Origin of the sequence: Methylobacterium carpenticola, assembly GCF_042748905.1 — a bacterium.
Taxonomy (GTDB): domain Bacteria; phylum Pseudomonadota; class Alphaproteobacteria; order Rhizobiales; family Beijerinckiaceae; genus Methylobacterium; species Methylobacterium carpenticola.
Window position 1 is genome coordinate 2,298,500 of record NZ_JBHZEO010000001.1, and the last position, 57,271, is coordinate 2,355,770.

The window sequence follows — 57,271 nt, forward strand, 5'->3', positions numbered from 1 at the left end:
ACCGGCCCAATCCGCCGGCCCCTCCGCCAGCATCCGCGCCTCGATGCCGGGGACGGTCTCGCCGGGCGCGAGGCCGAGGGCCTCGCGCAGGCGTTCCAGCCGCGCGAGCGGCCCGTCCGGATGGCCGATGAGCGCGCGCGCGCGCACCGCCTCGCCGATCGCCCGGCGCAGGGCCTCGCCCGCGGCCTCGGGGGCGACGAGGGCGAGCGCCTCGGCGAGATGCGGATGGCCGCCATCGACCGCGGCCGCCAGCACGTTGTCGATGGTGGCGTCCACCGCCTCGCGGCTCTGCGCCTCGTCGAGCACGACGAAGCGGGCCGGCACGTTCGCCTCGAAGGGCACGAGGTGGAGCAGCCGCTCGCAGAGGGCGTGCAGGGTCTCGATCTTGAGCCCGCCCGGCGTCTCGACCGCGCGGGCGAAGAGGCGACGCGCCCGGCGCAGGGTGGCGGCATCCGGCCGCTCGCCTTCGAGCAGGGTCAGCTCGGCGCGCAGCTCGTCCTCCGGCAGGGTCACCCAGCGCCCGAGCCGCTCGAAGACCCGGATCGCCATGTTGGCGGCGGCGGCCTTGGTGAAGGTGAGGCAGAGGATCTTCGCGGGCGCCGCCCCGTGCAGCAGCAGCCGCACGACCCGGTCGGTGAGGACCTTGGTCTTGCCCGCGCCGGCATTGGCGGACACCCAGGCCGAGGCGCGCGGATCCGCGGCGCGGCGCTGCGCGCTCTGCGTGATCGCATCGACCACGAACCCCTCGATCCCCATCCGGCCCCGCTCCCCTCGTCCGCCCGGCGCGAGGCGGCGACGATGGGGCATTGTGCCTGCCGGAAGCTTGCGCCGGATCAAGGCCGGCGGCGCGGGGCGCGGCTTATTCACAGGGAAAGTGGCGCCGGGGCAACGCGTCAGCGGCGCTCCGGCCGGGCCGCGGCGCGTTCGGGCTGGCGCTCAGTTTAGAATCATTCTATGTAGATCCCCCGATCACAGGAGGCATTCATGGCGAGCCCCGCGGCCTCGGGCCCCGAAGACGCTCTGGTCCGCTACGACGCGACCACGATCGCGCTGCACTGGCTGACCGCGGTCCTGGTGGCCGCGCTCTGGATCCTCGGCCAGACCAGCGACTGGTGGCCGCGCGGCCCGCTGCGGAGCAATCTCTGGTCGCTCCACGTGCTTCTCGGCTTCGCCCTCGCGGTGACGCTGGCGACCCGGGTGATCTGGCGCATCGGCCCTGGCCGGGCCCTGCCCTCCGTCCATGACGGGGTGCTGCGGCTGGTGGCCCGTGCCACTCATACGGGCCTCTATCTGCTGCTGCTCCTGGTGGTGGGGCTCGGGCTCGCCGACGCGCTGGTGCGCGGCTTCGTGCTGTTCGGCGTGGTGCCCCTGCCGCAGCTCGGCGACCGGGCGCTGCGCGGACCGATCAACCACTGGCACGAGCTGGCGGCCAACGCCGTGATCGCCGTGGCGGGGCTGCACGCGGCAGCGGGGCTCTTCCACCATTCCGTGCGCCGGGACGGCGTGCTGCGGCGGATGTGGCGGGCGTCGTGAGGGATCGCCCGAACCGCAACACAGCCCGGGCGCAACCGCCTCAAGTTCGCACCGCCTCGATCCGATCGAGTTCCGCTGACAGGATACGATAGGCCGCCTCGACGGTCGGGGGAGCGGCCGGCGCAGACCAGCGCTCGCCATGCGCCAGGAAGTCCCTGTAGGAGACGACGTCCCATACGTCCCTCCTCGGATCGATTGCGCTCGCTGATGATGCGGCGAGCAGGCGCCTGTATCCGCCGAGGTTCGAGAAGTCGTCGGTCGTTCTCGTCAGATCCTGTCGATGCGCGGCAAAGGGATATCCTGTGCCATAATGCTCATTGAGGATGTGACGAGCTTGACTGGTCGCCATGCGGAGCGAGCGGAAGAGGTCGGCTTCGAAGGAGGAGACGAGATCGACGAAGCCTTGACGGCGAATCTGTCGCCCTACGCGCTCGAAATGTTCGAGAAGCGTCTTCCGGCGGTCAGCCGACATCGTTCCGATGATCTCGCCCAAACCGAGCTGGGTGAGGAGTTCGACCGATACCGTCTTCCGGAGCGCGGCCTGCTTCGCATAGCCGTGAGCCCCGATCTGGACCCGAAAGGCACCGTAGGAATCGTCGAGCCGGCGTGTGCTCACATCGCGCTTCCCGCTCGCAGGCCATATTCCTCCAGCAATCCTTCGAGCGCGGCCTCGAGGCTCTCCTTCGTGAGGGGCGTGAGCCGCGTCCGGGAGGTGCGATCCACGAGGTGCCACGCGGGAGCCGCCTCATCGCCCGTCAGGACCAGCACGCGGGGGTCGCCGCTCCCGAGATGCGACATGTCGATCCGGCCGCGCGCGCCGATGACCATCGTGCCTTGCGGGTCCAGTCGCACGATCTCGCGACCGACAACGATATCGAGCTGATCGATCTCGTAGGAGCCCAGGCTCTCCTCGCTGGCGGCCTTCGCATGGCGCTCCAGCTGGATGCCGCCGTCGTCCGTATAGGGCAGAAGCCATTCGGCGATGTCGTCGTAGAGGCGAGACACCTCGGCCCGCCACGCGGAGACGAGATCCGCAGATCGCATCGGCTCGGTTCGCTCCCTCCGCAGCCGTTCCACCGTGTCCCTGAAGGCCATCCGACGCCTCGCACCCGTTGCCGCCGGACGGATCCTACCGCGGCCCGGGAGGCCGACAAGCTCACTCATCGCGCGGCGCGCGACGGGCAGCGGAGCGCGCCCTACACCCCCTCCCCCTCCACCAGCGACCATTCCTTCACCCGCGCCAGATGATCGTAGGCCGAGTAGGCCTTGGCGTATTTCGGATAGGGCCGCGACAGGAAGGCGGCCTCGCCCTGGAGGAAGCGGGCGATCAGGGCCTGGAAGCGGCGGGCATGCTCGTCGACGAGGTCGGCCACCGAGCGCGCCTCGCCCCGCGGCGGCTTGAGGGGCACGGGGTCGAGGGGCACCTTGCCGCCGCCCGCCCGCACGTAGAGGAGGTCCGGCATCTCCGCGCCCGCGGCGATGTCCCGGAAGCCGCCGGCCCGCAGCATGGCGGCCTCCAGGGTGAGCTGCGGGGCGAAGCCGGCGAAGACCTCCCGGGCGCTCGGCGGCTGGCCGGTCTTGAAGTCGATGATGACGGGGCCGCCGCCGCGCCGCACCTCGATCCGGTCGGCGCGGGCGCGCAGCACGAAATCCTCGGCCGGGCCGATCGGAATCGACCAGCGCCCGAAGGTCTCGGCATGGACCCGCCGGAGGCCGGGGCGGCGCTCGGCCTCCCAGGCGAGGAAGGCGCCCGCCATCCGCTCGAAGCGCGGCCACCACTCGGCGTAGAGTTCCGGATAGGCGTCGCTGATCCGCGCGAAGGCGTTGACCGCGAGGTCCATGAGCGGCGCCAGCGGCTCGGCCGGCAGCGCCTCGGGGAAACGCTGCGCGAAGCCGCCGAGCACGTCGTGCACGATGGTGCCGCGGTCGCTGGCGCTCGGCTGCAACGCCACCGGCTCCAGCGGATCGAGGCCGAGCACGTGGCGGGCGAAGACCGCGTAGGGATCGCGCACCAGGGTCTCGACCTCGGTGACGCTGAGCGTGCGCGGGAACAGGGCGGGATCAGGCTTCGGCGCCGGGCGGGCGAGGCGCGGCGGCACCGGCTCGGTGCCGCGGTCGAGAAGGGCCGCCAGGACGCGGAGGCGCTCGCCGGCCTTCACGCGCTCGGCGAAGGCCGCCTCGCCCATGAAGGCGCGCAGGCGCTGCAGGAAACGCGAGGGCACCATCGGCGAGCCCTCGCGCTTGTGGGCGCGGGTGATCACCGCGTCCGGGCAGCCGAGGGCCTGCACGAAGTCGTGGGCGGTCTGGCCGAGCCGGCGCTCGGGGGGCGAGAGGCCCACCGCCCCCCGCATCGGCCGGTTGAGGAAGGCGTCGGTCTCGGCCTTGGGCGGCCAGACGCCCTCGTCGAGCCCGGCGAGCACCACCCGGTCCACCGAGAGCAGGCGCGCTTCGAGGAGGCCGAGGATGCGCAGGCGCGGATGCGGGCTCTCCCGCCGTTCCGCCACCACGCGCTCGCGGGCGAGGGCCGTGAAGAAGGCCGGGTAATCCGAGAAGCGCCCCGCCAGCAGGCCGGTCTCGGCCAGCGCGAGATCGTCGAACAGGCCGTCGAGCACCGCCACCGAGGCGTCCTCCTCGTCGGCATCGGGCCCGGCGAGCAGGAGGTCGCAGGCGGCGCGGTGGTCCTGCGCCAGCGCGACGAGGTCGCGCACGGCGTCGTCCTCGTCGATGAAGAAGTCGCGGAACGTCACCGCGAGCCGCTCCACGAGGTCGGCGGCGGCGTCCCAATCCGCCCCGGTCAGCCGGCGGCGCGGGCGCGGATCGTGGCGGCGCTCCTGGCTCCGGGCGACGCGCAGGGCCTCGGCGATCCCCGCGAAACCCTTGGCGGGGGCGGGGCCGCGCAGGACGCCGATCTCCAGGGCGGCGGCGGCCCGCACCACCTCGGCCCGGCTCAGGCCGAGGCGCACCAGCGGATGGGCGAGGAGCGCCAGCACCCGCTCGGGCTTGGCGTCGAGATGAGCCACGTCGGCGGCGAGCCGGGCGAGCCGGCCGGCGGGGGCCAGCGCCAGCGGCTGCCCGGCGGTGTCGTCCGCCACGATGTCCCAGCGCTTGAGTTCCGCCGCGACGCGGCGGGCGAGCGTCCGGTCCGGGGTGATCAGCGCGGCCGTGCGGCCCGGCTGCTCCAAGGTCTCGCGCAGGGCGGCCGCCACCGCGAGCGCCTCCTCGCGCTCGTCCGCCGCCTCGACGAGGCTCAGGCCCGCCCCGCCCGCCCGGGCGAGGGCCTCGCGCAGGGCGGGGTCGAGATCCGCCCAGGCATCCGTGGTCTCGGCCGGCCGCAGGGCGTGCGAGAGCAGGAGCGCCCGCGCCTCGGCCGCGGCGGAGGGCGCGCCGAGGGGCCGCACCGCGGCCCGCTCGCAGGCGAGCGCGCCGGGGCCGAGGAGCCGGTGCATCACCGCCTGCGGATGGCCGTGGGCCACCGTGTCGCCGCTCTCGATGGCCTCCCAGCCGCCCGCGTCGAGGGCGAGGTCGAGGCCCGGCAGCACCACGGCCCCGCGCGGCAGGCCGGCGATGGCGGCGATCAGGGTCGCGGTGGCGGGGATCGAGCCCGTCGAGCCCGCTACGATGACGGGATCTGCCGGCGGATCGCGGCGCAGGCGGGCGGCCTCGGCCAGCACCAGGGCGCGGCCCCGCGCCACCGGGTCGCTCACCCCCCGCTCGGCCAGGATCACCGGCCAGTGCTCGGCGGCGATCCGCACGAAGTCGAGGGTGAGGGAGAAGTAGCGCGAATACTCGGCCTCGACCGCCTGCGCGATCTGCTCCCAGGGCAGGCCCTCGACCGTGAGGGCGTCCATCAGCCCTTCGAGATCGGCCGCGAGCCCGACCGCGTCGGCCGGCGAGGAGGGCACCCGGAAGGGCACCTCCGCCTCCATCGGCAGGAGCTGCCGGTCGATGCCGGCGGCCCAGGCCTGGACGAGGCGGGCGAGGATCAGCCGCCGTTCGAGCGCCGGGATCGGCGGATGCAGCACCGCCTCCTGGCGCTCCCCGAAGGGCGCGGCGGCGAGGTCGAGTTCCGCCTCGTCGGCCTCGCCGAGGGGGACCATGCGCGGCAGCAGGGCGGCCGGGCCGCAGCGTTCGGCCAGGAGCGCCGCGAGCGCCCGGGTGGCCCGGCGGGTCGGCAGGTAGAGCGTGACGGTCGAGAGCCCGAGCGGGTCCTGCCCGACCGGGCCGACGAGGGTGCCGTCGAGGAGCGCGTCGGCGAGCGTCGCCAGGAAGGGCACGCCGGGCGGGATGGTGAAGACGCCGCTCATCGGACGCCGCGCGCGGTCACGGCTGCGTGGCGCTGGTGCGCACGCGCTCCTCGGCGGCCTGGAGCGCCTCGGGCGTGCCGACATGCAGCCACTGCCCGTCGAGGCGCAGCCCGTGCAGCCGGCCCTGGGCGGCGGCGCGGTCGAACAGCAGGTTCAGGGAGAAGGAGCCGTCCGGCGTGTCGGCGAAGAAGCTCGGCTGGACGACCGCCACCCCGGCATAGACGAAGGGCGAGACCTCCCGCTCGGCCCGGCGCACGAGGCGGCCGTCCTTGTCCATGTGGAAGTCGCCGAGCCCGTCATAGCCGAGGCTCGTCGCCGTCGAGGCGACGAGGAGCAGCATGTCCATCGCGGCCGGGTCCCAGGCCGCGACGAGCCGCCCGAGATTGGGGCGCGGCCCCTCCAGCCAGAAGGAATCCGAGTTGAGGATCAGGAACGGCGCCCCGCCGAGGAGCGGCAGGGCCTTCCGGGCGCCGCCGCCGGTCTCCAGCAGGCGGTCGCGCTCGTCCGAGATGACGATCCGCGGCGGTCCCTTGCGGCGCTCCAGATGCGCCTCCATCAGGTCGGCGAGGTAGTGGACGTTGACCACCACCTCGGCGATGCCGGCCTCGGCCAGCCGGTCGAGGGCGTGGTCCACGAGGGCGCGCCCCCCGACCTCCACCAGGGGCTTGGGCATCGTGGCGGTGATCGGGCGCATGCGCTTGCCGAGCCCTGCGGCCAGCACGAAGGCGCGGGTGATGGCGGAGCTCGGAGAGGTGTGGCTCATCGGCAGGGTTCGGGCAGCGGGCGCAGGGTCAGACGGCGGGAACGAGGCGCGGCAGGCAGGTCTCGTACCAGGCCCGGACGCCCGCGAGCGCCGGGTGGGCGAGGTTGCGGTGGAGGTAGCCCTCGATCCGCGGCAGGTGGGCGAGGTAGCCGGGCTTGCCGTCGCGGCGGTCGAGGCGGGCGAAGATGCCGAGGATCTTGGTGGCCCGCTGGGCCGCCAGCACCGCATAGGCCCGGGCGAAGCCCTGCATGTCGAAATCCGGCTCGCGCAGCTTGCGCTCGCGGGCGTAGAGGCCGAGGAGCCGCAACTCGAACTCCGCCGAGGCGTCGACCCGGGCATCCTGGAGGAGCGAGGCGACGTCGTAGGCGGGGTGTCCCATCACCGCGTCCTGGAAGTCGATGAGGCCGATCCGCTCAATCCCGTCGCGCTCCGGCAGCCAGATCAGGTTCGGCGAGTGGTAGTCGCGCAGGACCCAGGTCGGCCGCTCCGGCGCGATGCCGTCGAGGGCCTCGCTCCAGGCCGCCACGAAGGCGCCGCGCTGCGCCTCCGAGAGCGGCGTGCCGGCGATGTGCGGGGCGTACCAGTCCACCAGGAGTTCGGTCTCGAACAGCAGCGCCTCGCGGTCGTAGGGCGGCAGCTCGTAGTCGCGGCCCTCCGCCACCGGCAGCACGCCGGGCAGGGTGGTGCCGTGCAGCCGGGCCAGGACCTTGACGGCCTCGGCGTAGCGCTCCGGCCGCGGCCCGTTCGCGTCGACCACCGGCTCGGAGCCGAGATCCTCCAGGATCAGGAGGCCCGCATCCAGATCCTCGCCGAGGATCCTGGGCGCGCTCAGGCCGAGCGCCCGCAGGCCCCGGTCCATGGCCACGAAGGCATGCACGCTCTCGGCGAGCTTCACGATCGCGCTGTAGGGCTTGCCGTCGCGCACCGGCGGCCCGTCCGGCCGCGGCGGCGCGATCATCAGCACGGCCTTCGTGCCGTCGGCCTGGGTGAGGCGCTCGTAGGCGCGGCTCGACGCGTCGCCCTGCATGGGCGTGCGCTCCGCCTCGCCCCAGCCGCTGCGGTCGAGGAGGGCGCGCAGCGCGCGGGCCCGCTGCAGCCGCTCGTGCAGGCCGCCGCCGCCGATCAGCCGGGCGAGGCGGGCGGTGTCGCCGAATTCGGGCTTGAGCGCGAGGTCGATGGCGAGCGTCGGGCCGCTGCGCGGCGGCAGCCGGTCGGGCCATTCCACCAGCGCGATCGCCCGCTCGGTCAGCTCGTCGAAGCCGAGTTCCACCAACTCGTCGGGACCGCGCAGGCGGTAGAGGTCGGCATGGACCAGGGGCACGCCGCCCCGCCCCTCGTAGGGCTGGATCAGCGTGAAGGTCGGGCTCGGCACGTCGAGATCGGGATCGCCCGTCATCTCGCGGATCAGGGCGCGGGCGAGCGTGGTCTTGCCGCCGCCGAGCCCGCCCGAGAGGGCCACGAGGTCGCCGGGCCGCAGCAGCTCGGCGAGGAAGCGCCCGAGATCCTCGGTCGCGGTCTCGTCGGGCAGCACGATCTCCCAGGGTGTGCGCGCGTCCATCGCCTCCCGGTCCACTCCGGCATCCCCCCGCCCTCGCGGGCCCAGGGAACCGTCATAAACGAGGAACCTTAATCGAACCACGCCTTCGGAAGGGGGAGTCATCCCGCCCGGCCCGGGATCGGGAGCCCCCTACTCCGCCGCCGCGAGGTTGGGCTCGCTGCCGCCGATCGGGAAGGTGCAGGTGACCTTGGTCCCCTGCCCCGGGGCCGAGGCGATCTCGATGCGCCCGCCATGCAGCTCCACGAAGGAGCGCACGATCGACAGGCCGAGACCCACGCCCCGGTGGCGGGTGCCCAGCGTTTGGCTCTCGAAGCGGTCGAAGACCCGGGCCACCACCTCGGGAGGCATGCCGCGGCCCTGGTCGATGACCGAGAAGCTGATCTCGCGGTCGGTCTTGCGGGCCTGGACCACCACGGTCTGGCCGGGGGCCGAGAAGCCGATGGCGTTCGACAGGAGGTTGAACAGGATCTGGCGGATGCGCTTGCCGTCCGCGACGAAGCCGCCGATGTCGGCCGGCACGTCCCGGTCGAGGGTGATCGCGGCCTCGGCGAGGCGGTCCTCGACGCCCCGCACCGCCGCGGCGATCGTCACCTGCACGTCCACCACCTCGCGCGTCAGCTCCATCGAGCCGGCATCGATCGAGGCGAGGTCGAGGATGTCGTTGATGATGACGAGGAGCGCCGCCGAGGAGCGCATGATGTGGTCGGCGTATTCGCGCTGGCGGGTGTTGAGCGCGCCCACGGTCTCGTCGCCGAGGAGTTCCGTGAAGCCGATGATGTTGGTGAGCGGCGAGCGCAGCTCGTAGGAGACGTGGTGCACGAACTCGTCGCGCAGGCGCGCGGTGCGCTCCAGCGCCTCGTTCTTCTCGGTGAGGGCGCGCTCGACGTTCACGCTCGCGGTGACGTCGATGTGGGTGAGCAGCGTCGCGCCGTCCGGCAGCGGCTGGGCCGCGCAGTCGAGCACCGTGCCGTCCTTGAGTTCGAGCCGGCAGGCGAGGGCGTGGCGCACGTCCATCAGGCCGGTCACGGCGCCGCGGATCTCGGTCCAGGGCTCCTCGGCGAGGCTGAGCGGCCGGCAGAGGGTGATGACCTCGTCGATGTGGGGCTGGCTGCCGAGGAGGTCCGGCCCGATGCGCCAGATCGCCATGAAGGCCCGGTTGGCGAGCTTCAGGCGCCCGTCCGAGCCGAACACCGCCACCGGCTCCTTGAGAGTGTCGAGGGTCTCGCTCTGCACCCGCATCAGGGCGTTGTAGCGGGATTCGAGGTGCACGCGCTCGGAGACGTCGTCGAACAGGTAGGTGAGGCCGCCCTGCGGGTTGGGATCGGCGACGACGCGCAGCGTGCGCCCGTCGGGCAGGTGCCACCAGTTCTCCTGGGCCTCGGCGGCCCGGTAGGCCGAGAGCACGTCGGTCTTCCAGGAGCGGAAATCCGCCTGCTCGGGCAGCTTGCGGGCGTTGCGCAGGGCGTCCAGCACCTCGCCGTCGAGGGGATTCCCGTCGAGGAAGGCCGGGTCGAGATCCCAGAGCTGGCGGTAGGCGGCGTTGTGGAAGATCAGGCGCTGGCGCGCGTCGAAGATCGCCACCGCGGTCGGCAGCTGGTCGAGGGTGCGGACGTTGGCCTCCATCTGCCGTTGCAGATCGGCCCGCACGCTCTCGAGTTCCGACACGTCGACCGCGATGCCGACGCTGCCGCTCTCCACCGCCGCCTCGGTCACGTCGAGGGTGCGCCGGGACCCCGCCATCACGGCCGAGACCCTGAGCGCCCCGCCCTGCCCCTTCGCGCGGCGCCGCTCCGCCTCCTCGCGGGCGGCGCGGTCGAGCAGCTCCGTTCCCTCGGTCAGCGCCCGCTCGCGGTCGCCCGCCTCGACCGCCGCCACGTAGGCGGCGTTGGCCCAGAGCAGCCGGCCGTCCCGGCTCCGGCGCCAGATCGGCTGCGGGATCGCGTCGAGGAGGGTGGCGAGGACCGAGAGGCTGCTGCGGGCCTCCAGCAGGGTCGCGCGCAGTTCCAGCAGTTCCTGGCGCTCGCCGGTGATCTCGCGCAGGCGCAGGAGCGCCCGGCCGCCCACCGCCTGGCCCTGCGCCTCGACGGTGCGCCCGCCGAGCGTCCGCACGGTGAGGCGGAAGCGCTCGCCGCGGCTGCGCAGGGTGTCCACCGCCGCGTCGAGGGCGGCGGCGTCGGAGGCTGGGAGCCAGGTGCCGAAGGCCAGCACCCGCCGCGGCGAGGCGGTGCGCGTGCCGTCCATGGCGAGGCTCGCATCCCCCTCGATCAGCGGCTCGTCGCGCCCGCACCACGTGACGATGATCTGCCGCTCGGAGCCGAGCAGCAGGGCCGCCCGGTCGTGGGCCCCGCGCAGGTCGGCGAGTTCGGTGACGAGGTCGTGCTCGCGCCGCGCCCAGCGCCCGCGCTCACGGATGTGCAGCAGCGACAGGATGGTGGAGAAGACGATCAACCCGATCAGCAGCGCGAGCGCCATCGCGTTGTGCGCGAACGCGCCCGTGGCGGGCACGAGGGCCTGCGCCGCGAAAGCCGCCCCCGGCACCATCGAGACCGCGGCCGAAACCGCCCATGCGCCCGCGACCGCGCCGGCCGACGGCCGGCGGCGCAGCGTCCGTCCTACCCCCATAATCCGTCCCGTTCCCGCGGGGATGCACCGCGCCGCGGCGCCCCGTGTCCCCGACCCCGCCGCGGGGTCTCCCAACCAGAATCACCACGACTGTAGCGCGGTCCCGAATCCGGCCGGAAGCGAAATCGCGGGGGCATTCCGGCCGCCCGGCGCGTCCCTCGCGACCGGGCACAGAAATGCCACACCTGCGGCGGAACAGGGGTGGAACAAAGGCATGGACACGCGACGAGCCCGGCCGTGGGGCCGGGCTCGCTGCTGGCGCGTCCGCAATCCGGTCCGCCCGGCGCGTGCCGGGCGGCGCGGGATCAGTAGCGGTAGTGGTCGGGCTTGAACGGCCCCTGCTCGCTCACGCCGATATAGGCGGCCTGGTCGGGGCGCAGCTTGGTGAGCTTCACGCCGATCTTCTCCAGGTGCAGGGCCGCGACCTTCTCGTCGAGGGCCTTGGGCAAGGTGTAGACCTGCCGGTCGTACTTGCCCTGGTTGGTCCAGAGCTCGATCTGGGCGAGCGTCTGGTTGGTGAAGGAGGCCGACATCACGAAGGAGGGGTGCCCCATCGCGTTGCCGAGGTTCACGAGGCGGCCCTCCGACAGGAGGATGATGCGGTGGCCGTCGGCGAACTCGATCTCGTCCACCTGCGGCTTGATGTTCTGCCACTTCAGGTTCTTGAGACCCGCGACCTGGATCTCGTTGTCGAAGTGGCCGATGTTGCAGACGATGGCCCGGTCCTTCATCGCCCGCATGTGGTCGAGGGTGATGACGTCCTTGTTGCCGGTGGCGGTCACGAAGATGTCGGCGCGCGGCGCCGCGTCCTCCATGGTGGTGACCTCGTAGCCCTCCATGGCGGCCTGGAGCGCGCAGATCGGGTCGACCTCGGAAACCAGCACCCGGCAGCCCGCGTTGCGCAGGGACGCGGCCGAGCCCTTGCCGACGTCGCCGAAGCCCGCGACCATGGCGACCTTGCCGGCCATCATCACGTCGGTGCCGCGGCGGATGCCGTCGACCAGGGATTCGCGGCAGCCGTAGAGGTTGTCGAACTTCGACTTCGTGACCGAGTCGTTCACGTTGATCGCCGGGAAGAGCAGCTTGCCCTCCTTGGCGAGGATGTAGAGGCGGTGCACGCCCGTGGTCGTCTCCTCGGAGACGCCCTTGATCGACTCGGCGAGGCCGGCGAACCAGCCCTTCGGCTTCTCCTTCAGCGTGCGCTTGACGAGCGCGAAGAAGATCTCCTCCTCCTCGGAGCCCGGCGCGTCGAGGAAGGCGGTGTCGCCGCGCTCGGCGCGCAGGCCGGCATGCACGAACATCGTCGCGTCGCCGCCGTCGTCGAGGATCATGTTCGGCATGCCGCCGTCATGCCACTCGAACAGCTTGGCGGTGTAGTCCCAGTACTCGGTGAGGGTCTCGCCCTTCACGGCGAAGACCGGGATGCCGGCGGCCGCGATGGCGGCGGCGGCGTGGTCCTGGGTCGAGTAGATGTTGCAGGACACCCAGCGCAGGTCGGCGCCGAGCGCCTTCAGCGTCTCGATCAGCACCGCGGTCTGGATCGTCATGTGCAGCGAGCCGGCGATCTTGGCGCCCTTGAGGGGCTGGCGCGCGGCGTATTCCTCGCGCACGGCCATCAGGCCGGGCATCTCGGTCTCGGCGATCGCGATTTCCTTGCGGCCGAAATCGGCCAGCCCGATGTCCTTGACGATGTAGTCCTGCGTGCTCGGCATCCTGATGCTCCCTGGCGGCTGCTCGGGCGGGCCTATAGCAGGGGGCGGCGGGACAGGCAATCAAAGATATAAAGATGTCTTTATGCGATCGGGCCGGGCGATCCAGGCTGGACCTTGATCCTGCCGTCCCCCCCTCTGCATCGGCGTGGGAACGACAGCGTCGCCCCGCCGCAGGCCGCCCTTTGGCATGTTGCATACAACTTGCAGAGGGCCGGACGCCAATCACGGCGGCCGGTCAAGGCCGCGTCACTCGGGGTCTTCGATGAGTCAGTTCTCCCTGTCCCGCCGCCAGTTCGTGGCCGGTGCCGCGGCGCTCGCCGCGATGGGACCGACCGGATCCGTGCTCGCCGCGGGCCCGGGCGCGGCAGGCGCGCCCTCCGGCAGCCTGACCTACGGCATCTCGATGTTCGACCTGCCGCTCACCACCGGCCAGCCGGACCGGGGCGCGGGCGGCTACCAGTTCACCGGGCTCACCCTCTACGACCCGCTGGTCGCCTGGGAACTCGACGTCGCCGACCGGCCCGGCAAGCTGATCCCGGGCCTCGCCACGGCCTGGGAGAGCGATCCCGCCGACCGCAGGAACTGGATCTTCCGGCTGCGCGACGGCGTGAGGTTCCACGACGGCTCCGCCTTCGACGCGGATGCGGTGATCTGGAACTTCGACAAGGTGCTGAACGACAAGGCCGCGCATTACGACCAGCGGCAGGCCTCGCAGGTGCGCCCGCGCCTGCCCTCGGTCGCGTCCTACAGGAAGCTCGACGCCATGACCGTGCAGGTCACCACCAAGGCGGTCGACGCGCTCTTCCCCTACCAGATGCTGTGGTTCCTGATCTCCTCGCCCGCGCAGTACGAGGCGGTGGGCCGCGACTGGACCAAGTTCGCCTTCCAGCCCTCGGGCACCGGCCCCTACCGCATCGGCCAGCTCGTGCCCCGGGTGCGGCTCGAACTGGTGCCGAACGCGGGCTACTGGAACCCGAAGCGGATGCCGAAGCTCGCCAAGCTGACGCTCACCTGCATCCCCGACAGCCTCGCCCGCACCAACGCGCTGCTCAGCGGCGAGGTCGACCTCATCGAGACGCCCGCCTCCGACGCGGTGCCGCGCCTCAAGGCGGCGGGCATGCGGGTCACCGGCAACGACACGCCGCATGTCTGGAATTATCACCTGTCGATGCTGGAGGGCAGCCCGTGGCGGGACCTGCGCCTGCGCAGGGCGGCGAACCTCGCCATCGACCGCGACGGCGTGGTCGAGCTCATGGGCGGCCTCGCCACCCCGGCGGTGGGGCAGGTGCAGCCGTCGAGCCCCTGGTTCGGCAAGCCGAGCTTCAAGATCGGCACCGACATCGACGCGGCCCGCAAGCTGGTGCAGGAGGCGGGCTACTCGGCCCGGAATCCCGTGCGCACCAAGTTCATCATCCCGACCGGCGGCTCGGGCCAGATGCTGTCGCTGCCGATCAACGAGTTCGTGCAGCAGAGTTGGGCCGAGGTCGGCATCGCGGTGGAGTTCCAGCCGGTGGAGCTGGAGGTGGCCTACACAGCATGGCGCCAGGGCGCGGCCGACCCGTCGCTCAAGGGCGTCACGGGCAGCAACATCGCCTACGTCACCTCGGACCCGCTCTACGCGATCCTGCGCTTCTACAGTTCGAAGCAGATCGCCCCGACCGGCGTGAACTGGAGCCACTACCGGAACCCGGAGGTGGATGCGCTCTGCGACAAGATCCAGGCGAGCTTCGACCCCGCCGAGCAGGACCGCCTGCTCGCCCGCGTTCACGAGATCGTGGTGGACGACGCGGTGCAGGTCTGGGTGGTGCACGACACCAACCCGCACGCCCTCTCGGCCAAGGTGAAGGGCTACACCCAGGCCCAGCACTGGTTTCAGGACCTCACCGCCCTGAGCTGAGGGCCTGCGCCGGCCGGCGGTCCCGCACCGCCGGCCGGGCTCCCACGGGCTGCATCACGCCCCCGCGCCACTCCGCCCGGATCGCCGGCGATGCGGGTTGCGCCACGGCATCGGGACGCCTGCCGGACGCCCGTCAGGCGGCTTGGCGCTGCCGCAGGCTGCGGTAGAGGGCGGTTTCGAACGCGAGATCGCCGTCGAGGGAGGCCGCATCGCCGAAGGGCAGGATCTGCGTGGCCCAGAAGCCGCCGAGTCCGTTCTCCCGATCGATCCAGTAGAACAGGTTCGCCAGCCCGGCCCAGCCGAGCGCCCCGGCCGGGCGTCCGGTCGGCGCCTCGGCGTCGTTGATCATGAAGCTCAGCCCCCAGGATTTGGGGAGGCCGGGGAAGAACTCGGCGTCGTTGGACAGGGCGGGGATCACGCCGGGCAGCATCGTCACCCGCTGCCCGTCGAGATGGTTCCGGGCCGCCATGCGGACGGTTTCGGGCTCGAGCACGCGTCCGTGCTCCCCCTTCCCGTCGTTCAGCCACATGCGGATGAACCGCATGTAGTCGCCCACCGTGCCGTAGAGGCCGTGACCGCCCATCTCCACCTCGGGATCGGCCGGCAGCTCGAACGCCATCGGCGTCAGGGTGCCGTCGGCGCCCCGTGCGTGCATCCCCGCGAGCCGCTCCCGCATCGGGCCGGACAGCGAGAAGGCCGTGTCCGCCATGCCGAGCGGCTCGAAGATCCGGTCCCGGACCACCGCGCCGAGCCGGCGCCCGGTGATCGCCTCGATCACCTGCCCGCACCAGTCGAGATTGCTGCCGTACTCCCAGCGCTCCCCCGGATCGAACAGGAGCGGCGTCGCCAGCGCCGCCCGGGAGCCGGTGATGATGCTGGGCTGCCCCCTCTCCTCGGCCAGGCGCCGGTAGGTCGGATTGAAGATGTCGTAGCCGAGGCCCGCGGTGTGAAGCAGCAGCATGCGGGTGGTGATCGCGCGCCGCGGTGCGCGCAGCCGCGGCGCGCCATCCTCGCCGAACCCCTCGATGACCTGAAGGCGGCCGATCTCGGGCAGATAGGTCCGGGCGGGGGCGTCGAGGTCGAGCCGGCCCTCCTCGACCAGCTGCAGGGCCGCGGTGCCGGTGATCGCCTTGGTGGTCGAGAAGATCGCGAAGACCGTGTCGGGCGTCATCGCCGCGTCGCGGTCGATCCGGCGCCGGCCGGCGGCGCCCTCGTAGAACGTCCGGTGGCGGTCCGTCGCCATCGCGACGACCCCGGCCACGCCCGGATCCGACGAGACGGCCTCCTGCAGGATCGCGTCGGCCGCCGCGGTGAAATCCTCCGTCATCCTGTCCTCCTCAGTGACGCGAGGGCATGGCGGCATCCGCCGGCCCTTCGGGGTGGGCGCGGCCGTCAGCGCATCGTGAAGCCGGGATAGCCTCGGGCGGCGACCTCCTCGCATTTCTGCCGATAGGTTCCGACGCCGCCGATATAGGACAGGAGCCGTCGCGGCTTACCCGCAACGTTCGATCCCATGTACCAGGAATCGGTCTTCGCCACGAGCGTGGCGTTGGCCAGGGCATCGTGATGGGCGACCCATTCGTCCTGACCGTCGCGCGTGGCCTCGATGACTCTCAGACCGCGCCCGCGCAGGTGGGCGATGCAGTCGCTGATCCATTCCGTCTGCTGCTGGAGGCAGGTCGTCATGTTGCACAGGGCGGCGGAGGGGGCGAGGGGCGCCGCGGTCATGAACAGGTTGGGATAGCCGTGGACCTGGAGCCCCATGGCGGTGCGGATGTCGCGGCCCCACTCCTCGGTCAGGCTGCGCCCGTCCCGGCCGCGGATGTCGATCCGCGTCAGGGCGCCGGTGCCCGCGTCGAAGCCGGTGGCGAGGATGAGGATGTCGAGGGGGTGCTCCGTCCCATCCGCGAGCCGGATTCCGGCCGGCGTGATGCGGACGATCGGATTGTCCCGGACGCCGACCAGCGAGACGTTCGGCCGGTGGAAGACCTCCAGGAAGTTCACCTCCAGCGGCACGCGGCGGGTGCCGAAGCCGTAATCGGCGGGGATCAGGATCTCGCACAGGCGCGGATCCTTCAGCCGCGCGCGCATCGTCTCGCGCACGAAATCCGAGATCTCGGCGCTCGCCGCCTCGTCGAAGAAGATCTCGGCGAAGGAGGCCAGCCAGAGCTTCAGCGAGCCGTCCTCCCAGATCTCCTCCAGGATGGCGCGCCGCTCCTCCGGCATGCGCTCGGCCCAGGCCCCGTTCTCGAAGTCGTACGCGAAGCCGCTGAACGTCCGCGGCAGGCGCTCCGCCAGCCAGGGGAACTTGGCCTTGTAGCTCTCCTGGTCGGACGGCGTGTAGCGGAGGTTCTTCATCGGCAGCACGTATTGCGGCGTGCGGGCGAAGACCGTGAGGTGGCCGACCGCCTCGGCGATGGTCTGGATCACCTGGATGCCGGTGGCGCCGATCCCCACCACGCCGACCCGCCTGCCCGCGAGGTCGACGGGCTCCTTCGGCCAGCGCGCGGTGTGGAAGAGCGGCCCCGCGAAACTCTCCTGCCCCGGGAACACGGAGGTCAGGGGCGCCGACAGCATCCCGCAGCAGGTGATCAGGAACTGAGCGTCGATCTCCTGCCCCCGGCCGGTGGCGATCCGCCAGCGCCCGGCCGTCTCGTCGAACTGCGCGCGCTCGATCGTGGTCTCGAACTGGATGTCCCTGCGCAGATCGAGCCGATCGGCGACGTAGTGCATCCAGCGCTCGATTTCCGGTTGGCCCGGAAATTTCTCGCTCCAGCTCCAGCCCTTGTAGAGTTCATCGGAGAACAGATACTGGTAGATATAGGCTTCCGAATCGAAGCGTGCGCCGGGGTAGCGGTTCCAATACCAGGTTCCGCCGACGTCGGCAGCAGAGTCGAACGCCCTGACGGAGAGGCCCTGCTTGCGCAGCTGATGGAGCTGGTAGAGGCCGGCGACGCCCGCGCCGATCACGACCGCATCCAGCTTCAGCGTTCCGGCCGAGCCGTCGGCCGCGGTTCCGGACATCATGGCATTGGCCATCTGTTTCCTCTCCGAGGATGCGGTGTTCTGTTGATGATTATAGAGACTCCCGATGGTTATAGGGACTGCCGTCAGCCTGCGAACAGGCCGGCCGGGCGGATGGCGCGCGGCCTTGCCCGAGAGGCGTCCCATGCGCCTCCTCTCCGTCTCGTTGCGGCCGCCGACCGGGGCGCGGCCGAGGCGGAGACCTTGCGGGTATCCGGGCCGGAGATCTCGAACGGAAGCGGGCCTCGTGGTGTCCGGACTGGCTGCGGGCCGGGCCCGGGCGCCCCGCGCGGTCAGCCGACCGCCTGCCGGCGGTACTCGGCCGGCGTCACGCCGAGAAGGCGCCGGAACAAGCGCGTCATGTGGCTCTGATCCGCGAAGCCGCATTGCGCGGCGACGACCTTGAGCGGGATCCCGGGCCGCGCCAGCAGCCGCTTGGCGGAGGCGAGGCGCCGCTGCACCACGTAGACGTGGGGCGGGCAACCGAACGCGCACCGGAAGGCCCGCGTGAAGTGGAACAGGCTGAGCCCCGCCACCCCGGCGAGGTCGGCGAGCGACAGGGAGCGGTCGAGATTCTCGTCCACGTAGTCCGCCACTAGCCGGCGCTGTCCGGGCGAGAGGCCGCCGCGCGGCTTCGCCTCGGGAAAGCGCACGTCGGCATAATGGCGCAGGATGTGCGTGCAGGCGAAGGTCGTCAGGGATTCCACGTAGAGCCGGCTGCCGGGTCCATCCTGCCGGGCCTCCTGCACGAGGCAGGTGACGATGCCGGCGAGGACGGAATCGTCGGCGCGCAGCACGTCGCGCAGGTCCACACCGTGCACCGCGCGCTCGTAGATCTCCGCCGCGGTCGCCGCCACCGCCGCGGGCGAGAGGTAGAGATGCACCACCTCGATGGCCTCGCTCCAGCGCCAGTGGGAGGGGGCCGCGTGGGTGAGGAGGGAGATGCTGCCGGGCCGCACCTGCTCGCTGCGCCAGTCCCCGTTGCAGCGACGGTACATCGGCGTGGCGCCCTCCCTGTAGATGACGAGCATGTAGTCCTTCAGCGCCGGCACCGGCACGTCCGACGGCGCATAGCGGTAGCCGCGGAGGCGGATGCTCTCCCAGCGTCGGTCCGTACTGTCCAGGGTCAAATCCCCGGGAACCCACCGGGGCAGTTCATCCGGCGTGATCAGCGCGCCCATCGGGTGTCTCTCCCTGCAACCGGAACCGAACCCCTGCGGCCTTAACCGGCCGTTTCTTCAGGAAGGTTCCTCCACCGGATGGGGGCATCTGTGCGCACCTTGGGTCATCCGGTGAGTGCGCGATCGTACGCGCGTCCGTGGAACTGTCCATCCGTTCGGTCAGGCGGTCGCGCAGCCCGCGGCCCGGGTCGCCGCAGCCGGATTCCTCCGGGATCCTTGCGCGGCGGCCTCCGTTAGAGACAGGACAGCAGAGCCGCGGGCCGCGCCCGGGCGCGGCGTCTCAGGGAACCGGGACCGGATGAGCACTGAGGGAGCCAGCCCCCGCTACGTCGACCTCGATGCCTGGGAGAGCCTCGACGTTCTGAAGGCCCTCTGGGAAGGGCAGCTCGCCGCCGTGGCGGCGGTGGGGCCGGCCCTGCCGGCGCTCGCGGCGGCGGCGGAGGCGGCGGAGGCGGCCCTGCGCCGGGACGGGCGCATCGTCTATGCGGGCGCGGGCACCTCGGGGCGCATCGGCGTTCAGGACGGGGCCGAGCTGCCCCCGACCTTCGACTGGCCGGACGAGCGGCTCGGCTTCGCCATCGCGGGGGGGCACGGCGCCCTCCTGCAGGCGGTGGAGGATGCCGAGGATTCCACCGCCGACGGGGCGGCCTGGATCGCGGGGGCCGGCATCGGCCCCGCGGACGTGGTGATCGGCCTCTCGGCGAGCGGCACCACCCCGTTCACCGTCTCCGCCCTGCGGGCCGCCCGGGGGCGCGGGGCCGTGACGATCGGCATCGCCAACAATCCCGGCACGCCCGTGCTCCAGACCTGCGATCATCCGATCCTGGTGGCGACGGGCGAGGAGGCGGTGGCCGGCTCGACCCGGCTCAAGGCGGGCACGGCCCAGAAGGCCGTCCTCAACCTCCTCTCCACGCTGATCATGGTGCGGCTCGGCCGGGTCTACCGGGGCCGCATGGTCGCGATGCGGGCGACGAACCGCAAGCTGCGCGCCCGCGGCGTCGCCATGGTGGCCGAACTCGCCGGCTGCGACCCCGAGGCCGCCGCCCGGGCGCTGGCGGAATCGGGCGGCGACATCAAGCTCGCGGTGCTGCTCGGCTGCGGCGCGAGCCGCGACGCGGCCGAGCAGGCGCTGGCGCGCCACGGGGGCAGCCTGCGCCGCGCGCTCGCCGCGGAGGCGGCCCGATGACCCGCCCGACGAGCCTGATGGCGGCGGAGATCACCGAGATCCCGACCGTCGCCGCGCCTCTCTGCGCGCCGGCCGGCGAGGCCGCCCGGATCGGCACCGCGCTGGCGCGGCGGCGCTTCCCCTTCGTGGTGGTGTGCGGCCGGGGCAGTTCGGGCCATGCGGGGGTGCATCTGCGCTACCTCATCGAGACCCGGCTCGGGCTCGCGGTCTCGGCGGCGGCGCCCTCGGTGATCACCGGCTACGGGCGCCCGCCCCAGGTCGAGGGCGCCCTGTTCGTGGTGATCTCGCAATCGGGCCGCTCCCCGGATCTCGTCGCGGCCACCCAGGCCGCCCGCGAGGGCGGCGCCCTCACCCTCGCCCTCGTCAACGACGCGGGCTCGCCCGTCGCCGAGGCGGCGAACCTCGTGCTGCCGCTCGAAGCGGGGCCGGAGCGCGCCGTGGCGGCGACGAAGACGGTGGTGACCTCGCTCGTGGCCGGGGCCGCGGTGGTGGCGGCCTGGGCGGAGGACCGCGCCCTCGCCCAGGGCCTCGCCGCCCTCCCGGACCGGCTCGGGGCGGCGCTCACCCTCGACTGGTCGGCCTGGGGCGCGGATCTCGCGGCGGAGGCGAGCGCCGCCTTCGTCACCGGGCGCGGCCACGGGCTCGGGCCGGTGCGCGAGATCGCCCTCAAGCTCTCCGAGACCCTGCGCCTGCCCGCCCTCGGCTACAGCGCGGCGGAGCTGCGGCACGGGCCGCGTGCCGCCCTCTCACGCCACACCCCCGTGCTCGCCCTGCGGCAGGCCGATCCCTTGGCCCGCGGCGTCGACGACCTCGTGCGGGAGTTGCGCGGCGACCGGGTGCCGGTGCAGGCTTGCGGGGGACCGGCCGGCTCCCTGCCCTGGCTCGGAGACGGGCATCCCGCCTGCGACCCGATCCTGATGCTGGTGCCGGCCTACCGGGCGATCGAGGCGGAGGCGCGCCGCCGGGGCTTCGACCCGGATGCGCCCCCCGGTCTCACCAAGGTCACGGAGACGCTGTGAGCGACAGCCCCGATCGGGTCATCACCGCCGAGCGGGTGTTCGACGGCGAGCGCTTCCTCGGCGCGCGTGCCGTGGTGCTGCGCGGCGGCCGGATCGCCGACCTCGCCGAGGCGCCGCCCCCCGGCCTCCCGCTCCTGCGCCTGCCGCCGGGGGCGATCCTCGCGCCGGGCTTCGTCGATCTCCAGGTCAATGGCGGCGGCGGGGTGCTCCTCAACGACGATCCGAGCCCGGCCGCCATCGCCCGGATCGCCGCGGCGCACCGGAGCGGCGGCACCACCGCCCTGCTGCCGACCCTGATCAGCGACCATCGCCCGGTGATCCGCGCGGCGGTCGCGGCGGTGGCGGAGGCGATCGCGCAGGGCGTGCCCGGCATCCTCGGCATCCATCTCGAAGGGCCGTTCCTCAGCCCGCGCCGGCCGGGCATTCACGACCCGGCCCGGCTCGCGGTCTTCACTGAGGGCGACGTCGCGCTGCTCACCGGCCTCGGCGACCGGGGCGTCACGCTGGTGACCCTCGCCCCCGAGGTCGCGCCGCCCGGCACCGTGGCGGCGCTGGTCGCCCGCGGCGCCAGGGTCAGCGCCGGCCACACGGCGGATGACGGCAGCGCCTTCCGGGCCGCCCTCGACGAGGGGCTGAGCGGCGCCACCCACCTGTTCAACGCCATGTCGCAGCTCACGGCCCGCGAGGAGGGCGCGGTCGGGGTGGCGCTCGGCGATCCGCGGGTCTTCGCCGGCATCATCGCGGACGGACACCATGTCGGCGACACGGCGCTCGGCATCGCCCGCAGGCTTCTGGGACCGGACCGGCTGATGCTCGTCACCGACGCGATGGCGCCGGTCGGCGATCCGGCCGGCAACGCGACCTTCACGCTGTTCGGCCGCGCGATCACGCGCCGGGGCGACCGGCTCACGGGCCCGGACGGGACGCTGGCGGGCTCGGCGCTCACCATGGCCGGTGCGGTGCGCCACATGGCCTCGCGCGGCGGCGCCTCCCTGGCGGAGGCGCTCACCATGGCCGCGCTGACGCCCGCCCGCTGGCTCGGGCTTGACGACCGCATCGGCCGCATCGCGCCCGGCTTCGCGGCGGATCTGGTGATGCTCGACCGGGATCTCGGCGTGCACGGCACCTGCGTGCGGGGGGACGTGATGATGCGGGGCGGGTGAACACCCTGCCCTCTCCGATCACCCACCCCTGTCCCGGACGACCGAAGCGCCAGCGGACGGAGATCCGGGATCCCGCATGGCGAGATACCGCGGGGCGGCTCAATACCCTCGTACCAAACCCGCATCGTCACGCCGGGTTGCGCCGTGAACCCGGGGGTCAGGCGCGGCTGGTGCTCATTCGCCCCACTCCTGCGCCGCCTCCAGCGCCCGCAGGAACCGCAAAGCGAGCCGCCCGCAGGCGGCCGGATCGGCGCAGGGGCGGCTGAGCACCAGCCGGTCGCCGCGGCGGGTCACGCCCTCCACCGCCCGCGCCACCGCCTCCACCCGGCCGGGGGCGAAATCCGCGGCGAGCCCCTGCGGGCCGGCGCTGAGATGCACGATGCCGAGATCCCGGCAGGTCGCCCGCAGCCGCGCCAGCGTCAGCAGGGTATCCACCTCGGGCGGCAGCGGGCCGAAGCGGTCCTTGATCTCGTCGCGCAGGGCGCCCGCCTCCTCCGCGCTCCGCAGCCGCGCGATCCGCGCGCAGAGGCCGAAGCGCAGCTCCGGCTCGGGCAGATAGGCCTCCGGGATGCGGCCCGCGAGCCCGAGCCGGATCTCGGGCGGCGGCGGCTCGTCGGGCTCGCCCCGGGCGGCCCGCAGCGCCCGCTCCAGGAGGTCGCGGTAGAGCCCGAGCCCGATCAGCTTGACGTGCCCGGCCTGATCCTCGCCGAAGAGGTCGCCCGCCCCGCGCAGGTCGAGATCGCGGGCGCTCAGCGCGAAGCCGGCGCCGAGCCGGTCGAGGGCCGCCAGGGTGCGCAGGCGCTTCTCGCTCGCGGCCGGCAGCGGCGTCTCCGGATCGGTGAGCAGATAGGCCGCCGCCCGCCGCTGCCCGCGGCCGACCCGCCCGCGCAGCTGGTGCAGCTGCGCGAGGCCGAACCGCTCCGGGTGCCAGACCAGCATGGTGTTGGCGCGCGGCACGTCGAGGCCGCTCTCGATGATGTTGGTGGCGAGCAGCACGTCCCCCTCCCCGCCCGCGAAGCGCACCATGGCGTCGTCCATCCGCTCGGGCGGCAGCTCGCCATGCGCCACCGCGACGGTCAGCTCGGGCACGATGGCGGCGAGCCGCGCGGCCATCGGCGCGATGTCGGCGATGCGCGGACAGACGACGAAGCTCTGGCCGCCGCGGCGGTGCTCGCGCATCAGCGCCGCCCGCACCGTGTCGGGCGCGAAGGGCGCGATCACGGTGCGGATCGGCTGGCGCACCACCGGCGGCGTCGCGATCACGCTGAGGTCCTGCAGGCCGACCAGCGCCGTCTGCAGGGTGCGGGGGATCGGGGTGGCGGTGAGGGTGAGCACGTGGGCGCCGGCCGCCGCCCCGCGCAGCCGCTCCTTCTGGGCGGCGCCGAAGCGCTGCTCCTCGTCGATGATCACGAGCCCGAGTTCGGGCAGGCGCACCCCGCGGCCGGCGAGCGCGTGGGTGCCGATGACGAGCCGCACCGAGCCGTCGGCGAGGCCCGCCTTCACGCGCTTGGCCTCGGCCGGCGGCGTCAGCCGCGAGAGCTGCGCCGGCACGATGCCGAAGCGCTTGAAGCGGCGCCTGAAGGTCTCGACGTGCTGGCGCACCAGCACGGTGGTGGGCGCGGCGAGCGCCACCTGCTTGCCGGCGAACAAGGCCGCCGCCGCCGCCCGCAGCGCCACCTCGGTCTTGCCGAAGCCGACATCGCCGCAGACGAGGCGGTCCATCGGCCGGCCAGCGGCGAGGTCGTCGAGCACCGCATCGATCGCCGCCGCCTGATCGGGGGTGAGCGAGAAGCCGAACCCGGCGCAGAAGCGCTCCATCTGCCGGCCGGGGGGCACGAGGCACGCGGCCGTCGCGGTGCGGCGCGCCTCGGCGAGGTCGAGCATGCGCCGGGCCGTGGCGGCGACCGAGAGCGCGACCGCCGCCCGCCGCTTCTCCCAGGTGCCGCCGTCGAGCCGGTCGAGAGTCACGGCCTCGGCGGCTGCGCCGTAGCGCCAGATCCGGTCGGCCTGCGTCACGGGGACGAGGAGCACGCCGTCGTCGGCGAAGCGCAGCCGCGCCGCCTCCCCGGCCGCGCCGCCGGATTCGAGCGGCTCCAGCCCCTCGAAGACGCAGAGGCCGTGATCCTCGTGGATCGCGACGTCGCCGCGATGCAGGTCGACCTCGCCGAAGGGCAGCACGGCCGGGTCGCCCAGGGCGGGCGCCGCCCGCAGGCCGAGGAGATCCGCGGCCGCCACCACGGTGACGCCCGCCTCCGGCACCCGGAAGCCGGCGGCGATCGGCGCCTCCAGCACCGCCACCTGCCCGGGCTCCGCCGCGCGGATGGAGGCGAAGCTCTGCGCCCGCCGGAGCTTGTGCCCGAGCCGCGACACGGCCTCGGCGGCGAGCCGGCGCAGGGGGCCGCGCGGGCCGGTGAGCAGGATGCGGTCCCCCGCCTGCTTGCGGGCCGTCAGGAACCGGCCGAAGGCGGCGGCCGGGTGCCGCTCGCGGGCGAAGGCCGGCACCGCCCCATCCGCCACCGTCTCGGCGGCGGCGAAGCGGTGGCGCGCGAGGAGGGCCTCCCACTCCTCGGGCGTGAGATGGAGGCGGGCATCCGCGGGATGCGCCTCCCCGGCGGCGCGCCCCTCCGCCACCTGCTCGAAGAAGGCCGCGGCGCGCCCCTCCGCGCCGGCCTCGATCACGAGCCGCGCCCCGGGCAGGGAGTCGAGGAGGGTCGCGAGGCGGGGATAGAACCGGGGCAGCCGGTGCTCCTGGCCCGTGAAGGGCCGCAGGGGCTCGGGCGCGTCCGCGCCGAGGATCAGCTCGGTGGCCGGATCGATGAGCAGCTCCTCGGCATCGGTGACCGAGCGCTGGGTGACCGGATCGTAGGAGCGGATCGCGGTGATGCGCCCGTCCGCGTGCTCGATGCGGCAGGGCCGCGGCGCGGCGGCCGGGAAGACCTCCAGGGTCCGCCCGCGCACCGCGATCTCGCCCGGCTCGTCGACCCGCTCGTCCAGGATGTAGCCGAGGCGGGTGAGCGCGGCGGTGAGGCTCTCGGCCTCGAACCGGTCGCCGACCCGCAGGGCGACGCGCGCGTCGGCCCAGGTCCCGGGCGGCGGCACCCGCTGGATCAGGGCCGGGGCCGTGGTGAGGACGATGTCCGGCCGGTTGTTCGCGTCGGTCAGCCAGCGCAGCACGCCGGCCCGCGCGCCCATGGTGCCGCGGGACGGCGAGGTGCGGTCGCCCGGCAGGCAGTCCCATTCCGGATAGACCGCCACCCGGCGCCCGGGGTCGAGGGCGCGCAGGATCGCGGCGATCTCGTCGAGCCGCCGGACGTCGCGGGCGAGGAGGACCAGGGGCGCCGCCGACTCAGCGAGCCCGAGGAGGGCGACCGCGAGCGCGCCCGGGGGAACCGCCGGGGCGACGATCTCCGCAGGGGGCCGCTCGGCCGCGACACGTTGCTTGCGCTTCGCCATACCCCACCACGTCTGGCCTCACACCGGGCGCGGACAACGCCCCGCGAACCGGTGCGGTTCGCCGCGGCCTGTGCACAACGGCGCAGGAACACCGGGCCCGTGCCTGATGTTCTCCGCGCCATGACGCTCGACCAGATCCTCGCCGTCTCGCTCATCGGCGCCACCATGGCGCTCTTCCTGTGGGGGCGGCTGCGCTACGACGTGGTGGCGGGCCTCGCCCTCGTCGCCGGCCTCGCGCTCGGGCTGGTGCCGGCCAAGGAGGCCTTCGGCGGCTTCTCGGACGACATCGTGATCGTCGTGGCGAGCGCCCTCGTCGTCAGCGCCGCCATCGCCCGCTCGGGGGTGATCGAGGCCGTGCTGCGGCCGCTGGCGCCCCGCCTGCGCAGCGCCCAGGCGCAGGTGGTCGTCCTCGTCACCATCGTCGCGGTGCTCTCCGCCTTCATCAAGAACATCGGCGCGCTCGCCATGATGCTGCCGATCGCCTACCAGCTCGCCCGCAAGGGCGACCGCTCGCCCTCGCTGTTCCTGATGCCGATGGCCTTCGGGGCCCTGCTCGGCGGCCTCGTGACCGAGATCGGCACCTCGCCCAACATCATCGTGGCGCGGCTGCGGGGCGAACTCACCGGCGAGCCCTTCCGCATGTTCGATTTCGCGCCGGTGGGGCTCGGCCTCGCGGTGGCGGGCGTCGCCTTCCTCGGCGTGGGCTACCGGCTCCTGCCCCGCGACCGCCGCGGCACGGCCGGGCTCGACGCGGCGGTGGCGATCACCGACTACGCCACCGAGGCGCGCATCCCCGCGGATTCCGCCCTGGTGGGCCGCACCCTGGCCGACCTCCGCGCGGAGGCCGGATCCGAGGTGAGCGTGACCGGGCTGGTGCGCGAGAAGACCCGGCGCATGGCGCCGCTGCCCGACGCCGTGCTGCAGCCCCGGGACCGCCTGATCCTGCGCGGCGACCCCGCCTCCCTCGACCGCCTCGTCGGCGCCGCGGGCCTGCTCCTCGACGGGGAGGACCGCCGGCCGCGGACCGGGGACGGGGCCGAGGACGAGGTCGGCACCGTGGAGGCGGTGATCGGGCCGACCTCGCTCCTGGTCGGCCAGACGGCCGGCGGCCTCGCCCTGCACGCGCGCTTCGAGGTGACGCTCCTGGCGGTGAGCCGGGCGGGCAAGCGCTTCACCGAGCGCCTGCGCGACATCCGGCTGCGGGCGGGCGACGTCATCGTGCTGCAGGGCCGCGAGGCCGGCCTGCCCGCGCGGCTGCGCGACCTCGGGGCGCTGCCCCTCGCCTCGCGCGCCCTGCCCCTCGGGAGCGTGCGGCGGGGCTGGATCACCGTGGCGATCCTCGCCGCGACCATCGCCGCGGTGGCGACCGGCCTCGTGCCGGTGGCGGTGGCCTTCTTCGCCGCCGCCCTCGGCATGGTGGTGTTCCGCACCCTGCCGGCCCGGGAAGCCTACGAGGCGGTGGAATGGCCGATCCTCGTGATGCTCGCCGCCCTGATCCCGGTGAGCGACGCCCTGCGCCGCACCGGCACCACCGACCTCCTGGCCGGATGGCTGTCGGAGGCCGGGGTGCTGCTGCCCGGCTGGGGCGCCGTGGCGCTGATCATGGTCGCCACCATGGCTGTGACGCCCTTCCTGAACAACGCCGCCACCGTGCTGGTGATGGCGCCCCTCGCCGCGAGCTTCGCCCGGACGCTCGGCTACCGGCCCGACGCCTTCCTGATGGCGGTGGCGATCGGCGCGGCCTGCGACTTCCTCACCCCGATCGGCCATCAGTGCAACACCCTGGTGATGGGCCCGGGCGGCTACCGTTTCGGCGACTACGCGCGCCTTGGCGCGCCCCTCTCGCTCCTCGTCCTCGTCGCGGGCGTGCCGCTGATCCTCCTCGTCTGGCCGCTCGCCTGAGACGGGGCCGCGCGGTCCAGTCACGCCTCAAAGGAGATCCGGGCATCGACAATATTCATCTGCATTGCATCGATTCGCATCAGCAGAGACGTCAGTGCACGGGAACAGCGGCGTATCGTCATTGTTGGTCACACCGGATCTCTCGACGCCGGAGACGGGACGCCAAGCCTGCATGCCATTGCCATCGAACGTGACGAACCAGCTCGCGACCGCGATCCACGAGCGCCGTGCAATCCTGTTCGCGGGTGCCGGATTATCGATCTCGGTGGGCCTGCCGTCCTGGCGGGAACTGATCGTCCACATGGCGGAGGAGCTGGGCCTCGGCCACGAGGTCGGGCCGCAGCACGGCATCAGCTATCACACCCTCGCCGAATATTACCGCATCTCCACCGGCAGCATCGGCCCGCTGCGCAGCTGGATGGACCGGAACTGGAAGATCTCCGAGAGCGCGATCCGCAACTCGCGGCTGCACGAACTCATCATCGGCCTCGACTTCCCGCTCATCTACACGACGAACTACGACCGCAACATCGAATCCGCCTACGAGGCGCACGGCCTCGCCTACGTGAAGGTGTCGAATGCCCGCGACATCGCCCACACCAACGATCGGATGACGCAGATCGTGAAGTTCCACGGTGACTTCGAGGACGACCAATCCCTCGTCATCACCGAGACCGATTACTTCAATCGGCTGGAATTCGACTCGCCCCTCGACATCAAGTTCCGCTCGGACGCGCTCGGCAAGACCGTGCTGTTCATCGGCTACAGCATGAACGACATGAACATCCGGCTCCTGCTGCACAAGCTGTGGCGGACGTGGCAGATATCGGGCTACGAGCGCAGCCGGCCGCGCTCCTTCGTCTTCATGTCCCGGGCCGATCCGATCCAGGAGGCGGTGCTCGCCCAATGGGGGCTGACCGCGGTGACGGGCGAATCCGACGATCCGGAGGTCTCCCTCACGGCCTTCCTGACCGAGCTGCACGAACAGGTCTCCCGCCTGCGCCGGCCGGAGGATCACGGCGCACCGGCCTGAGCGCCTCACGGCGTCAGGCGGATCCGGGCGGCTCGACGCATTCGTGCGCGAGCCGGCGCAGCAGGGCGCGCAGCCAGCGATGGGCCGGGTCGTCGTCGTAGGAAGCGTGCCAGAGCATCGACATGGCGACGTCATCCAGCGCCACCGGCGCGGGGCTGACGGTGAGGCCGAGCGCATCCGCGAAGAAATGCGCCAGGCGGGCATGCATGGTGGTGAGAACCGGCGCCTTGCGCACCAGGAAGGGCACCGCGAGGAAGCGCGGCGAGGTGACGGCGAGGATGCGGCGGCGGCCGAGCTTGGCGAGCGCGTCGTCCACCACCCCGTGCGCGGTCTCCCTCAGGCTCGTGAGCACGTGGGGGAAGCGCAGGTAGTCGTCGAGGGAGATCGGCGGCGTCAGCCCGACCAGGGCGGCGTTGAACAGGCAGACGTAGCTGTCGCGGTAGAGCAGGCTCTGCTTGTGGTGCAGCTGCCCGCGGAAGGACAGGTCGACGGCGAGATCGACCCGGTCGGCGTCGATCGCCTCCAGGATATGGGCGCGGTCGATGGAGCGCAGGAGCAGGCTGATGCCCGGCGCCTCCGCGCGCAGATAGGCGAGGAGCGTCGGCCCGAGCAGCACCTCGGTCGAATCCGGCAGGCTGATGGTGAAGGTGCGCTCCACGGTGCGCGGGTCGAAGACCTCGTCGCGCCGCACCAGGACCTGCACCTGCCGCAGCATGGTGCGCACCGGCTCGGCCAGCGCCAGCGCCCGCGGCGTCGGGCGCATGCCCTCGGGGGCCCGTGTCAGCAGCTCGTCCCCGAACAGGGCCCGCAGCCGGGCGAGGCTGCTGCTCATCGCCGATTGCCCGACCCCGGTGCGGGCCGCCGCCCGGGTGACGCTGCGCTCGGACAGGAGCGCGTCGAGGGCGACCAGCAGGTTCAGGTCGATCCGGGCAAGATCGATATGATCAATAGCCATTATCGATGCAATCTGTTTGATCCATGCTGCGCCGCACCGCATATGGGCGACAGACGCGGGGCCGGAATGGTCCCGTCCAGCCGGAAAGACAGCCCATCATGATCCTTCGCACGACGCTCCTGGCGGCGCTCGCCGCCTCGTCCCTCATCGGCTCGGCCGCGGCCGATGCCGTCAAGCCCGCCCGGGCGACCAGCATCGATCTCGGCCCGCTGGCCGGGGTCGCCTACTATACCGTGGAGCCCAAGGGCTATCACGTGGTGGTGACGCTGGCCCCCCGGGCCGCCGCCCCGGCCCTGCGGTTCGAGGCGGTGCTGGCCGAAGGCCAGGGCGTGACCGTCTCGACGCCCCGGCAGACGGGCGCCGAGGCCCGCTCGGTCGCGATCCGCCGCGACGGCGACGCCGTTTCGGTGACCGCCGACGAGAGCCGGGAAGCCGAAATCCAGGAGACGGCCTCCGTCCGGTGAGGAACCGGTGCCCGGGGGGCGGACAAGGGGAGGAGCGGACAAGGGGAGCGGTGGGGTCCGGCGCGGCCGGGCCCCGCCGCGCGGTTCGTCTTCAGGCCGCGCGGGACAGGTCGCCCTCCAGGGTCGCGATCGCCTGCTCCAGGGCCGCGAAGCAATCCGGATCGAAGGCCGTGCCCAGCTCCGCCCGCATGACGGCGAGGGCCTTGGGGACCGGCATCGCGGCCCGGTAGGGGCGATGAGCGGTGAGCGCATCGAACACGTCCGCCACGGAGACGATCCGCGTCTCCGGCGCGATCGCGCCGCCCGAGAGGCCGCGGGGATAGCCCTTGCCGTCGAGGCGCTCGTGATGGGCGCCGCCGATGCGGGCCATCTCGCGGAACGCGGCCACGCGCGCGAGGATGCTCTCGGACAGGGCGGCGTGGTTGCGCATGGCGCGCCACTCCGTGTCGTCGAGCTGGCCGTTCTTGTCGAGGATGGCGTTCGACACGCCGAGCTTGCCGATATCGTGGAGCAGCGCCGCCCGCCGGAGCCGGCGCCGCCGCTCGGGGCCGTAGCCGAGCTGCGCCGCGATCATGTCGGCATAGACCGCCACCCGCTCGGAATGGCCGGAGGTGAAGGGGCTCTTGGCATCGATCACCTGGGCGAAGGCGCGGGCGATGTCGTCGAGATAATCCTCGTCGACGACGATCATGCGCCGGGCCGGCTCCAGGGCCGCGACCGCATCGGCGATTCCGTCGGAGGCGAGCATGTCCCAGAAGCCGGGGATGCGGGCCGCGCGCTCCAGGCAGGCGACCGCGTGCGGGTCGAACCACGTCCCGGCGCGGCGGCGAGCCTCGGCGAGGGCCGCCGCGCGCCCGGCGCCGGTGTGGAACACGTCCACGACCTGCGCCAGCAGGGCGATGCGGGCATAGAGCGGGATGGCCGGCCCGGCGCGCCGGTCGGGCCGGCCCTTGCCGTTCCAGTGCTCGTCGAGGGCGTGGATGGCCTCGCAGACCGCGGGCGGGAAGCGCAGCCGCGCGGCGATCTCGGCGCCGCGCTGGCAGCGGGTCTGGATCAGGTCGTCGACGATCTCCCCGCCGTTCTGGAGGATGGTGAGGATCGCCTTGAGGCGTCCGGCCAAGCCGGCGTTCAGCCCGGTATGCGAGAACACGAAGCCCAGCACCTGGGGCAGGCTGTCGCTCACGGTCTTGAAGTCGCGCTTGAAGCCGAGATCGTCGGAGAGATAGAGTTCGCAGATGCGGGCGGCGTTGCTGGAGCAGCCGAGGTCCTTGAGCATCACCGTGTAGTAGAGTTCCCACAGCTGCGGTTCCGGCAGGCCCATCTCCCGGCCGATCTGCATGCCGATCCAGGTGGCGCGCACGCAATGCCCGACCGGCTGCCCCTCGGTGAGGTCGAGCGCGTGACTGAGCGCGCCGAGAAGCTCGGACAGGAGGAGGCCCGGGCGCGGGACATCCGTGTCTGCGACAATGCTCGACGACATCTCACCGGCCTTCCCTGATCGCCGCCACGGTAACATCGGATAGCGCCGGGGCTGTTAACGCCGCCGGGAGGGCGGCGGGGTGGTTAAGAACCTCCATCGCCGCGGCGGAAACCGCGGGGCCGGCCAGCCGTTGCGCCGACCATGAGCCGCCCCCGCGGCGGTTCTCAAGAGGCGGATGAATCGCTGCCCGCACCGCGCCATGCTGTCCTTCGTCGTTCAGAAGCACGCCGCACGCCGGCTCCACGACGATGTCCCGCTCGAACTCGGCGGCGTGCTGACGAGCTGGGCGGTGACGCCGGGCCGAGCCTGATCGCAGGACGTCCTGGACGAATGCCCGCTCTCCGTCGTCTCCGGCCGCTCGATCGAGGATGTGGCGGCCGCCGGACCCAGCTGAGGGCATGGACCGCCCCGCTGCCCGGGGCCGCGTCATCCGAAAGAGAACCCGGATCGGCGGCGCCCTCTGTTGACGGGTGTGCGGACGCGCTTCCCTGGGGCCGCAAACCCGCTCAAGCTGGCGGCCACGCCGGGAGATCGCGAGGCGGGGGCGCGGTGATGCTCAAGCGATGGTTGTTGCCGGCGGTCGCGTCGGCTTGCTCCGCATCCCCGGCTCTCGCCGAGATGCAGATCCTGGCCGCCAAGATCACGGCCGGCGAACTCTGGGTGCTCGGCTCCATCGACGAGCCGGATGAGGACATCGTGCTGGACGACCGCTTCTCGACCCGGGCCGACGGCAAGGGCCGGTTCGAGTTCCGCCTCGTCTACCATCCGCCCACCTGCATCGTGACCCTGCGGACGAAGCGCCAGGACCGCCGCGCCGTCGTCGGCGAGTGCGGGCAGCAGGGCCTCGCGGGAGCGCCGGGCGCGGCCGGACCACCGGGCCCTCCGGGAGACACCGGCGCGGCCGGACCGGCGGCGAGCATCGGCCCGCCCGGACCTGCCGGTCCTCCGGGTCCGGCCGGACCTCCGGGGCCGGTTGGTCCTGCGGGGCCGGTTGGTCCTGCGGGGCCGGTTGGTGCTGCGGGGCCGGTCGGCCCTGCGGGCCCGGTCGGGCCTGCGGGAGCGCCCGGTCCCGCCGGCCCTCGCGGTGACGTCGGTCCAGCCGGGCCGCCGGGCCCTCCGGGGGATACCGGCCCCGTGGGAGCGCCCGGGCCGCAGGGGGAAGCGGGCTCGATCGGACCGGCGGGCCCTGCGGGGCCGACCGGCACGGCGGGTCCCCCGGGTCCGCCGGGCCTCCCGGGGCTGAAGGGTTCCGAGGGAGAGGCGGGGCCGCTCGGCCCGCGCGGCCCTGCGGGCGAAGCCGGGCCCATCGGACCTCCGGGTCCGCCCGGCGAGCGCGGGGCGCCCGGCCTTCCCGGGAAGGTCGGACCGCGCGGTCCCGCAGGACCACCCGGCCCCAGGGGGCCGGCGGGGCCCGCCCCCGCAGCGCGAAGTTCGCCCGGCTCCCCCGCGCGGCCGGCCGCCGGACGCGAGCCCCTTCCGATCCAGCCCGCTCCCGAGACGCAGGTCCCCTACTGAAGCGGCCCGCCCGGGCGGATGCGAAAGTGGGCCCCGCCCGAGGATCCGTCACCGGGTCCCGTCGAAAAAATTTGGCGGGCAACGCTGCTCGGCGGCAGCGGGCGAGTGCGCTCGCCATCCGTCCGGAGCTATGCCGGACCAGCCGTTGAGGTCGAGAGCGCCTCATCCAGCACTCTCGCGATTCGACGCCCGCCGACATATGCTGAGGCGACGCAACCGGAGGTCGACGCTATGCCTTCGTTCGTGGTGTCCCAGACGGTCTTCGAAGAGGGCAAGGCCGCGAAAGCCGCTGGCAAGCCCTATACGGATGATCCCTATCGCGCCGGGTCTCAGGACAGCGCCGATTGGCTTGCCGGCTATACGGCCGATGAGGCCGAGCCCAGCGCGGCGGGGCCGGACGAAGCCGTCGATCCTTCAGCGGTGAAGGTTGCGGCCGGCAGAGAGCCGTAGCGGGCCTCAGCACAGGATTGCGAATCACGGGGAGCGCGCGGCGGCGGACAAGCGCGCGCAGACCGGCCTTGTCCCAGGCCGCGGACACGCAAGAACGCCCACGTCTCGGCAGGAGCCGTGCTGGACCGTCCGGGAAACATCCTTCCGGCAACGATGACGCCGTGCCGACAAGACTCGGCAGGGATGATGTCGTTCCAATAAGCAATCGATAGGCATTTTAGGGTTTTCTCTTAAAAATATAATCTTATACTCTCTGGGCGGCCGTATTTTACCCATCTCGGCGGATTGATTTGGGATGTATCTGCGCTTATCAAGCGCAGGAACGCCAGGATCAATCTGGATCAATGATAACCCAGCGAGGGAGGAATGTTTTGGTGAAATCCATCGGTGCCCTGCTTCTCATGATGGGCAGTCTGCACCCGTTTCATGCGACAGCTGAAGAGGGCGCCCCTCAGCCGACGTCGATGCAGAACAAGGCAGCTAAGCTCGCGGGGCTCGCAGGGTTCGTGAACATGTCCTGCCCTGAGATCCGCGCGGACAAGGACCGGTTTCGCGCAGCTGTTCAAGCCATGAAGATCGATCCGGACGAGCTTGAGCAGGGGCAGTTGCGGCTGACGGCCCAATCATACATCGCCGCCTACCAGAAGGATGCGGCCACGAGCTGCCGCCGCGCCGCCGAGCTTTTCGGTCGAAATGGCAGTGTCATCTCTGGTGTGTTTGTTTCGCGGTGACGAGCGAACTGGACGGATCGGCGACAATGAGCGGACGGACGACTGTCCGGCAATCACGCGAGCGTGATCCGCCCGGATAAGGAAGGGTTTGCTATCTGCGCTTCGGCAGGCGAAGCAGGCACGTTGAGAGGCTCCGCAGAGGGCCATCGAGTGAGGAAGCCAACGATGCATGACTGGAACGGCTATCGTGCCGATTTGGCAAACACGCTGGGGCAGATCGGGCAGATCAGCCCCGACCTCATCAAGGCGCACGATCTCATCGCTTCGGCCACGCCGAAGGAGCCGCAGCTCGATGCCAAGACCCGTGAACTGATCGCTCTGGCCGTGGCCGTGACCACGCGCTGCGACGGGTGCATTGCGTTCCACACCGAGGCCGCGCGCAAGGCGGGTGCGACCAAGGAGGAAATGGTCGAGGCGCTGGGGGTTGCGATCGCGCTGAACACGGGCGCGGCCCTCGTCTACACGGCCCGCGCCTTCGACGCGTTCACGAAGGCCGAAGGCGCGCCGTAAGCGCGCCGCTCGCACCTCCTGCGCTGAGCCTCACGACCGCCGCGACGAGGGCCTGCGCCGACGATGGCGCGGTGGGTCTGACCTGAACGCTCGGGCCGATTCCGGGCGGATGGGTGCCGTCGGAGATGCCGGCTCTCCTGCCGCATGCGCACCATCGGGCGTGACCCGAAATCGGTCGGCAGCGCCACCGGCATCCCGTCGATCCGGATGGGGCTCCCCGCGCAAGGGCCCGTCCGACGAGCCCGAGCATGGCGCAGGGCACGAGACCCGCGGACGACGGGAACAGGCAGCCGAGCCCACTCTCACTTGAGCTGCAACCGAGTCGGGAATATTCGGCAATCAATCTAGGAAGATTCGGCAATCATTCCCGCCGCATGGCGTAGAGTTGGACAAAAGTCCACCATGCCAAGGCACTGCCTGTGTATCAGAAAAATCACATTACTTTTGAAAAGACTGGGATACGATCGACCGCAGTTCATGGCGGCGATCCCCGCTGCCCCAGGCCCTTTACGGGTCGTGCTGACGCTTGATACGAAATTGCAAGACGATCGGTGGATTTGAATTGAAGAGCAGCGTCCAAGCTCTTCATTCGGCTTGCCGTGTCGGTCATCGAAGCAAGCTGGGGAGGAATTTACAATGGCGATTGTCTTTAACAACACGGTATACGGAGCCGGATTTGTTGGATCCGACGATGGCGCTCCGTCTGCGGGGTTTGGCATCGACGATGTTTCGACGGCGAACATCACTGTCAGCGGCACGGTCAATGCCGCCGGCGATACCGTGCAAGCGACTGGTATATTCCCCGGGGATAGCGCGTCTTCAACCAAGACCCTGTTTGCGACGCAGTACGACTCGTCGAGCATGATCCAGTTCACGGACAGCACGACCACGCCCACAACCCGGTACGTCTTGTCTAATACACCGCTTGCTGCCCGCCAGCGCGTGACTTTCGACAGCAACAATACGCCGACCGATTACGCAGTGGTCTGCTTCGTCACCGGCACACGCATTCGCGTGGCCCGCAACAGGGGTGAGGCGGAGGTCCCGGTCGAGGAGCTGCGCGTGGGCGACGGCGTCGTGACCGCGTCCGGGGAGCACCGCCCGGTCCGCTGGATCGGCCATCGCACCGTCGCGTGCACCACCTCTGCCGATCCGAATGACGCCTGGCCGGTGCGCATCAAGGCCGGCGCCATCGCCACGGGGGTTCCCGCGCGCGACCTGCTCGTCTCGCCCGACCACTGCCTCCTGTTCGACGACGTGCTCATCCCCGCCAAGCACCTCGTCAATGCGGCGACGATCGTCCGGCAGCCCGTGGAGTCGGTCGGCTACTGGCACATCGAACTCGACAGCCACGAGGCCCTGCTCGCCGAGGGCACCCCCGCCGAGAGCTACCGCGACTGCGGCATGCACGCCTTCTTCGAGGGTGGGCAGGGCTGGGGCACGCGCCCTGCGGACGCTGCAACCCCGCCGCTCCTCGCGCCCCACGCGCTGTCGGGCCCGCGCCTGCATGCCGTGAAGGCTTGGCTCATCGCGCGCGCCAAGCACCTCGGCGCCCAGCGCCACGACGATCCCGATCTCGAACTCGTTGCCGACGGGCGGGTGGTCGCGCCGTCCGCGGTCGAGAACCGCCGCTTCACGTTCGCGGTGCCCGCGGGGACGCAGACGCTGATCCTGCGCTCCCGCAGCTCGGTGCCGGCGCACTGGATCGCCGACAACGAGGATCCCCGCCTGCTGGGCGTTCGGGTGTCCGACCTGCGCATCGACGGGGCGGAGATCGCCATGAGCGACGCGAGCCTGTCCGACGGCTGGAACGCGGTCGAGCCGAATGGTCGGGAGCGCTGGACGAACGGCAATGCCAGCCTGCCGCCCTGCCGCAGCCTCTCCTTCGCGGCCGATTGGTTCCTGGGCTACCCTGCCGCCGAGGTGAAGGCTCAACCGGCCCGGATCGCCGAACCTGCCGCGGTTCCCGCGCTGCGCCTCGTCGCCAACGGGTGAGCCTAGCACTACCTGGGCACTTTAGCGGAGTTGAGAGGTTGCTTCCCTGATGATGCGGGAGGCTGCGATGCCTGACGCTTGCGATCAGCTCCCGGAGCTTGATACGTGGCTGGCGCCCTTCCTGGCCGCCACCGGCCGCAAGACACGGCGGCGCTGGGCCCCCTTCTACCTGCGGGGCCTGCTCGGTCCTGGTGAGCGCAAGAGCTTGCAGCCGATGGCAGCCCGCCTCGGCTTATCCGGACACGACCAGTTGCAGCACTTCATCGCGAGCTCGGCCTGGGACGATCGCGCCCTCTGGACGGTGTTGGCCCGCGAAGCGGACCGGCTGGTGGGTGGATCAGAGGCCTGCCTCGTGATCGACGACACCGGTTTGCCGAAGAAGGGTACGCTGTCAGTGGGTGTCGCGCGCCAGTACTGTGGCGCGCTGGGCAAGAAGGCGAACTGTCAGGCGCTCGTCTCGCTCACCCTGGCGCGCGACGAGGTCCCCGTGCCGGTCGCCCTGCGCCTGTTCCTGCCGGACGAATGGACGTGCCGGCCGGAGCGATGCACGCAAGCCGGCGTGCCTGAGGCAGCAGTTGCCCCGCGGACCAAGGGTGAGATCGCGCTGGCGGAGCTTGACCGCCTGCGGGCGCAGAACCTGCGCTTTGGTGTGGTGCTGGCCGATGCAGGCTATGGCGGCAGCGCCGTCTTCCGCCACGGCCTCGAGGCTCGCGGGCTGAGCTGGGCGGTCGGCATCCCCAGGAACCAGAAGGTCTACGCCGCCGACGTGCAGCTGGTGTCGCCGACAGGCCGCGCTCGCAAGCCCGTGCCGGACCAGGAGCCGCGCGACGCCGAGACGGTCCTGGCGGAGCTTGCTTGGCGGCGCGTGACGTGGCGCCAGGGCACGAAAGGCAAGCTTGCGGCCCGGTTCGCCATGGTTCGCGTGCGGGTGGGCGACGGTCCGGTCCGGGCCAACAACCGGCATCTACCGGGCGCCGAGGTCTGGCTCGTGGGCGAGTGGCGCCTCTCGGGCGAGCGCAAGTACTACCTCTCCAACCTGCCGCCCCAGACGACGCGGCGGGCGCTGGCCGGCCCGATCAAGGCACGCTGGATCTGCAAGCAGGCCCATCAGCAGATGAAGGAGGAGCTTGGCCTCGACCACTTCGAGGGCCGCTCCTGGACAGGCTTGCACCGGCACGCACTCATGACGTGCATCGCCTATGCCTACCTGCAGCACGTGCGCCTGTCCGAACATCATCGGGCGGGAGGGGGGAAAAATGGCGTCCCACCGACCGGGTCCGCCACCCTCACCGAGCTTGCCCACCGTGCGGAAGGCCATCATCGGACGCCTCTTCGCAGCTCTAATCCCGCCGGTGCGATGTCCACACTGCCAGAGGCGCTTCCGGCTGCCTTCTGACATCAAAGTGCCCAGGTAGTGCTAGAGAGTGTTATGGACTGCTGCGAAGTCGGCGGCCCTGCGAAGAAGCGGGACGCTGAAGGCGACGAGGTGCAGTCCGGCCAGAGTGGTGGGCAAGCGTTCGTAGTCGCGGGCCAACCGACGGAAGCGGGCCATCCAGGCGAAGGTCCGCTCGACCACCCACCGACGTGGCAACAGGACGAAGCCGCGCTTGGCCGCGGGCAGCTTCACCACTTCCAGGGTGATGCCGCGATCGGCAGCTGCCTTCGCCGCGCGCTCGCCCGTATAGCCCTGATCCACATAGGCGAGGTCCACGCTGTCGCCGGTTGCCTCCTGCACGGCATCCACCAGCGTGGCCACGGCGGCGCGATCATCGGCATCGGCGGGCGTGACGTGCAGCGCCAGCACTTGGCCGAGCGTATCGACCGCCGCGTGCAGCTTCGACCCGCGGGTGCGCTTGTGGCCATCCCAGGCGGCGCGAGCGCCACTCTCGGGCGTCGAGCGCAAGGTGCGGCTGTCGAGCACGACGGCCGAGGGCTCCTCGGCACGACCCGAGGCCAAGCGCAACACGGCGCGCAGGTCATGAACCAAGCTCTCAAAGCAGCCAGCCCGCAGCCAGCGTTGCGCCTGGTCGTACACGGCGTGCCAGGGCGGCAGGTCGTGCGGCATGGCGCGCCAGGCCACGCCGTACCGAACCACCTAGCGCAGACCGTTGAATACCTCCCGCAGGCTATGCTCCCGCTGGGCAGCGGTCTCGGGCAGCAACGTCAGGTAGGGGGCGACCAGCGCCCATTCTTCATCACTGACATCGGAGGGGTAGGAGCACCGCGAGTGCATTCCCCTGAAACTGGCGCACCCACAGGTCCATAACACTCTCTAGCACTACCTGGGCACTTTGATGTCAGAAGGCAGCCGGAAGCGCCTCTGGCAGTGTGGACATCGCACCGGCGGGATTAGAGCTGCGAAGAGGCGTCCGATGATGGCCTTCCGCACGGTGGGCAAGCTCGGTGAGGGTGGCGGACCCGGTCGGTGGGACGCCATTTTTCCCCCCTCCCGCCCGATGATGTTCGGACAGGCGCACGTGCTGCAGGTAGGCATAGGCGATGCACGTCATGAGTGCGTGCCGGTGCAAGCCTGTCCAGGAGCGGCCCTCGAAGTGGTCGAGGCCAAGCTCCTCCTTCATCTGCTGATGGGCCTGCTTGCAGATCCAGCGTGCCTTGATCGGGCCGGCCAGCGCCCGCCGCGTCGTCTGGGGCGGCAGGTTGGAGAGGTAGTACTTGCGCTCGCCCGAGAGGCGCCACTCGCCCACGAGCCAGACCTCGGCGCCCGGTAGATGCCGGTTGTTGGCCCGGACCGGACCGTCGCCCACCCGCACGCGAACCATGGCGAACCGGGCCGCAAGCTTGCCTTTCGTGCCCTGGCGCCACGTCACGCGCCGCCAAGCAAGCTCCGCCAGGACCGTCTCGGCGTCGCGCGGCTCCTGGTCCGGCACGGGCTTGCGAGCGCGGCCTGTCGGCGACACCAGCTGCACGTCGGCGGCGTAGACCTTCTGGTTCCTGGGGATGCCGACCGCCCAGCTCAGCCCGCGAGCCTCGAGGCCGTGGCGGAAGACGGCGCTGCCGCCATAGCCTGCATCGGCCAGCACCACACCAAAGCGCAGGTTCTGCGCCCGCAGGCGGTCAAGCTCCGCCAGCGCGATCTCACCCTTGGTCCGCGGGGCAACTGCTGCCTCAGGCACGCCGGCTTGCGTGCATCGCTCCGGCCGGCACGTCCATTCGTCCGGCAGGAACAGGCGCAGGGCGACCGGCACGGGGACCTCGTCGCGCGCCAGGGTGAGCGAGACGAGCGCCTGACAGTTCGCCTTCTTGCCCAGCGCGCCACAGTACTGGCGCGCGACACCCACTGACAGCGTACCCTTCTTCGGCAAACCGGTGTCGTCGATCACGAGGCAGGCCTCTGATCCACCCACCAGCCGGTCCGCTTCGCGGGCCAACACCGTCCAGAGGGCGCGATCGTCCCAGGCCGAGCTCGCGATGAAGTGCTGCAACTGGTCGTGTCCGGATAAGCCGAGGCGGGCTGCCATCGGCTGCAAGCTCTTGCGCTCACCAGGACCGAGCAGGCCCCGCAGGTAGAAGGGGGCCCAGCGCCGCCGTGTCTTGCGGCCGGTGGCGGCCAGGAAGGGCGCCAGCCACGTATCAAGCTCCGGGAGCTGATCGCAAGCGTCAGGCATCGCAGCCTCCCGCATCATCAGGGAAGCAACCTCTCAACTCCGCTAAAGTGCCCAGGTAGTGCTAGATGTTCGGTCCCGGCATGTGGTGTGATACCGCCGCACTTATGAACTGATCTGTTTCAGGTAGGGGTAGGCGCAGAGGGACTTGATGCGGCCGGTCTCTGCCGCGAGCGCAGTCCAGGCCCGGCAGCACGCCTCGACGACGGCCTCGTCGTCGGCCAGGAGCCGATGGGAGAGGTAGCGCTCGCGCAGGTAGAGCCAGACACGCTCGACCGGGTTCAGCTCGGGACTGTAGGGCGGCAGCGGCACGAGGGTGAGGTTGGGCGGGAGCGTCACCGCGCGCGGATCGTGCCAGCCCGCACCGTCCAGCACCATCACAGCGTGGGTGTCGGCTGGGATGCTGGCCGCAAAGTCGGCCAGGAAGCGATCCATGGCCTGAGTGCAGACCCGCGGCAGCACGAGGGCGAACTCCTCGCCTGTGGCGGGCCGCACGGCTGCGAAGATGTAAGCTGAGGCGAAGCGCTTGTCGCACAGCCCTGGCGGGCGTTGGCCGCGCACCCACCAGCGATGGCCGGTCCGGCCCTTCTGGCCCACGCGCGCCTCGTCCATGAACCAGAGCGCGATCGTCTTGTCCGGATAGGCTTGGGCCGCCGCCGCTACGGCCGTGCGAAGCCCCCTTTGGCGAAAGCGGCCGCCGCACGGGCGTTCCGCTTCGGGTGAACGGGCCTGGCCTTCTGCTTCGACAGCCCGAGCCGACGCACGACCCGCGACATGGATTGCGGGCACATCGTCTTGTCGAACCGCTCCTCGATGAAACGGCAGAGGTCCGGCAGCGTCCAACTCGACGGCTCCCCTTGCTCGGGATCTGGCCCAACCAGGATCCGATGCACCAGAACTGCTTGCTCACCCTCGCTGAGGATCTCTCGCCTGTGGCCGTGCGGACGATCCACCAGCCCGGCCAGCCCCTCGGCATTGAACCGGATCACCGCATCGCGCAGAGCTTGGCGCTCCATCCCGGCCGCCCGCGCCGCCTCGGCGCGGCTCATGCCTTCCAGCGCATTGGCGATCGCCAGCATCCGCTGCGCTGTCGAACGGCGAGGCTCTTTCCTGGCCCGCCGCCTCAACTCAGTCGGCGTCGCGACATCCTCCCGGATTGGCAAACCGCGTCCCATTCCGACCTCCCGCTCAGGCAGGAGCCAATTGAATCAGCTGCTTCCTTCCCGGGGAACACCCATCCGAGCCACCTCAATCGCGCGCCGGTATCAGTAAAAACTTTACTGTGCCTGATTTAATGAGATGCTGCCGTAAAGATCGACGGCCGCATGTTAATATTAGGATTTTAAGTTTGAGTTATAACAGAATGCCACGGCCAGTCAGTATACTTATCGCCGATTTGCCGTACGTGCGTATAGCGCTGTAGGCTCTGCCATGACCGATGGCCGCTCACCGACGCGGCCAGGGGGACTGTCTTCCCCATCTCGAACAATCGCGAGACGCCGTCGTGGCGAAGGTCGTGGAAGTGCAAGTCCTCGATCCCGAGGAACGCGCAGGCACGTGTGAACGCCGCGCCGATCGCGTCGGTGGTGTAGGGGAAAATCCGGTCACCGGATCTCGACTGCGCCAACGCGACGGCCAATGCCTCCGGTGGCAGCTCGCACCAGACGTCGTTGCCGATCTTCTCGCCTGGGTTCTTCATGTCGCGCACCATGACGCGCGAGCCGGCCTCGTCGAGGTCGGACCAGACGAGGCGCGTGATCTCCTCCTGCCGGCGCGTCGAGAAGATTGCGAAGGCGATCACCGCCTGCATCGGCACCGACGAGGGGCGTCGCCGCCGAACCTCACCGAAGTGGGTCATCAACCGGTCAAGCTCGGCGAGTGTCGGCCGGCGATCCCGCGCCTTCGGCTTCCCCGTCAGCCCGAGGCGACGGGCGACCTGTTGCGCGGCCTCCATCTGAGCCCGGTCCAGCGGATAGCTCCATGCGGGCTGCGCGACGGTGAACACGGAGCTGAGATGCGCGAGGTAGTTCGCAACCGTTTGCGGCTGCCGCCCTCGTGCGAGATCCTGGGCGAAGGCTACGATGTCCGCGCTGTCGATCTCTGAGCAGCGCCGGCCGGCGATCTCATAGGTGGCGATGGACCGGAGCACCTGCGCTTTCGTCTTCCCGATCACCTTCCGGGACTCGCGGACGTAACGGTCGATCACCTCGGAGAGCGTCGGATCGCCCGTCTTGCTCCTAGCCTGCTCCAGGGCACCAAGCTGGCGGAGTTCCTTCTCCCGCTTCTTGATCCAGGCCAGCGCGGCCGGCTTGCGATCGAAGGTCTTGGTTTCACGATGGACGCGCCCATCTCTTTGGACTGCGATTTGAGCGTGGTAACCGGACGTGCCGTCCTTGCGCTTGCGCTCCAGGATGGTGCCCACGGCGTCCTCATGACAGCTACAGCATGAGAGCGCGATCTACAGCATCTGCTGTAGGTGGGGCGACAGAATGCCCCGAAACGTACGCCCTGGCACGGAAACCTACAGCACGGAACGAGGACCAAGTGACCGCACAGGCTGAAACATTCGACGCTCTCAGCGGGTGGCGGTTCTCCGTGGCGCCCATGATGGATTGGACGGATCGCCATTGCCGGGCCTTCCACCGCGTCCTGTCGGCGCGGGCGCGTCTGTACACCGAGATGGTCACGACCGGGGCCGTGCTGCACGGGCCCCGCGAGCGGCTGATCGGCTTCGATCCCGCAGAGCATCCGGTCGCGATCCAGCTCGGCGGGTCGGAGCCGGGCGACCTCGCCGCCGCGGCGCGGATCGCGGAGGAATACGGCTACGCCGAGGTGAACCTCAATGTCGGCTGTCCCTCCGACCGGGTGCAGGACGGGCGCTTCGGTGCCTGCCTGATGCGCGAGCCGGCGCTGGTCGGTGATTGCGTCGCCGCCATGAAGGCGGCGGTCGCCATTCCGGTCACCGTGAAGTGCCGGATCGGCGTGGACGACCAAGATCCCGAGGCGGCCCTCGACGCGCTCGCCGCGGCCGTGCGCGCGGCCGGGGTCGATGGTCTCATCGTGCATGCCCGCAAGGCGTGGCTTCAGGGCCTGTCGCCCAAGGAGAACCGGGACGTCCCGCCCCTCGACTATCCGCGGGTGCACCGGCTCAAGGCGGCGCATCCGGACCTGCCGCTGGCGATCAATGGCGGCCTGCGCAGCCTCGCCGAGGCTCGCGAGCAACTGGCCCATGTCGACGGGGTCATGCTGGGCCGGGCGGCCTATGCGGAGCCGGCGCTGCTCCTCGGCGTCGATCCGGAGCTGTTCGGATGCGCGGCCCGGGTGGCCGATCCCTTCGCGGCGGTCGAGGCGTACCAGCCCTACATCGCCGCCCGGCTCGCCGAGGGGATCCGGCTGCACGCCATGACCCGGCACATGCTGGGCCTGTTCAACGGCCGCCCCGGCGCGCGCGCCTTCCGGCGTCATCTCTCCACCGAGGCCATGCGGGCGGGCGCCGGCCTGGGCGTCCTGCGGGAAGCCGTCTCCCTGGTCTCGCGCGAGGTCGCGGACGCGGCCTGACCGGGTCCGCCGGGCCGCAGCGATCGGGGCGAGGCGGTCTTCAGCCGCGACGATGACGCCCATCCAAGCGTCCACGGCCGCGTCCGACCGAATGTCGGACCGGCGACCCCGGCCGGGCCTGCTCGTTCAGGCTGCATCAGGAGCGCATGGAGACGGCCGGCACGGCGGCTGCCAAGCTCGACCGGGCCGCCCGGGCGATGAACGGGGTGGTCGACGCGATCATCGCGATCGCCGAACAGGTCGACCTGCTCGCCCCCGACGCCACGATCGAGGCGGCCCGCGCGGGGCGGCGGGCCGCGGCTTCGCGGTCATCGCCTCGGAGGTCGAGACCTTGGCCGGACAGGCGCAGACGGCGACGGGGCGGATCTCCGGCGAGATCGGAGCAGGGCACGCCGCCCTGCATCGTCCCCGACATCTCCGGCTCCGGCGCCAAGCTCGCGCTCCGGGCGGATCTGCGCCTGCCGGATACGGTGGTGCTGCATATCGGCGGCCGGCCGCCCCGGACCTGCCGCGTCGTGAGACAGACCGCGGAGGAGGTCGGCGTCCGCTTCCTCTGAGCGCCGCTCCGATCGGGAGCCGAGTTGCGGCTACCCCTGCGTCCGGGGCCGGGATGCGGCGCGGCGGCACGCCCCGAAGTGCCGCCGCGCGAGGGCAGGATCCGATCACGCCGCAATCGGATCCTGCTCTAGGTCTCTGTTCTTGCCGCATTTTCCGCGGCGGACCGGCATCCCCTTCGTCGGACGGTGCTCGAGAACATCACGCGCCGCGCACCGATCCGCCCACGCGCGGCAGGAAGACCGCCAGCAGGCCGATCGCCGGCAGGAAGGCGCAGAGCGTGTAGACGGTTTCGATGCTGGTGCGGTCGGCGAGTTCGCCGAGCACCGCCGCGCCGAGGCCGCCCATGCCGAAGGCGAAGCCGAAGAACAGCCCGCCGACCAGCCCGACCCGGCCGGGCAGCAATTCCTGCGCGTAGACCAGGATCGCCGGCATCGCGGAGGCGAGGATCAGGCCAATCGGCACGGTGAGGACGACGGTCCAGAACAGGTTCGCGTGCGGCAGCGCCAGCGTGAAGGGCAGCACGCCCACGATCGAACCCCAGATCACCGGCTTGCGGCCGAAGCGGTCGCCGATCGGGCCGCCGATCACGGTGCCGACCGCCACCGCGCCGAGGAAGACGAAGAGCAGCACCTGCGATTCCTGCACCGAGACGCCGAACCGGTGCAGCAGGTAGAACGTGAAGTAGGACGTGAAGCTCGCCATGTAGAAGTACTTGGAGAAGATCAGCACCAGCAGGATCGCCACCGTCGCGACGACCCGCGGGCGCGACGGCGCCGGGCCCGCCCCCGCCGCCCGGCGGGGGCGCGTGGCCGCGAGCGCGAGCCGCGCCCGGTACCAGCGGCCGACGAGGCTCAGGACCACGAAGCCGGCGAGCGCCGCGACGGCGAAGAATGCGATGCTGGATTGCCCGTGCGGCACCACGATGAAGGCGGCCAGGAGCGGGCCGATCGCCGTTCCGGCATTGCCGCCGACCTGGAACACCGATTGCGCGAGGCCGTACCGGCCGCCGGAGGCGAGACGCGCGACGCGGGAGGCCTCCGGATGGAAGATCGCCGAGCCGGTGCCCACGAGGCCGGCCGCGACGAGGAGGCTCGCGAAGCTCGATGCCCGCGACAGCATGAGCAGGCCGGCGAGCGAGAGCAGCATGCCCGCCGCGAGGGAGAAGGGCTGAGGCCGCCTGTCGGTGGAGAGGCCCACCACGGGCTGGAGCAGGGACGAGGTCAGCTGGAAGGCCAGCGTGAGCAGACCGATCTGTCCGAAATCGAGATGGTAGGTCTGTTTCAGGAGCGGGTAGATCGCCGGCAGCAGCGACTGGATCAGGTCGTTGAGGAGATGCGAGAGGCTCAGGCCCGCGAGGACCGCGACGGTGGGCCCCGCCGGACGCGCGGCCGCCGCGGCCGCCAATCCGCCCTCGCTCGCGCGCGCATCCATGATCGTTCCTCCCGGTCGTCGCCCGGTCTTCTAGCACCCTCCCGCCCGCGGGGATCCGGCGCGCCCGCAAGGCCGGGTTGCGTCAGCGGGACAGGTCGGGGCGGCCTGCGCCTTGCTCGGTGACGCCTGTTCCTCCGGAGCGGGCCGCGCAGCGTCTCATTCCGGTACGGAATGCCCCGTGAGATCGACCCGACGAGGGACCATCCCGCCCTCTCGGCCTCAAGCCGGAATTGTCGTCCGCATGCGCCACGAACGGTTCGTCACCGAAGGAGCCTCGAACCCGGCCCGCCGCGCGCGGCGCGCGATCTGGGCGGCCCTGCTGCCGCGCCGCAGCCGCTCGGCGATGCGGCTCGCCATCGGCGCCGGGGCGGCCCTGGCGGAGTTCCTCGCCGTGCTTCTCACGGTGCTCGCCGTTCAGGCCATCTACCACGCGGCGGCGCTGCACGCCCCGATGCCGCTCGCCTCGGCGTTGCAGGTCGGCCTGCTGCTCGCCCTGTTCGTCATCCTGCCGAACATCGCGCGCGGCGAATACAGCATCGAGAACTACCTCGCGGGCGGGCCGCATCTGCGGCGGAGCGCCAGCCTGTGGCTGGGCGCCTGGGCGCTGCTCCTGCTGATCGGCTTCCTCACCAAGACCATCGGCGAGGTCTCTCGCGTGACGGCGGTCGCCGCCTTCCTGGCCGGGCTCCCGGTGCTCCTGGCGACGCGGTCGGCGTCCCTCGCGCTGGTGCGGCGGCTGGCCACCACCCGCTTGGCCTCGGCGCGCCGCGTCCATCTCATCGGCTATGACGCCGACATCGCGAGCTTCTATGCCGGCCAGGACACGGATGCGCTCGGCGTCCGGGTGATCGGAACGAGCTACCTGCGATCCGTCCCGCTGGGGGCGGGGGCGGAGGAGCGGCGGCGCCAGCTCGGGGAGGATCTCGACCTCGCCGTCTCGGTGGTGCGCTTCCTGCGGCCGGACGACGTCTTCGTCCTCGTGCCATGGACCGATGCCGAGGACGTCGCGCTGTGCACCGATGCCTTCCTGCGGGTGCCGGCCGCCCTCCATCTGCGGCCCGCGCAGGTGATGGACCGCTTCAAGGACATGCGCCTTGCCCGGGTCGGCCGCCTCACCGGCATCAATGTCGGCCGCGAGCCCCTGTCGCCGATCGAGGTCGCCCTCAAGCGCAGCTTCGACATCGTGGTGGCGGGCGTCGCGCTCGTCGTGCTCTCGCCGCTCCTCGCGACGATCGCCCTGCTGATCCGCCTCGACAGTCCCGGCCCGAGCCTGTTCCGGCAGAAGCGCTACGGCTTCAACCAGGAGGCGTTCTCGGTCTACAAGTTCCGCAGCATGCGGGCGGCGCCCGAGGGCGCCTTCCGGCAGGCGACCCGCAACGACGACCGCATCACGCGCATCGGCCGCGTGCTGCGCCGCACCAATCTCGACGAGCTGCCGCAGCTCATCAACGTCCTGCGGGGGGACATGTCGCTCGTCGGGCCGCGGCCGCACGCGCTCGCCCACGACCGGAGCTTCGAGCGCCGGATCGCCCTCTATGCGCGCCGCCACAACGTGCGGCCGGGCATCACCGGTTGGGCGCAGGCCAACGGCCTGCGCGGCGAGACGCTGACCGATGCCGACATGCAGCGCCGCGTCGAGCACGACCTCCACTACATCGACAACTGGTCGTTCTGGTTCGATCTCCAGATCCTGGTGATGACCGTCCTCGCCCGCAGGGCGTTCCGCAACGCCTATTGACGAAGCGTCAGCCGAGGAGACGCGGCGGGGGACGCTCCGTCCCGTCCGGGGGCGTCAGGCGTGGGCGCGGCCGCACGAAGCTGCGCCGCCCGCGCTTCATCCCGAACAGCGGCGGGGCGAGGGTGCTCACCGCCTCCGCCGCGTCCCGCGCGTCGAGGACGACGAGATCGGCGCTGCAGCCCGGGGCGATGCCGTAATCGCCCTGCCGCAGGATCCGCGCCGCCGAGCCGGTGACGAGATCGAGGCAGGTGGCGAGATCGGCGGGCGCCGCCACCTGCGCGACGTTCGCGTAGAGGTTCGCGATGCGCAGGAGCGAGCCGTCCCCGTAGGGCGTGAAGGGGTTCAGCACGTTGTTGGTGGCGATCGAGCAGAGCACGCCGTGCCGGGCGAGGCGATGCGCGGCCGAGACGCCGCGGGGCACGTTGCGGTCGGCCTCGCGCCCCATCAGGAACAGGTCGGTGGCCGGCAGCACCGTGACCGCCACGCCCGCCGCGGCGAGGCGCTCCGCCGCCGCCGCGAAGGCCTCGGGCGCGAGGGCCGACAGCTTGGTGACATGGCCGATCGCCACCCGCCCGCCCCAGCCGGTGCGCTCGGTCCAGCGGCAGACCGCGTCGAGGCGCAACCAGGACGGGTCGAGGTCGAAATCGAGGTGGAGGTCGATGTCGACGTCGAAGCGCCGCGCGATCTCGAAGATGCGCGCCACATGGCCATCGGCGTCGCGATCGACATAGGGCGCGCCGCCGACGAGATCGGCGCCCTGTTCGAGGGCCGCGACCAGCACCGCCTCGCAGCCGGGATCGTCGAGCAATCCTTCCTGCGGGAAGGCGCAGAGTTCGAGATCGACCGCCCAGGCGTAATCGGCCTTGAGCTGCTTCAGCGCCCGCAGGCTGGTGAGCCCGACCCGCGGATCCACCTCCACATGGGTGCGCAGGCGGGTCGTGCCCTGCGCGATCGCCTGTTCCAGCACCCGCCGGGCGCGCTCGTAGACGTCTTCCTCGGTGAAGCCGCGCTTGGCCCGCGCCACCGACGCGATGGCGTCCTGCAGGCTGCCGCCGCAATCGCAGCGCCCGACGAGGCAGGCCTTGTCGAGGTGGATATGCGTCTCGACGAAGCCCGGCACCACGAGCCGCCCGCCCAGATCCTCGACCGGGCCGTTGCGCGGCAGGTCCGCCGCGACGGCGACGAAGCGGCCATCGCGCACCGCGATGTCGGTGTCGGTCTCGCGCCCGGGCAGGCGCGCATGGGTGAAGAGGTGATCGAAATCCATGGGCGTCAGGCGCCGAGGCTCGGATCGAGGATGCGCTCGGCGCTGTCGTTCCAGACCTCGTGGGAGACGATCACGCCGCCGCGCACCACGAAGCGGTCGACGTAGCGGTTGCCCTCGAACGGGGTGCCGTCCGGCCATTCCCCGTAGAGGGTGCCGAGATTGTAGACGATCGTCTCCTCGGATCCCGGCACGACGTCGTTGCGCAGGATGCGCTTCTTCACCCAGCGGTAGCGGTTGGCGTTGAAGGCCGTCGTCTCGGACGGATGGCCGAAGACGCGTCCGCCCGTGAACACGATGCGCACGTCCGGCGCCATGAACGCGGCGGCGGCCACCGGATCCGGCCGCATCGAGGCCTCCAGGAAGGCATCGACGATGCGGGCGGCCTCGGCGGCCGCCTGGGCGGGATCGGATTGCGTCATGGCGGGTCTCCTGCGCGGCGGAACTGTAACCGGCGGATCGCCCGGGTTGTAGACCGTTCGCGAGGCGGATCGTGCCTCGCTCCCGGTGCGGCCGCGAGCCGGGCGGGCGGCAGCGGATCGTTAACGATCGGCCCCTTAGGGTGAAGGTTGTCTCAACGAGCGGGAGGCGGCCATGGCCCTGCGTCTCAACCTCGCCATCGGTGTCGTCGCGGTTCTGGGCTTCGGCACGGTCTGCGCCGTGTCGGCGGTGAACCTCGACCGTCTGCCCTCGGCCGAGGCGCCGGTGCCTCAGGTCGCCGCCGTGCGCGCGGCTCCCGAGGAGCCGGCCGTGACCGGCGCCCTCATACCGGCTCCGGTTCCGGTCGCGCCGAAGCCGCGCGCCAAATCCGCCAAGGCCGAGACCGCGCGCGACCCCGCCTTCGATTCCGAGCGTCTCGCCCAGCTCCTGAGCGCCGCCGCCGCCGGCACCGCCCGGCCGATCGACCGCTAGTGGCTTGTCTGGGCTGATTTGATGAGTTGCGCGTTGGTGGGGAGCGATCCCGGGAGGCGCGCGATGAAGAAGTACGTTGTGACGCTCACGGCGGCGGAGCGGGATGAGCTTTCTGGGCTGGTGTCGCGCGGCAAGGCCGAGGTGCGCCGTCTCAAGCACGCGCAGGTGTTGCTCAAGGCTGACGCGAGCGCCGCGGGACCGGGCTGGCCCGACGAGCGGATCGCCGCAGGGGTCGGGGTCGGAACGGCGAGCGTGGAGCGGGTGCGACGGCGCTTCGTCGAGGAGGGGCTGGAGCGGGCGCTGAGCCCCTACCGCAAGGGCCAGCGCCTCTACGCCCGCGCGCTCGACGGCGAAGCGGAGGCTCACCTGATCGCCCTGGCCTGTTCATCGCCGCCTCAAGGACGGGCGCGCTGAACGCTGCGCCTGTTGGCCAGCCGCATGGTCGAACTGCAGCCCGTGCCGGGCGTGTCTCACGAGACGGTGCGTCAGACACTCAAAAAAACACTCTCAAGCCGCACCTGAGGAAGATGTGGTGTATCCCGCCCAAGCACTCGGCGGAGTTCGTCTTCCACATGGAGGACGTGCTGGAGGTCTACTGCCGACCCTATGATCCGCGTCGGCCGGTGGTGTGCCTGGACGAGAGCTTCAAGCAACTGATCGGTGAGACCCGCCCGGCGCTGCCTCCGCGCCGCGGGGCGGTGGCGCGCCACGATCACGTCTACGTGCGCAACGGCGTGGCGAGCCTGTTCCTCGCCTGTGAGCCGCTGGCGGGCTGGCGGCACGTGGCCGTCACCGCCCAGCGACGCCGCGTGGACTGGGCGCGCGTCGTGCGCGACCTGCTCGACGGCCGCTATCGCGAGGCCGAGCGGGTGGTGCTGGTGATGGATCAACTCAACACTCATGCCCTGGCCAGCCTGTACGAGGCCTTCCCAGCCGCCGAGGCGCGCCGCCTGGCCGAGCGCATCGAGCTTCATCACACGCCCAAGCACGGCTCGTGGCTTAACATGGCCGAGATCGAGTTGAGCGCGCTGGGGCAGCAATGTTTGGCCCGGCGCATCGCCCAGGTGGACACGCTCACTCAACAGCTGGCCCGCTGGGAGGAGGCCCGCAACGCCGGGCAGACCAAGGTGGACTGGCACTTCACCGCCGGTCAAGCTCGCGACAAGCTGCGCAGTCTCTACCCATCAATTGATCCCTGACAAGGTACTAGAGGTGAGCGCTCGGCAAGTCGTGGAGGCGTAGGAGGTGCTGCCCCACCCGGACCAGCGCTCCACGGCCGCCTGCGGCGCCGTGCGTGGCGTTGAGGGCGCCGGAGCGCCCGTAGAGACGCACACAAGGCGTTCGACCTGCTCTGGAGGGAATGGCTCCTCGAACGCGATACCGCCTACCCGCGCCTCGCTCAGGAGTTCGGGATGGACCCGGAGCAGGCGCATAGGGGCCGGATGGACGCGGAGACGGCGCGTCGAGTGCGGAGAGCCGTGACGGCGATCCGAGCCTGATCGCGGGCAAGAGGCCGCCCTCGTAGCTGATGAGGACGTCCGTCGCTGCGCGACCTTGCTGCCTGCGAAGGGTGATGGGGTTGTCAGCGGACCCTTTTCCTTCTACGTTTCGATTACCATTGAAACGTTGGAATTATGATGGACGAACGGCAAGCCCTCGCTTCCTTCTCAGCCCTGTCTCAGGAGCACCGCCTGCGCATCGTGCGCCATCTCGTGACGGCGGGACCTCAGGGCGTGGCTGCCGGTGCCCTTGCTACGGCCATGGGCGTGCCATCCTCCAACGTGTCGTTCCACCTCAAGGAACTGGCCCACGCGGGCCTAGTGGGCTCGCGACGTGAGGGTCGTTCGATCATCTACAGCGCGGACTATTCGGCCCTGTCCGGCCTGATCCAGTTCCTGATGAAGGATTGCTGCGGCGGCCACCCAGAGGTCTGCACCCCAGCGATCACGACACTCGCCGCCTGCTGCATTCCCGAGGAGACGACGACCCATGCCTGAGCCGATGGATGTCGTGATCTACCACAACCCGGCCTGCGGCACGTCCCGCAACGCCCTGGCGATGATCCGCAACGCCGGCATCGAGCCACACATCATCGAGTATCTGAAGACCCCGCCGACACGGGCACTGCTGGTGCAACTCCTGGCGCGGGCTGGTCTCAGCGTGCGCGACGTGCTGCGCGAGAAGGGCACGCCCTTCGTTGAACTCGGCCTCGGTGATCCGTCGCTCAGCGAGGACCAGCTGCTCGACGCGATCACGGCGAATCCGGTTCTCCTCAACAGGCCGCTGGTGGTGAGCCCGAAAGGCGTGCGCCTGTGCCGCCCCTCCGAAGCCGTGCTGGACCTGCTCCCCATGCAGCACGGCGAGTTCGTGAAGGAGGACGGTGAGCGCGTCGTCGACGAGCACGGCCGGCCGGTCGCCTTGGCCTGAGGACATCATGAGCACCTTCGAGCGCTATCTGACCCTCTGGGTCGCCCTCTGCATCGTGGCCGGTGTCGCCCTCGGCCACGTCATGCCCAGTGTCTTCCACGCGATCGGCGCGGCCGAGATCGCCAAGGTCAATCTGCCGGTGGCGGTGCTGATCTGGCTCATGGTCATCCCCATGCTGCTGAAGATCGACTTCGCCGCCCTCGGGCAGGTCGGCCGGCATTGGCGCGGCATCGGCGTGACCCTGCTGGTCAACTGGGCGGTCAAACCGTTCTCGATGGCCGTGCTCGGCTGGCTGTTCGTGGGCTGGCTGTTCCGGCCACTCCTGCCGGCGGACCAGATCAACAGTTACGTCGCCGGCCTGATCATCCTGGCGGCCGCGCCCTGCACGGCGATGGTGTTCGTGTGGTCGAACCTGACGAAGGGCGAGCCGCATTTCACCCTCTCACAGGTAGCGCTCAACGACAGCATCATGGTGGTGGCCTTCGCCCCCATCGTTGGCGTGCTGCTCGGTCTCTCCTCGATCATGGTCCCGTGGAGCACGCTGGTGCTCGCGGTGGTGCTCTACATCATCGTGCCGGTGATCGTGGCGCAGCTCGTGCGCCGGAGTCTGCTGGCGACAGGTGGGCAAGTCGCCCTCGACAGGCTGCTGAAAGCCCTCGGCCCCGTGTCGCTGGTTGCGCTGCTCGCCACGCTGGTGCTGCTGTTCGGCTTCCAGGGTGAACAGATCCTGGCGCAGCCGCTGGTCATCGGTCTGTTGGCGGTGCCGATTCTGATCCAGGTCTACTTCAACGCCGGACTTGCCTACCTCCTGAACCGTCTGGCCGGCGAGCAGCACTGCGTGGCAGGGCCGTCCGCCCTGATTGGCGCCTCGAACTTCTTCGAGCTGGCCGTGGCCGCCGCAATCAGCCTGTTCGGGTTCAACTCGGGGGCGGCGCTCGCCACGGTGGTCGGGGTGCTGATCGAGGTACCCGTGATGCTCTCGGTGGTCTGGATCGTGAACCGCAGCGAGGGCTGGTACGAACGCGGTGCCGCGACCCGGACGGCGCTCAGGCCGGCCAGCCAGGGAGGGTGAGAGAGGCTTGCCCTCAACGAGGCAGCCTTGCCCGTGGCGCTTGGTTTAGCTGCGGCGACTCATGTTGGAGGCCATTCCCTCACAGCAGCAGCCGCCCTTCCTGCCCTTCATACCCGCGTGGTTCATCACCTTGCCGCACATCGCCGCTTTGCCCTTGCCGCTGCCGCAGCAGCTCATTGCGAGCACCGGTGAAGCACTCGTCAGCATCAAAGCCACGATAGCAAATCCAAATGTCCTCATGGGTGCTGCCTCATCTGCTCAGAGCCGCGAGTTCCGGGCCTGTCCACACTCGTCGAGTCGGTTCAGAAGCCATGGGTAAAGGGTTGCCCCTGCAAAGACGACCATTCATGCGATTTCCATGAATCTCGAACAAGCTGCCAGACAGCTCGAAGCCCTTGGCAACCCGACCCGGCTGCGGGTCTACCGCGCGCTGGTGCGCTCCGGGCATGCTGGCCTGCCGGTCCGCCAGCTGCAGGAGCGGGTCGGGATCGCCGCGGCCTCGACCCTGTCTCACCACCTCCACCGCCTGATCCTGACCGGCTTGGTCTCGCAGGAGCGCCAGGCCACCACCCTGATCTGCCGGGCGATCTACCCGGCCATGGACGCCCTGCTGGGCTTCCTGACGGACGAGTGCTGCGCCGACGCTGGCTGCGCCGGCAAGGACGCCGCCTGACTTTCTGGGCCTTTTATTTCGATAGTTCTGGAACAAACGGAGGAGCCCATGAGCGAGAGCGTTTCCCGGCTGCCGGTTGCGGTGATCGGCGCCGGTCCCGTCGGTCTGGCCGCCGCCGCCCACTTGGTCGCGCGCGGCCTGCCCGTGATCGTCTACGAGGCCGGCGATACGGTTGGCGCCCATGTGCGCGCCTGGGGGCACGTCCAGCTGTTCTCGCCGTGGGAATTCAACATTGATCCGGCCGCGAGGGCGTTCCTGGAGATCCAGGGCTGGGAGATGCCGCCCTCCCAGGAGTATCCGACCGGGCACGAGCTGGTGGACCGCTACCTGGTCCCGCTCGCCGCGACGCCTGAGCTGGCCCGGGTGATCGAGACCGGCGCTTGGGTCACGGCCTTGAGCCGGAAGAACGCCGACAAGGTCGCCAGCCGCGATCGGAAGAAGCGGCCGTTCGTACTGACGGTTCGGGACAAGGACGGGCGCATCCGGCGTGATCTGGCCCGCGCCGTAATCGACGCCTCCGGCACCTGGGCGACGCCCAACCCGCTCGGCGCCGACGGCCTGCCGGCTGATGGCGAGGTCGCCCTGACCGATCGGATCACCACCGGCATTCCGGACGTGCTGGGCCGCCATCGGGGCAGCTACGCTGGGCGCACCACCCTGGTCGTCGGGGCCGGCCACTCGGCCGCCAACGTACTCCTCGACCTCGCGCAGTTGGCCGAGGAGGTCGAGGGCACCACCCTGCTCTGGGCCACCCGCGGCACGGACCTGTCGCGCGTCTACGGCGGCGGGGCGGCCGACCAGCTGGCCGCGCGCGGTGATCTTGGTCTCCGCCTCCAGGCGCTGGTCGAGAGCGGACGGGTGCGTCTGATACAGGGCTTCGCGGTCACGGCTGTGCGCGCGGACGAGATCGGTCTCCGGGTCAATGGCGAGACGGCGTGCGGACCGCACACCCTCGGCCCAGTCGACCGCATCGTGACCGCTACGGGGCAGCGGCCAGACCTGTCCCTGACGCGCGAACTGCGCCTGGAACTCGACCCCTGGCTGGAGAGCGTGCGTGCGCTCGGCCCGCTGATCGACCCGAACTTGCACTCCTGCGGCTCGGTCCCACCGCACGGTCACCGAGAGTTGGCACACCCGGAGCCGGGCTTCTACACGGCCGGGATCAAGAGCTACGGGCGGGCCCCGACCTTCCTGATGATGACCGGCTACGAGCAGGTCCGCTCGATCGCAGCAGCCCTGGCGGGAGATCTGGTCGCGGCTGATGCCGTGCAGCTGGTCCTCCCCGAGACCGGCGTCTGCTCGACCTCACGCGGCACCGAGAGCGGCTCAGGCGCCTGCTGCGGTGGTCCGGCCCTCTCCGGAGTCGATGCCTGCTGCGCCGACGACGCAACGGCGAAGGCCGCGACCGGCATGGGCTGTGCTTGTTCTCCAACGCCTAAACCGGAGCCGAAGACATCGTCCTGCTGCGGCCGAGCGGCATGACTGATCGTCCCCAACTGACGGTCATCAGCGCTCTGGGCGTCGTGCAGATCCTGACCTGGGGCACCTCCTACTACCTGCTGACCGTGCTCGCGCCACCGATCGCGGCTGACACGGGCTGGCCGCTGCCGTGGATCGTCGGCGGCTTGTCGGCCGGCCTGCTGGTCTCCGGCCTGATCTCCCCTCGAGTCGGACGCGCGATCGGGCACTACGGAGGCCGGCCGGTGCTCGCGCTCGCCACGGTGGTCTTGGCGCTCGGGCTCGTGGTGATCGGTCTCGCGCCGGCGCTGCCGGTGTTCTTCCTCGGCTGGCTCGTGCTCGGCGCCGGCATGGGAGCCGGGCTATACGACGCCGCCTTCGCCACGCTCGGCCGCCTCTACGGCGCCAGCGCTCGGCCAGCGATCACGACGCTGACCCTCTGGGGCGGCTTCGCCAGCACGGTCTGCTGGCCGCTCTCGGCCTTCCTGGTCGAGCACCTGGGCTGGCGCGGCACCTGCGTCACCTACGCCGGCCTGCTGCTCGTCGTGGCACTGCCGCTGGTCCTGCTCGTTCTGCCCGCGTCAGCGCCGCTGCCGACGTCCGGTCTCAGGTCTCGCTCAGTCGGAACTGAACCACTCACCGGGCGTGAACGTCGGGCGTTTCTGCTCCTCGCCGGCATCCTGACCTTGGGCGGAGCAACAACGGCGATCGTCTCTGTTCACCTGCTGAACCTGCTACAAGCACAGGGCGCGTCCCTCACAGCTGCGGTTTCGTTGGGCGCACTGGTCGGACCGTCCCAGGTCGTCGCGCGCGTGATCGAGATGGCCAACAAGGGCCGGCACCATCCGATCTGGACGCTGACTGCGGCGATGGCCCTGATCGCCCTTGGTCTCGTCCTGCTCTGGGCAGGGTTCCCGGTCCTCGCCGTCGCGCTGGTGCTCTATGGAGCGGGCAACGGCATCTACTCGATCGCACGGGGCACCCTGCCGCTCGCGCTGTTCGGGCCGGAGCGCTACGCGCCGCTGCTCGGCCGGCTGGCACTGCCGAACCTCGTCGCCCAGGCTCTCGCCCCGTCGCTGGGTGCCGTCATCCTCGCTGGTGAGGGAGCGCATACCACTCTCGCGGTGCTTGCCGGCTTGGCGGTGATCAACCTGCTGCTCGTGGGTGCTCTGTGGCGCGAGCGACATGCCGCACCTGCTTGAGAGCAGCACAAGTCTCGGCTCTCGCGCTTTCTCGAGGCGCTCATGAGCTCACAGGAGCGCGCTGCGTCTCGTCTGCTTACCCCACCGGACAGAGGCGCCAAGGCCGTCAGCGAAGCTTCTATGCGTCCCTAAGAGCATCCAGATCGACAAGGGCCGCACCGCCACGGACCGGGCCGGGATGGTCGTGGGCGCAGAAGGCATCCCCCACGCGCAGGGTCGGATTTTCTAGGACTTCGTGTTCCGCGCCGCCGCCGCAAGGCATGGGTCCGGAAGGACGCCGAGCACATCCACCCGCGGATCGGGCTAGGTCGTGAGCACGATCTCTACGCCCGGATCGCCGCCCCCGGCCCGATGCGGACCAATTCTGCCGCGGACGATCTTACAAAATCGCAAGCAGATCTCATGAATATCCAAGTCATTGAGGGAATGATGAGCGAACCAAGCACCGGCTGTACGGGTCTTCCGCCTTCGGATGGCAATGCTCTATCCAGCTGAGCTACGGGTACTGACCGCGAAGCCTCAGCAGCGCAAGCCGTCGCGGGACGCAACGGGGTCCGGATCATCGACTCCCCCCGACGGGATCCATGCGAGGGCTCCGAAGGCCACACGGTCGAAGCGGGTCGGGTGCGCCGGGGGAGGGGAGGCCGAGCCTCTGGGAGCCAAGATCGCGCCTCGGATGCGGACGGTGGGCGGCGCGGCTAGAGCGGCGCCCGATCACGTTGCAATCAGGCGCCGCTCTAGATCTTTGATTTTACCGCATTTTCTGCGACGAACCGGGATCCACTTCGTCGGAAAATGCCCTAATGCCGCGTGCCGCTGGCGTGCCGGCGGCGCCTCACTTGATCCGTCTGCTGTTCCCTCGTGCCCGGACCACGGGCGTTCCCGCTGGGAGACCAGCCTCCTGC

General features: G+C 71.1%; 45 protein-coding genes and 4 pseudogenes (2 of these 49 cut by a window edge). 26 read left to right on the plus strand and 23 right to left on the minus strand.

Annotated features, from left to right (window positions below; translation table 11 throughout):
* Positions 1–756: the 5' end (the start) of a double-strand break repair helicase AddA gene (addA, locus tag ACE101_RS10900; RefSeq protein ID WP_379129057.1), read on the minus strand. Its footprint begins 2,700 nt before the window's first position; only the first 756 of its 3,456 coding nucleotides appear in the window; it begins with the start codon at positions 754–756; its stop codon lies off the left edge, out of view.
* A 228-nt stretch (positions 757–984) separates the two neighbouring features.
* Here addA and ACE101_RS10905 point away from each other — a divergent pair, with 228 nt between their 5' ends.
* Complete coding sequence (locus ACE101_RS10905) at positions 985–1,533, plus strand: cytochrome b (protein WP_379129060.1); 549 nt, start codon at positions 985–987, stop codon at positions 1,531–1,533.
* A 40-nt stretch (positions 1,534–1,573) separates the two neighbouring features.
* On the opposite strand, the gene ACE101_RS10910 is transcribed toward ACE101_RS10905, so the two are convergent.
* The 7 genes from ACE101_RS10910 to ahcY all read right to left on the minus strand — a co-directional run bounded on the left by ACE101_RS10910 (position 1,574) and on the right by ahcY (position 12,492).
* Positions 1,574–2,149, minus strand: a complete 576-nt coding sequence (locus ACE101_RS10910; RefSeq protein WP_379129063.1) for a hypothetical protein — start codon at positions 2,147–2,149, stop codon at positions 1,574–1,576.
* A complete protein-coding gene (locus tag ACE101_RS10915; RefSeq protein ID WP_379129065.1) occupies positions 2,146–2,628 on the minus strand; it encodes a hypothetical protein in 483 nt (160 codons plus the stop codon). The genes ACE101_RS10910 and ACE101_RS10915 overlap by 4 nt, the downstream gene beginning before the upstream one ends.
* 101 nt (positions 2,629–2,729) lie before the next feature.
* Complete coding sequence (addB, locus tag ACE101_RS10920) at positions 2,730–5,837, minus strand: double-strand break repair protein AddB (protein WP_379129066.1); 3,108 nt, start codon at positions 5,835–5,837, stop codon at positions 2,730–2,732.
* A 16-nt stretch (positions 5,838–5,853) separates the two neighbouring features.
* Entirely contained in the window at positions 5,854–6,600 is a 747-nt protein-coding gene (locus ACE101_RS10925; protein WP_379129068.1) for a nucleotidyltransferase family protein, read from the minus strand.
* A gap of 28 nt (positions 6,601–6,628) precedes the next feature.
* Complete coding sequence (gene tsaE, locus ACE101_RS10930; RefSeq protein WP_379129069.1) at positions 6,629–8,158, minus strand: tRNA (adenosine(37)-N6)-threonylcarbamoyltransferase complex ATPase subunit type 1 TsaE; 1,530 nt, start codon at positions 8,156–8,158, stop codon at positions 6,629–6,631.
* Between the two features lie 129 nt (positions 8,159–8,287).
* Positions 8,288–10,780, minus strand: a complete 2,493-nt coding sequence (locus ACE101_RS10935) for an ATP-binding protein (protein WP_379129071.1) — start codon at positions 10,778–10,780, stop codon at positions 8,288–8,290.
* Positions 10,781–11,085: 305 nt separating this feature from the next.
* A complete protein-coding gene (gene ahcY, locus ACE101_RS10940; RefSeq protein ID WP_379129074.1) occupies positions 11,086–12,492 on the minus strand; it encodes an adenosylhomocysteinase in 1,407 nt (468 codons plus the stop codon).
* Between the two features lie 262 nt (positions 12,493–12,754).
* Between ahcY and ACE101_RS10945 the strand changes: the two genes are divergently transcribed.
* Positions 12,755–14,389 (plus strand): ABC transporter substrate-binding protein, encoded by a 1,635-nt coding sequence (locus ACE101_RS10945; protein ID WP_379129077.1) that lies wholly within the window; start codon positions 12,755–12,757, stop codon positions 14,387–14,389.
* A 133-nt stretch (positions 14,390–14,522) separates the two neighbouring features.
* Here the strand turns inward: ACE101_RS10945 and acmB are convergent, their stop codons facing one another.
* The 3 genes from acmB to ACE101_RS10960 form a co-directional block, all read right to left on the minus strand.
* On the minus strand, positions 14,523–15,716 hold the full coding sequence (acmB, locus tag ACE101_RS10950; protein WP_379129080.1) for a methyl acetate hydrolase AcmB: 1,194 nt from the start codon (positions 15,714–15,716) through the stop codon (positions 14,523–14,525).
* A 65-nt stretch (positions 15,717–15,781) separates the two neighbouring features.
* Positions 15,782–17,428, minus strand: coding sequence for a flavin-containing monooxygenase (locus ACE101_RS10955; protein WP_379129082.1), 1,647 nt, complete (start codon positions 17,426–17,428; stop codon positions 15,782–15,784).
* 278 nt (positions 17,429–17,706) lie between these two features.
* A complete protein-coding gene (locus ACE101_RS10960) occupies positions 17,707–18,594 on the minus strand; it encodes an AraC family transcriptional regulator (protein WP_379129085.1) in 888 nt (295 codons plus the stop codon).
* A gap of 298 nt (positions 18,595–18,892) precedes the next feature.
* Here ACE101_RS10960 and ACE101_RS10965 point away from each other — a divergent pair, with 298 nt between their 5' ends.
* Genes ACE101_RS10965 through nagA form a run of 3 tightly spaced genes read left to right on the plus strand, consistent with a single transcriptional unit; the run spans position 18,893 to position 21,962 of the window.
* Complete coding sequence (locus tag ACE101_RS10965; RefSeq protein ID WP_379129088.1) at positions 18,893–19,780, plus strand: N-acetylmuramic acid 6-phosphate etherase; 888 nt, start codon at positions 18,893–18,895, stop codon at positions 19,778–19,780.
* Positions 19,777–20,799, plus strand: coding sequence for an SIS domain-containing protein (locus ACE101_RS10970; protein WP_379129091.1), 1,023 nt, complete (start codon positions 19,777–19,779; stop codon positions 20,797–20,799). Before ACE101_RS10965 ends, ACE101_RS10970 begins: the two co-directional genes overlap by 4 nt.
* On the plus strand, positions 20,796–21,962 hold the full coding sequence (nagA, locus tag ACE101_RS10975) for an N-acetylglucosamine-6-phosphate deacetylase (RefSeq protein WP_379129093.1): 1,167 nt from the start codon (positions 20,796–20,798) through the stop codon (positions 21,960–21,962). The genes ACE101_RS10970 and nagA overlap by 4 nt, the downstream gene beginning before the upstream one ends.
* Positions 21,963–22,136: 174 nt before the next feature.
* On the opposite strand, the gene ACE101_RS10980 is transcribed toward nagA, so the two are convergent.
* Positions 22,137–25,415, minus strand: coding sequence for a helicase-related protein (locus ACE101_RS10980; protein ID WP_379129096.1), 3,279 nt, complete (start codon positions 25,413–25,415; stop codon positions 22,137–22,139).
* 120 nt (positions 25,416–25,535) lie between these two features.
* Here ACE101_RS10980 and ACE101_RS10985 point away from each other — a divergent pair, with 120 nt between their 5' ends.
* Both ACE101_RS10985 and ACE101_RS10990 read left to right on the plus strand, forming a co-directional pair.
* Entirely contained in the window at positions 25,536–27,317 is a 1,782-nt protein-coding gene (locus ACE101_RS10985) for an SLC13 family permease (protein WP_379138595.1), read from the plus strand.
* A gap of 172 nt (positions 27,318–27,489) precedes the next feature.
* Positions 27,490–28,350 (plus strand): SIR2 family NAD-dependent protein deacylase, encoded by an 861-nt coding sequence (locus ACE101_RS10990; RefSeq protein WP_379129098.1) that lies wholly within the window; start codon positions 27,490–27,492, stop codon positions 28,348–28,350.
* Positions 28,351–28,363: 13 nt separating this feature from the next.
* On the opposite strand, the gene ACE101_RS10995 is transcribed toward ACE101_RS10990, so the two are convergent.
* Positions 28,364–29,305 carry a LysR family transcriptional regulator gene (locus ACE101_RS10995; protein ID WP_379129100.1) on the minus strand — a complete coding sequence of 314 codons (942 nt, stop codon included), beginning with the start codon at positions 29,303–29,305 and terminating at the stop codon, positions 28,364–28,366.
* Positions 29,306–29,403: 98 nt separating this feature from the next.
* Between ACE101_RS10995 and ACE101_RS11000 the strand changes: the two genes are divergently transcribed.
* Positions 29,404–29,769, plus strand: a complete 366-nt coding sequence (locus ACE101_RS11000) for a hypothetical protein (RefSeq protein WP_379129103.1) — start codon at positions 29,404–29,406, stop codon at positions 29,767–29,769.
* Between the two features lie 91 nt (positions 29,770–29,860).
* Here the strand turns inward: ACE101_RS11000 and ACE101_RS11005 are convergent, their stop codons facing one another.
* The gene (locus ACE101_RS11005) at positions 29,861–31,249 is read right to left on the minus strand and encodes an HD-GYP domain-containing protein (protein ID WP_379129105.1); all 1,389 of its coding nucleotides are present in this window, start codon (positions 31,247–31,249) and stop codon (positions 29,861–29,863) included.
* A gap of 175 nt (positions 31,250–31,424) precedes the next feature.
* Between ACE101_RS11005 and ACE101_RS11010 the strand changes: the two genes are divergently transcribed.
* The 6 genes from ACE101_RS11010 (at position 31,425) to ACE101_RS11035 (ending at position 37,846) form a co-directional block, all read left to right on the plus strand.
* Positions 31,425–31,559: a hypothetical protein gene (locus ACE101_RS11010; protein WP_379129107.1), complete on the plus strand. Its 135-nt coding sequence runs from the start codon at positions 31,425–31,427 to the stop codon at positions 31,557–31,559.
* A gap of 1,436 nt (positions 31,560–32,995) precedes the next feature.
* Positions 32,996–33,214: a hypothetical protein gene (locus ACE101_RS11015; protein WP_379129110.1), complete on the plus strand. Its 219-nt coding sequence runs from the start codon at positions 32,996–32,998 to the stop codon at positions 33,212–33,214.
* Between the two features lie 374 nt (positions 33,215–33,588).
* Positions 33,589–33,945, plus strand: a complete 357-nt coding sequence (locus ACE101_RS11020) for a hypothetical protein (protein WP_379129112.1) — start codon at positions 33,589–33,591, stop codon at positions 33,943–33,945.
* A gap of 165 nt (positions 33,946–34,110) precedes the next feature.
* The gene (locus tag ACE101_RS11025; protein WP_379129115.1) at positions 34,111–34,455 is read left to right on the plus strand and encodes a carboxymuconolactone decarboxylase family protein; all 345 of its coding nucleotides are present in this window, start codon (positions 34,111–34,113) and stop codon (positions 34,453–34,455) included.
* 636 nt (positions 34,456–35,091) lie between these two features.
* Positions 35,092–36,450, plus strand: coding sequence for a Hint domain-containing protein (locus tag ACE101_RS11030; RefSeq protein WP_379129117.1), 1,359 nt, complete (start codon positions 35,092–35,094; stop codon positions 36,448–36,450).
* 67 nt (positions 36,451–36,517) lie between these two features.
* Positions 36,518–37,846 carry an IS701 family transposase gene (locus tag ACE101_RS11035; RefSeq protein WP_379129119.1) on the plus strand — a complete coding sequence of 443 codons (1,329 nt, stop codon included), beginning with the start codon at positions 36,518–36,520 and terminating at the stop codon, positions 37,844–37,846.
* Between the two features lie 21 nt (positions 37,847–37,867).
* Here ACE101_RS11035 and ACE101_RS11040 read toward each other — a convergent pair.
* From ACE101_RS11040 to ACE101_RS11060, 5 genes and pseudogenes are all read right to left on the minus strand, one after another.
* A pseudogene (locus tag ACE101_RS11040) lies at positions 37,868–38,683 on the minus strand (IS5 family transposase).
* Positions 38,684–38,747: 64 nt separating this feature from the next.
* Positions 38,748–40,076: an IS701 family transposase gene (locus ACE101_RS11045; RefSeq protein ID WP_379129119.1), complete on the minus strand. Its 1,329-nt coding sequence runs from the start codon at positions 40,074–40,076 to the stop codon at positions 38,748–38,750.
* Between the two features lie 102 nt (positions 40,077–40,178).
* Positions 40,179–40,709 (minus strand): annotated as a pseudogene (locus tag ACE101_RS11050) (IS630 family transposase); the annotation flags it as partial.
* Positions 40,710–40,732: 23 nt separating this feature from the next.
* Complete coding sequence (locus ACE101_RS11055) at positions 40,733–41,152, minus strand: winged helix-turn-helix domain-containing protein (RefSeq protein ID WP_379129121.1); 420 nt, start codon at positions 41,150–41,152, stop codon at positions 40,733–40,735.
* A gap of 263 nt (positions 41,153–41,415) precedes the next feature.
* Positions 41,416–42,495 (minus strand): tyrosine-type recombinase/integrase, encoded by a 1,080-nt coding sequence (locus ACE101_RS11060; protein WP_379129123.1) that lies wholly within the window; start codon positions 42,493–42,495, stop codon positions 41,416–41,418.
* A gap of 122 nt (positions 42,496–42,617) precedes the next feature.
* Here ACE101_RS11060 and dusA point away from each other — a divergent pair, with 122 nt between their 5' ends.
* Both dusA and ACE101_RS11070 read left to right on the plus strand, forming a co-directional pair.
* Positions 42,618–43,631, plus strand: a complete 1,014-nt coding sequence (dusA, locus tag ACE101_RS11065; protein WP_379129126.1) for a tRNA dihydrouridine(20/20a) synthase DusA — start codon at positions 42,618–42,620, stop codon at positions 43,629–43,631.
* Between the two features lie 146 nt (positions 43,632–43,777).
* On the plus strand, positions 43,778–44,188 hold the full coding sequence (locus ACE101_RS11070) for a PilZ domain-containing protein (RefSeq protein ID WP_379129129.1): 411 nt from the start codon (positions 43,778–43,780) through the stop codon (positions 44,186–44,188).
* Positions 44,189–44,387: 199 nt separating this feature from the next.
* On the opposite strand, the gene ACE101_RS11075 is transcribed toward ACE101_RS11070, so the two are convergent.
* The gene (locus ACE101_RS11075; RefSeq protein ID WP_379129131.1) at positions 44,388–45,620 is read right to left on the minus strand and encodes an MFS transporter; all 1,233 of its coding nucleotides are present in this window, start codon (positions 45,618–45,620) and stop codon (positions 44,388–44,390) included.
* A gap of 241 nt (positions 45,621–45,861) precedes the next feature.
* Here ACE101_RS11075 and ACE101_RS11080 point away from each other — a divergent pair, with 241 nt between their 5' ends.
* Entirely contained in the window at positions 45,862–47,358 is a 1,497-nt protein-coding gene (locus ACE101_RS11080) for an exopolysaccharide biosynthesis polyprenyl glycosylphosphotransferase (RefSeq protein WP_379129133.1), read from the plus strand.
* A 7-nt stretch (positions 47,359–47,365) separates the two neighbouring features.
* Here the strand turns inward: ACE101_RS11080 and ACE101_RS11085 are convergent, their stop codons facing one another.
* Together ACE101_RS11085 and ACE101_RS11090 are read right to left on the minus strand one after the other, a co-directional pair.
* Positions 47,366–48,625, minus strand: coding sequence for an amidohydrolase family protein (locus tag ACE101_RS11085; protein ID WP_379129135.1), 1,260 nt, complete (start codon positions 48,623–48,625; stop codon positions 47,366–47,368).
* 5 nt (positions 48,626–48,630) lie between these two features.
* Positions 48,631–49,044, minus strand: coding sequence for a nuclear transport factor 2-like protein (locus tag ACE101_RS11090; protein ID WP_379129137.1), 414 nt, complete (start codon positions 49,042–49,044; stop codon positions 48,631–48,633).
* Between the two features lie 172 nt (positions 49,045–49,216).
* On the opposite strand from ACE101_RS11090, the gene ACE101_RS11095 reads away from it, so the two are divergent.
* The 9 genes and pseudogenes from ACE101_RS11095 to ACE101_RS11135 all read left to right on the plus strand — a co-directional run bounded on the left by ACE101_RS11095 (position 49,217) and on the right by ACE101_RS11135 (position 56,366).
* Positions 49,217–49,534, plus strand: coding sequence for a hypothetical protein (locus ACE101_RS11095; protein ID WP_379129140.1), 318 nt, complete (start codon positions 49,217–49,219; stop codon positions 49,532–49,534).
* Between the two features lie 63 nt (positions 49,535–49,597).
* Positions 49,598–50,733, plus strand: a pseudogene (locus ACE101_RS11100) (IS630 family transposase).
* Between the two features lie 123 nt (positions 50,734–50,856).
* Positions 50,857–51,033 (plus strand): annotated as a pseudogene (locus ACE101_RS11105) (zinc-finger-containing protein); the annotation flags it as partial.
* Positions 51,034–51,171: 138 nt separating this feature from the next.
* Positions 51,172–51,531, plus strand: a complete 360-nt coding sequence (locus ACE101_RS11110) for an ArsR/SmtB family transcription factor (RefSeq protein ID WP_379129143.1) — start codon at positions 51,172–51,174, stop codon at positions 51,529–51,531.
* Positions 51,524–51,961 (plus strand): arsenate reductase (glutaredoxin), encoded by a 438-nt coding sequence (gene arsC / locus ACE101_RS11115; RefSeq protein ID WP_379129145.1) that lies wholly within the window; start codon positions 51,524–51,526, stop codon positions 51,959–51,961. The genes ACE101_RS11110 and arsC overlap by 8 nt, the downstream gene beginning before the upstream one ends.
* 7 nt (positions 51,962–51,968) lie before the next feature.
* A complete protein-coding gene (arsB, locus tag ACE101_RS11120; RefSeq protein ID WP_379129148.1) occupies positions 51,969–53,033 on the plus strand; it encodes an ACR3 family arsenite efflux transporter in 1,065 nt (354 codons plus the stop codon).
* Positions 53,034–53,391: 358 nt separating this feature from the next.
* Positions 53,392–53,706, plus strand: coding sequence for an ArsR/SmtB family transcription factor (locus ACE101_RS11125; protein ID WP_379129150.1), 315 nt, complete (start codon positions 53,392–53,394; stop codon positions 53,704–53,706).
* 48 nt (positions 53,707–53,754) lie between these two features.
* Positions 53,755–55,188: an FAD-dependent oxidoreductase gene (locus ACE101_RS11130; RefSeq protein WP_379129153.1), complete on the plus strand. Its 1,434-nt coding sequence runs from the start codon at positions 53,755–53,757 to the stop codon at positions 55,186–55,188.
* Complete coding sequence (locus tag ACE101_RS11135; protein WP_379129155.1) at positions 55,185–56,366, plus strand: MFS transporter; 1,182 nt, start codon at positions 55,185–55,187, stop codon at positions 56,364–56,366. Before ACE101_RS11130 ends, ACE101_RS11135 begins: the two co-directional genes overlap by 4 nt.
* A gap of 835 nt (positions 56,367–57,201) precedes the next feature.
* Here the strand turns inward: ACE101_RS11135 and ACE101_RS11140 are convergent.
* On the minus strand, positions 57,202–57,271 hold the 3' portion of the coding sequence (locus ACE101_RS11140) for a DUF7986 domain-containing protein (RefSeq protein ID WP_379129157.1). Its footprint extends 671 nt past the window's final position; the window shows 70 of its 741 coding nt (coding positions 672–741); its start codon lies beyond the right edge, outside the window — the gene reads right to left on this strand; its stop codon occupies positions 57,202–57,204.

Bases quoted from the DNA above. Each gene is read 5' to 3' on its own strand.
- ACE101_RS11135 (WP_379129155.1), top strand. From the start codon at position 55,185: ATGACTGATCGTCCCCAACTGACGGTCATCAGCGCTCTGGGCGTCGTG.
- ACE101_RS11055 (WP_379129121.1), bottom strand. From the start codon at position 41,152: ATGCTGGCGATCGCCAATGCGCTGGAAGGCATGAGCCGCGCCGAGGCG.
- ACE101_RS11075 (WP_379129131.1), bottom strand. From the start codon at position 45,620: ATGGATGCGCGCGCGAGCGAGGGCGGATTGGCGGCCGCGGCGGCCGCG.
- ACE101_RS10905 (WP_379129060.1), top strand. From the start codon at position 985: ATGGCGAGCCCCGCGGCCTCGGGCCCCGAAGACGCTCTGGTCCGCTAC.
- arsC (WP_379129145.1), top strand. From the start codon at position 51,524: ATGCCTGAGCCGATGGATGTCGTGATCTACCACAACCCGGCCTGCGGC.
- ACE101_RS10980 (WP_379129096.1), bottom strand. From the start codon at position 25,415: ATGGCGAAGCGCAAGCAACGTGTCGCGGCCGAGCGGCCCCCTGCGGAG.
- ACE101_RS11010 (WP_379129107.1), top strand. From the start codon at position 31,425: ATGAATCGCTGCCCGCACCGCGCCATGCTGTCCTTCGTCGTTCAGAAG.
- ACE101_RS11070 (WP_379129129.1), top strand. From the start codon at position 43,778: ATGGAGACGGCCGGCACGGCGGCTGCCAAGCTCGACCGGGCCGCCCGG.
- ACE101_RS11085 (WP_379129135.1), bottom strand. From the start codon at position 48,625: ATGGATTTCGATCACCTCTTCACCCATGCGCGCCTGCCCGGGCGCGAG.
- arsB (WP_379129148.1), top strand. From the start codon at position 51,969: ATGAGCACCTTCGAGCGCTATCTGACCCTCTGGGTCGCCCTCTGCATC.
- addB (WP_379129066.1), bottom strand. From the start codon at position 5,837: ATGAGCGGCGTCTTCACCATCCCGCCCGGCGTGCCCTTCCTGGCGACG.
- ACE101_RS10995 (WP_379129100.1), bottom strand. From the start codon at position 29,305: ATGGCTATTGATCATATCGATCTTGCCCGGATCGACCTGAACCTGCTG.
- ahcY (WP_379129074.1), bottom strand. From the start codon at position 12,492: ATGCCGAGCACGCAGGACTACATCGTCAAGGACATCGGGCTGGCCGAT.
- ACE101_RS11025 (WP_379129115.1), top strand. From the start codon at position 34,111: ATGCATGACTGGAACGGCTATCGTGCCGATTTGGCAAACACGCTGGGG.
- ACE101_RS10985 (WP_379138595.1), top strand. From the start codon at position 25,536: ATGACGCTCGACCAGATCCTCGCCGTCTCGCTCATCGGCGCCACCATG.
- ACE101_RS11000 (WP_379129103.1), top strand. From the start codon at position 29,404: ATGATCCTTCGCACGACGCTCCTGGCGGCGCTCGCCGCCTCGTCCCTC.
- ACE101_RS10945 (WP_379129077.1), top strand. From the start codon at position 12,755: ATGAGTCAGTTCTCCCTGTCCCGCCGCCAGTTCGTGGCCGGTGCCGCG.
- ACE101_RS10990 (WP_379129098.1), top strand. From the start codon at position 27,490: ATGCCATTGCCATCGAACGTGACGAACCAGCTCGCGACCGCGATCCAC.
- ACE101_RS11035 (WP_379129119.1), top strand. From the start codon at position 36,518: ATGCCTGACGCTTGCGATCAGCTCCCGGAGCTTGATACGTGGCTGGCG.
- ACE101_RS10960 (WP_379129085.1), bottom strand. From the start codon at position 18,594: ATGGGCGCGCTGATCACGCCGGATGAACTGCCCCGGTGGGTTCCCGGG.
- ACE101_RS11015 (WP_379129110.1), top strand. From the start codon at position 32,996: ATGCCTTCGTTCGTGGTGTCCCAGACGGTCTTCGAAGAGGGCAAGGCC.
- ACE101_RS11005 (WP_379129105.1), bottom strand. From the start codon at position 31,249: ATGTCGTCGAGCATTGTCGCAGACACGGATGTCCCGCGCCCGGGCCTC.
- ACE101_RS10955 (WP_379129082.1), bottom strand. From the start codon at position 17,428: ATGGCCAATGCCATGATGTCCGGAACCGCGGCCGACGGCTCGGCCGGA.
- ACE101_RS11090 (WP_379129137.1), bottom strand. From the start codon at position 49,044: ATGACGCAATCCGATCCCGCCCAGGCGGCCGCCGAGGCCGCCCGCATC.
- ACE101_RS11110 (WP_379129143.1), top strand. From the start codon at position 51,172: ATGGACGAACGGCAAGCCCTCGCTTCCTTCTCAGCCCTGTCTCAGGAG.
- tsaE (WP_379129069.1), bottom strand. From the start codon at position 8,158: ATGGACGCGCGCACACCCTGGGAGATCGTGCTGCCCGACGAGACCGCG.
- ACE101_RS10925 (WP_379129068.1), bottom strand. From the start codon at position 6,600: ATGAGCCACACCTCTCCGAGCTCCGCCATCACCCGCGCCTTCGTGCTG.
- ACE101_RS11125 (WP_379129150.1), top strand. From the start codon at position 53,392: ATGAATCTCGAACAAGCTGCCAGACAGCTCGAAGCCCTTGGCAACCCG.
- ACE101_RS10970 (WP_379129091.1), top strand. From the start codon at position 19,777: ATGACCCGCCCGACGAGCCTGATGGCGGCGGAGATCACCGAGATCCCG.
- ACE101_RS11030 (WP_379129117.1), top strand. From the start codon at position 35,092: ATGGCGATTGTCTTTAACAACACGGTATACGGAGCCGGATTTGTTGGA.
- ACE101_RS10915 (WP_379129065.1), bottom strand. From the start codon at position 2,628: ATGGCCTTCAGGGACACGGTGGAACGGCTGCGGAGGGAGCGAACCGAG.
- ACE101_RS11080 (WP_379129133.1), top strand. From the start codon at position 45,862: ATGCGCCACGAACGGTTCGTCACCGAAGGAGCCTCGAACCCGGCCCGC.
- acmB (WP_379129080.1), bottom strand. From the start codon at position 15,716: ATGACGGAGGATTTCACCGCGGCGGCCGACGCGATCCTGCAGGAGGCC.
- ACE101_RS11095 (WP_379129140.1), top strand. From the start codon at position 49,217: ATGGCCCTGCGTCTCAACCTCGCCATCGGTGTCGTCGCGGTTCTGGGC.
- ACE101_RS11130 (WP_379129153.1), top strand. From the start codon at position 53,755: ATGAGCGAGAGCGTTTCCCGGCTGCCGGTTGCGGTGATCGGCGCCGGT.
- ACE101_RS10935 (WP_379129071.1), bottom strand. From the start codon at position 10,780: ATGGGGGTAGGACGGACGCTGCGCCGCCGGCCGTCGGCCGGCGCGGTC.
- ACE101_RS11045 (WP_379129119.1), bottom strand. From the start codon at position 40,076: ATGCCTGACGCTTGCGATCAGCTCCCGGAGCTTGATACGTGGCTGGCG.
- ACE101_RS10965 (WP_379129088.1), top strand. From the start codon at position 18,893: ATGAGCACTGAGGGAGCCAGCCCCCGCTACGTCGACCTCGATGCCTGG.